We start from the raw sequence: 57,671 nt of genomic DNA on the forward strand, positions 1-57,671 counted from the left end.
CAACCAGTTCGTTTCGGATGCCAGATTGGAGAACGTTGTGGTTTGATGCAAAATTGAAAAGACTTACAACTTGATTTGTTTGATTGAGCTCAAAGATTACGTTGTGGTTTGATGCAAAATTGAAAAGACTTACAACCGGATTTGTTTGTCTACCCCAAGTTCCGTGTTGTGGTTTGATGCAAAATTGAAAAGACTTACAACCAATCACTAAATCATATATCTCTGCTCCTGGTTGTGGTTTGATGCAAAATTGAAAAGACTTACAACGACTACTTCCAGTACACCTGCAGCGGGGAGGTTGTGGTTTGATGCAAAATTGAAAAGACTTACAACACACTCGACCAAAGCAGCCAGCCTCTGCTGTTGTGGTTTGATGCAAAATTGAAAAGACTTACAACTGGCTTTCCTATCGCGATGAAATCAATAAGGTTGTGGTTTGATGCAAAATTGAAAAGACTTACAACTCTACACTTCAATCATCGTTAGGGGCAATGGTTGTGGTTTGATGCAAAATTGAAAAGACTTACAACCAAGCACACACGGCTGAGAGATGAATCAAGGTTGTGGTTTGATGCAAAATTGAAAAGACTTACAACCGCACTCTTTTCAATGGCTATGTTCCTATTGTTGTGGTTTGATGCAAAATTGAAAAGACTTACAACCTACTGAGTGCAGACTATTACCCTTTTAAGGTTGTGGTTTGATGCAAAATTGAAAAGACTTACAACCAGTGAGGACTGACAGTAAAAGACCTCACGGTTGTGGTTTGATGCAAAATTGAAAAGACTTACAACTCTTTTGCATCAATCATTGGTTTCAGTATTGTTGTGGTTTGATGCAAAATTGAAAAGACTTACAACATTTCAACGCGTGTCGACTCACAGGGAACTGTTGTGGTTTGATGCAAAATTGAAAAGACTTACAACGGGGCCGGCACCGAAGAACAGTTTATTGCCGTTGTGGTTTGATGCAAAATTGAAAAGACTTACAACAAACAATAAACGGACACCCGCAGGATGTCCGTTGTGGTTTGATGCAAAATTGAAAAGACTTACAACATGGGAGTAGTTAAGACTTGAGCTCTACCGGTTGTGGTTTGATGCAAAATTGAAAAGACTTACAACACTTAGACTTATCAAGATGTACGAATACGGTTGTGGTTTGATGCAAAATTGAAAAGACTTACAACTGTAAGTAGATGTAAGTCGTTCGATTTGGGTTGTGGTTTGATGCAAAATTGAAAAGACTTACAACGTTCCCCTGCCGATATAGCTAAGGATGTAGGTTGTGGTTTGATGCAAAATTGAAAAGACTTACAACAGTGATTTAAGTGATGGGTCTAAGATTGCGTTGTGGTTTGATGCAAAATTGAAAAGACTTACAACAGTGCAGAAATGATTGAAAAACAAGAACGAGTTGTGGTTTGATGCAAAATTGAAAAGACTTACAACTCGTAGGTAAAAAGTATTAAAATGTAGTTTGTTGTGGTTTGATGCAAAATTGAAAAGACTTACAACATTTGTATTGAAGATATCGCTGCTGGATTAGTTGTGGTTTGATGCAAAATTGAAAAGACTTACAACTGGATGCATTTACAGAAAGAATCGCTCAGGTTGTGGTTTGATGCAAAATTGAAAAGACTTACAACTAAATAGGACACCCCCACGCCTGGAAGTGGTTGTGGTTTGATGCAAAATTGAAAAGACTTACAACGCAGCGAGAAAAAAGCTCAAGCTTCCGGATGTTGTGGTTTGATGCAAAATTGAAAAGACTTACAACTGCGTGGTATCTGCGTAACGAGCTCAAACTGTTGTGGTTTGATGCAAAATTGAAAAGACTTACAACAAACAACCTAATTAAAGGGGTTTCCAATACGTTGTGGTTTGATGCAAAATTGAAAAGACTTACAACGTACGTATATGCTCTCAGTTTTATTAGTCTGTTGTGGTTTGATGCAAAATTGAAAAGACTTACAACTACCGCTCATCTGGTACCCGCGACCAACACGTTGTGGTTTGATGCAAAATTGAAAAGACTTACAACTGGTGATGGAAAGGAAAATCAAAGGTCGTGTTGTGGTTTGATGCAAAATTGAAAAGACTTACAACTGATTGGAATATGGCTTCAGCCTACATTGGGTTGTGGTTTGATGCAAAATTGAAAAGACTTACAACTATTATTAATAGTAGCTCCACCAGTGGAATGTTGTGGTTTGATGCAAAATTGAAAAGACTTACAACGGATCTAAATCTGAGCTTAATCACAGAGTAGTTGTGGTTTGATGCAAAATTGAAAAGACTTACAACGATCCATGTCTCTGTAAAGTCGGGTGACTTGTTGTGGTTTGATGCAAAATTGAAAAGACTTACAACTATTTGGAGTTAAAGAAAGATGGGGTGTCCGTTGTGGTTTGATGCAAAATTGAAAAGACTTACAACGTTGTGGGCTTGTTCCTGTACGTTCCCGGCGTTGTGGTTTGATGCAAAATTGAAAAGACTTACAACAACAAAAATAGGACACCCCCGCCGGAAGTGGTTGTGGTTTGATGCAAAATTGAAAAGACTTACAACCATCATCAGAAAACTGAAAGTGTAATGGGCGTTGTGGTTTGATGCAAAATTGAAAAGACTTACAACAAGGACTATCCGTTTTTCAAGATGCTGGAGGTTGTGGTTTGATGCAAAATTGAAAAGACTTACAACGTGCGCATCTTCAATCACAAAGGCATTAGGGTTGTGGTTTGATGCAAAATTGAAAAGACTTACAACCGGCCCACCTACTGTACCACTAGTATTCGAGTTGTGGTTTGATGCAAAATTGAAAAGACTTACAACATCCTTCAGTGGAGGGATGGCCGGTAGCTGGTTGTGGTTTGATGCAAAATTGAAAAGACTTACAACTTATGCCGATCTGGTGGTGTAATATACCCCGTTGTGGTTTGATGCAAAATTGAAAAGACTTACAACCAAATGTTTCGCATCGGCAATGCTTCCTACGTTGTGGTTTGATGCAAAATTGAAAAGACTTACAACGAGTCTGTTTCTGAGACGGCAATAGAATCAGTTGTGGTTTGATGCAAAATTGAAAAGACTTACAACAAATTAATTGCGCAACCGAACCAATACCCGTTGTGGTTTGATGCAAAATTGAAAAGACTTACAACTACTGGTAATTTAAACGACTATGCCCAAAGGTTGTGGTTTGATGCAAAATTGAAAAGACTTACAACAATGATTGTTTTGTTGTTCATGTTACCTCCGTTGTGGTTTGATGCAAAATTGAAAAGACTTACCGATGTTGTTTCCAACCTGACAGGTTTCCGAAACCTGTCAGGTTTTTTCATTAGTGTCGGTAATCCTAACCGGTGTTGCTTTTGTATACATGCTTACTTACCTGGTGTTCAACTTCGATAAACTCATCGCGGGGGCTCTTGATGTCAAAAAAGAGTTTTTAATGCTGCCATTTGGGTTTTGGAATAAAAAAAGAGGCCACCTAATTCAGGCAGCCTCTCTTTCAGTAAAAATATAATAATGTAGATTAAGCTTCGGATGCTCTTTCCAGCCTTTTCAGAATCATGAAAATAAAGGCTGCTGAAACCAAACACATCACCACCAGGATGAGGAAGAATTGCCAGAGTTCCAGCGTATCCCAGAATTTTCCAATCAATCCGGCCATCAGGTTACCAATGGCGGTTGCTCCCAGCCAGCCTCCCTGGGCCAAACCTTTGTACTTGGGCGGTGCCACCTTCGATACAAACGAAATACCGATAGGACTCAGGAACAACTCGGCAATGGTGAGCGTGAAGTAGGTGCTGATTAACCAGTACGGCGATACCAGTGAATCAGAAACGTTTCCGTGCAATGCTCCAGGCGACATCAGGTTGTCTGATGCCAGGATGAGCAGCGTAAAACCAAGTGCCGTCAGGATCATTCCGATACCAATCTTCTTCGGTGATGAAGGTTCTTTGCCAATCTTGCGCAGCATGGTGAAGAAACCAACAATCAGCGGTGTCAGGAACACGATGAAAATCGGGTTAAAGTGCTGGAACAACTGCGGAGAGATCATCATGGTATCATCGTAACTGTTGTAAACCATTCCGGTAATAATTGAGCCTACAACGAAGACTCCGAAACCGATCGCCCGGAATTTGGATGCCAGTTTCCGGCTAAACGTCATAATCAATCCGATGATAGCAAACAGCAGCGGCAGGAATGCACTTAAGTCGAAGAACATAAATGTGAACCGGCTTACCTTGCTAACAGTATAATCGCGCGCGAACACGGTCATGGTAAATCCATTCTGGTGGAAAGCCATCCAGAAAAACATCACGACGAAGAATACCAGCAACAGGGCCACCAGACGTTTGCGGGTTGCTTCCGGTGTCATGTGCACCATCTTGTCTTTCAGGTTCACATCCATTGATTTTTGTTTCTCGGTCACGTCAGCAGCTTTGTAATACTTGCGGAATCCGATAAAAATCAGGAGTGAAACAACCATACTAATGGCTGCCAAAGCAAAACCAGCGTTGTATGACTGAGATAGCGTGTCGAGGTAGAGGTGGCTGAAATGGGTTAAATCAGTGAATTTATCACCCATTTGCTCGTGAGCCAGTTTCATCAACTCGGTTGTATCTTTCAATTTTCCATCGAGATACAGATGGGCCATGTTCGGAATCTGGGCGTTGTAAAACAATCCGGCCTTCTTCAGAATCATGTTACTGATACCGGTCGCTGCCGAAGGAGCGAAAAACGCACCGATATTGATTCCCATGTAGAAAATGTTGAAAGCATTATCGCGGTTGGCGCTGTACCTCGGGTCATCGTACATGTTACCCACCAGGGCCTGCAGGTTTCCTTTAAAGAAACCGGTTCCCAGCGATATGACGGCAAGCGCTGCTACCATTAACAGTAGTCCTTGTCCCGGTATGGCCAGCATGAGATAGCCGAGGAACATGACAATGGTTCCGATAGTAATGGTTTTTCCGTAACCCCACACTTTGTCGGCCATAATACCACCAATGAGGGGAAGGAAATAAATTCCGAACAGGAAACCACCGTAATAGTCACCCGCTGTAGCTGTTGAGAAGCCAAATTTTGCCTGGAGATAGAGGGTGAAAATAGCGAGCATGGTATAGTACCCGAAGCGCTCACCCATATTGGCAAAAAACGCGACATATAGTCCTTTAGGATGTCCTTTAAGCATAAATGTATGATTTTGATAGATTAGTTCGAAAATTCGCAATCGGACAAATATAATTAACTTTTTCTTCCATAAAGGAGAGCCAGGTCATACATCAACATGTTGTATGAAAGAAAATGAACAGCATCCGAAGGTCTGAATATGGAAAAGCGGTTGTGATTTTGTAAATTCGTTCAGCATGGATTACCGTAACCGGTGATCGTGAAAAGACTTCCAAAGAAAAAATCAATTACTATGAAACTTTTTGCCACCAGCCAGATTGCTGGTATCGATAAATATACCATTGAGCATGAACCCATTTCTGACATCGATTTGATGGAACGGGCTGCATCCACCCTGGTCGATTGGATTCTGCATCACGCCGAGCCCGAGCAGCACATGGTGTTTTTTGTGGGGCCGGGTAATAATGGTGGCGATGCGTTAGCCGCTGCCCGGATGCTCGCATGGGCACTTTCCGGCATCGATGTGTATGTGATGGACTTGGGAAAAGGAATGTCCGAATCGGCCAACACCAACCTGGAGCGTTTGCAACAGCAAAACCGCACGCAAATTGTGTATCTGGACGCTGATGCTTCGATGCCGGAAATCAAACCGACCGACTGGGTGGTTGACGGCTTGTTTGGTTCAGGCTTGTCACGTCCGTTGAAAGGTTTGCCGGCGAAAATCGTGAAACACATCAACGCCTCCAGTGCACAGGTCATCGCCATTGATATTCCTTCCGGCCTGATGGGCGAAGACAATCGTGAAAACGATCGCGATTCCATTATACGCGCCGATGTGACGCTTACGTTTCAGTTTCCGAAAATCAGTTTTCTCCTTCCGGAAAACGATCCATTCACCGGTCATTGGGTAGTTCTGGATATTGGATTGCATCCCGACGGAATCGAACAAACGGAGACCCCTTTCTTCTATACCGACCATCAGGTAGCCAAAAGTCTGTTGAAAGACCGGAGAACCTTCGCCCACAAGGGAAACTTCGGACATGCGTTGCTGATTGCCGGCAGTTATGGAAAAATGGGAGCTGCTGTTCTGGCATCGCGGGGATGTCTTCGTTCGGGAGTCGGTTTACTCACGACGCATGTTCCCCGTCTCGGATATAGCATCCTGCAAAACAGCATTCCGGAGGCCATGGCGAGTATCGACCAGTCGGATTTGATGTTTACCCAAAATCCGGATTTAGCCTCTTTTGATGCGATTGGTATCGGGCCCGGCTTGGATACTAAATGTAACACCGGGCGTGGTGTGCAGCACATGTTGGAAGAAGGACTGAAAAAGCCGATGGTTATCGACGCAGATGGTTTGAACCTGCTGGCGAGAAATCCGGAGTGGTTGAAGAACCTACCGCCTGAAACCATCCTGACACCACATCCGGGAGAGTTTGCCCGGTTGACACACCCGGTAGAATGCGGGTATGAACGATTGCAACTGGCCAAAGAATATGCGCGGGAAAATGGCGTTGTGCTGGTATTGAAAGGTGCTTACACAGCTATTGCCTGCCCCGATGGGACCTGTTGGTTTAACAGTACCGGAAACCCGGGGATGGCTACGGCCGGAAGTGGTGACGTGCTGACAGGTATTCTCCTTGGCTTGCTGGCACAGGGATATACCGCAAAAGAGGCAGCTATTCTGGGTGTTTTCCTTCATGGACTGGCCGCTGATTTCGCTGTCGAGGAAGGTTCGCACGAGGCGCTGCTGGCAGGCGATATTACGCAGCACCTCGGATTGGCATTTGCCACACTTAAAGATTCTTAAAGATTTTGTGAAAGCAAAAAAAACTATCAAATTTGGGGATATTTGTTTCTGTTAATCTCTCTTTTTCAGTGAGAGAAACTGAGAAAAGAATTTGCTGGTGTATGAGGTAGCAGGAACAAACAGACTTAAGACAATGAGGCAAAGCAGTATGAAATCTTCCCGACAAGGGGGTTTTACGACTGGCCGTTTTTATGTGGTTGAATGAATAATTAAAGAAAAATGAAAAGTATATATCTTACTTTACTGGGCTTACTGTTTGTTGCCGGACAGGTGATGGCATCGCCCAAAGATGACAAGCGCAAAGATGAGGATCAGGTTCCTTTTACAGGAAGCGTTGTTTATTCTTTGCCGGAAACGGGGATTCGGGTAACTGTTGAAGCGGAGCAGGTGAAATTTGTTCACGGTCCGTATTACCAGTACGCCGAAAAATACCTCGGAATTCCGAATGCACCTTCCACCGATCGGGAAACCTGGAAAATTACCAATGTGAGCCTGGAGACCTATGGTGAACCGGACCCGAATGAAGTGCATAGAGCATCCGGTCCTTATGCGTCGGCTTTAAGCCTGACAGAAGACGGAGTATTGATTGGCATCAACAGTGATGTGAAATCTGGGAAAGAGGATGTGAGCAGTTCCGTTTATACACCGGATGTGGCGGTGCCGGATGAGCCCTGGCCCGATCGTTCGATGCATTCGTTCTTGAATGAGGTGGATACGATTTCGCCGGAGATGTACACTGCCAAAACGTTGCAGCAGAAAGCGCTGGAAACCGCACACGATATTACCAAAATCAGAAAGCGGAAATTCAAATCGCTTGTTTTCGGATACGATAAAGCTTTACCCGATGGTGAGGCATACAATACCATGGTGGCTCAGCTCGATAAACTCGAAAAGAAATATGTGGGGCTTTTTATCGGAAAGTCTTACAAAGCAAAGCACACCTATGTTTTCAATGTGGTTCCCGGAGCGAAGAATGGTAAGAGCGAGATTGTGTTCCGGTTCTCTACTTCGAAAGGCGTGGTTCCGACCACCGATCTTTCCGGGAAACCAGTGATGCTGGAGCTTGACCCGAATACCAGCCTGGAGAAAAGCAATGGCCAGATGGCGGCGGTGCAGCCAACCACAACTCCTGAAACAAGCAACAGCGGTTTGTTTTACCGGATTCCCGGAAATGCAGAAGTGCGTTTGTTGGACGGGACGCAAACTTTGCTGGAGTCGCACCTGACGCTGGCACAGTTCGGCAAAGTGGCTCCCATTCCCGAAGGCCTGCTCAACGGGAATTATTCCATACGCTTGCATCCGGCTACCGGCGCGATTCAACGCATTAAGGAAAAAAATAAAGAAGAAATTCAATAGTTGATGAATGCGGACTACGGTCCGCATTTTTTTGTTGCTATCGGCTTTTCCTGATGTTTCCCAACATCTTTGAAGCAACGCATGGCTCTCCCAAACCTCCGGTTTTAAAGGGTTTTGATTTTTAACATCGTATTTTTTTTGTCAAAATATGACGTAAATCGCCTTTGTTGAGCAGAATATCTTCCGGTTTTTATTGTATTTTGGGCTGCCAATAGGAAAAAATCATTTGTAAGTAAATAGATAATTATGACTGAAGCAATTCGAAAATCGTTGAGGGAATCACCAAAAGCAAGGTGGACGGCGATGGTTGTCGTATCACTTTCGATGTTTGGTGCATATTACTTTAACTATGCTTTGTCGCCTGTAAAGCCAATTCTTGAAAGTGCTTTAGGGTGGACAAGTTCTGATTTTGGTGTCTACACCTCTGCCTATGCCTGGTTTAACGTCTACTTTTTGATGTTGATTTTCAGCGGTATTATACTTGACCGTCTGGGAATTAAAATTACCGGTTTAGGTGCCACCGTTTTAATGGTACTGGGTACAGGTGTTAACTATTGGGCTATTACGGCACCTTTCCCCGCCGGCGCTCATGTTACTCTTCCGCTGGTTGGTGATATCAAAACGGAAGTACTTCTTTCATCCATTGGATTTGCCATTTTTGGTGTAGGAAGTGAGGCGACCGGAATTACCGTTTCGAAAGCGATTGTGAAATGGTTCAAAGGTAAAGAGATGGCTTTGGCCATGGGATTGCAGATGTCGATTGCCCGTTTGGGAACTGCTTTAGCGTTGGCGATTTCGCTGCCATTGGCTCTTCATTTTACTTACAGGGCTCCTGTAGCGTTTGCCTTCATCCTGATGTTGTTGGGAGTCATCGCGTTTATCACCTATATCGTACTGGATACCAAACTCGATAAGTCGGAAGCACACATCGAAGTTGAAGAAGAGGAGCCGTTCCGTTTGAGGGATATCGTGATGATTATTTCGAACAAAGCGTTTTGGTACATCGCCATCCTTTGTGTTCTCTTCTATGGTGCGGTTTTCCCGTTCTTATTCTACGCAACCGACTTCATCATCAACAAATACCACGTATCACCGTCTCTGGCCGGATTGATTCCGAGCTTGTTGCCTTTCGGAACCATCTTCCTGACTCCTTTCTTTGGTGGTATTTACGATAAGAAAGGAAAAGGTGCGACCATCATGATCATTGGTGCTGTCATGTTGATTGTGGTACACGGATTCCTGTCTATTCCGACCCTTGATAACTGGATTTTTGCCGCCGCCATGGTAGTCATTCTTGGTATTGCTTTTTCGCTGGTGCCGTCAGCCATGTGGCCATCAGTACCGAAAATTATTCCTGAAAAGCAATTGGGAACAGCTTATGCTGTTATCTTCTTCATCCAGAACATTGGTCTGATGTTGATTCCGCTTTTGTTGGGCGTTGTACTGAATTCGACCAACCCGAATGTGGCACCGAACAAGACCATTATCCGGAAAGCTGTTGAGATGAGTTACACGCAGGCGCTGAAGAAGGAGAACATTACCCTGGACGCTAAAGCGCTGAATATTGCCATTGAGAAAACAACCAGTGGTGTGGTTGATTCGATTGTTGAGTCGGCTTCTTATGTTCCTACTCCGCAAAGCCAAATCAATCCGGAAAAAGTTGAAAACACAATTGTTTCCAATAACCTCGACATGTTGGGAAGTCCGGAGATGGGAGTGACCCAGGAAAAAGTGCTGGACAAAATGGGCTCGACTTTCAAGAAAGCTACTTTCGAAGTGGTGACCCAGGAAAAGCTGAATATCCGGTACGATTACCAGTACGACATTCTGATGTTTACATTGCTGGGAATTTTGGCCCTGTTGTTTGCCTTCCTGTTGAAGCGCGAAGATTTCAAGAAAGGATATGGTCTCGAGAAACCAAATATCGAGAGCTAACACCTAAGAATATTGATAAATTCAAAGGGCTGACCGTTTTCCGGTCAGCCCTTTTTGTTATTCCCTTTCGGGGAAATCATGAGTTTTGACAGGGCAAACATCCTTCTGATTTGTTATTTTTAAGGATTCAAAAGAAAACTTCCATTAATCATTCGCTGTTCAGGACATTAGAAAATCTGTTTTAAACATTATTATAATCGAAAATTATGAGTAAAGAGATTACCAATCTGGAGCCCAAAGCACTTTGGGAAAATTTCTATCAACTGACTCAAATTCCACGTCCATCCAAAAAGGAGGCAAGAATTCAGGAGTTTATCGAGAACTTCGGAAAATCGCTGGGACTGGAAACCATCAAGGATGAAACCGGTAACATTATCATTCGCAAACCGGCTACCCCGGGAATGGAAAACCGGAAAGGTGTTGTTTTGCAGGGCCACCTCGATATGGTTCCGCAGAAGAATAACGATACAAAGCATGATTTCGAGAATGATCCGATTGATGCATACGTTGATGGCGACTGGGTAACCGCTAAGGGAACGACGCTGGGGGCGGACAATGGTATCGGTGTGGCAGCTGCCATGACCGTGCTGGCTGATAAAAATATGCAGCACGGACCGGTTGAAGCACTGTTTACCTGCGACGAAGAGACGGGTATGACGGGTGCTTTCGGTTTGAAGAACGATGTCCTGAAAGGTGATATTCTTTTGAATATGGATTCGGAAGACGAAGGTGAATTGTATGTTGGTTGCGCCGGTGGTGTTGACGCCAACATCGAGTTCGAATTCGACCAGGTGGTTGTTCCTTCCGGCGTGAAAGCTTTTGATTTGGTTATTTCCGGATTGAAAGGTGGACACTCAGGAATGGACATTATTCTGGGTCTGGGAAATGCCAACAAATTGCTGGTTCGTTTTCTGAAATATGCGGTAACTGAACTGGATGTTCGTCTGGCCGGAATCAACGCTGGTGGGTTGCGTAACGCAATTCCCCGTGAAGGTACAGCTAACATCGTTGTCCCTGAAGAGAATGTTGATGCACTGAAGAAAGCGGTTGCGAAATACGAGGCGGTATACAAAGCGGAATTGAGCAGTCGCGAACCGAACCTGAGTTTTGTAGCCAAAGAAGCTGATATGCCGAAGTCGTTGATTGACGAGGCGGTTCAGGATGGTTTAATTGATTCGGTGAATGCATGCCCGAACGGCGTTATCCGCATGAGCGACGATATGCCCGGATTGGTAGAAACATCAACAAACCTTGCTTCGATTAAATCGGAGAATGGAACCATCGCCATTCAGTGTCTGTTGCGTAGTTCGGTTGATACAGCCAAAGATTATCTGGCTGATCGTATCGACAGTGTGTTCTCTCTGGCCGGAGCTACTGTTGTATTTACAGGTGGATATCCCGGATGGAAGCCGAACATGGCTTCACCGATTCTGAAGCAGATGCAGCAGATTTATAATGATAAATTCGGTAAGATACCGGAGATTAAGGCGATTCATGCCGGATTGGAATGTGGTTTGCTCGGAGCTGTTTATCCCAATTGGGATATGATTTCGTTTGGTCCGACCATTCGTTCTCCTCACTCTCCTGATGAGAAAGTACATATTGAATCAGTGAACAAATTCTGGGACTTCCTGGTTGAGACACTGAAAAATGTAGAAGAAAAATAAAGGATTGATTCCTTACAAGCATTAAAAAAAGCTTTCCTCTAACGGGGAAAGCTTTTTTCTTGGTATCTGTTTTTCTTCTTTTTCAGTGTCGGGGCATGGTGTCGATAATCTCGCCTTCATCCGTCAGGTAATAGCCCATCGCGTGCGCTGTCAGGCAGGCGTGTACCGGGAGAATTTCGACTAGGTCACCAATCTTGAATTTGTTGAATTCCTGCGGCGAAACCTTCAATATTCCATGTTCCTGCGACAAATCGTGCAGGTAATTCATTTCGTTCAAAAGAATGCGTTTGTTGCCATCTCTCCTGACGATGCGCCCGTACAGTTTTTTACCATCGATATTCATGATGTAATCTTTCGAAAAATGAACGGCTCCACCATGGATGACCACTTCATTTCGTGATTGATTTTTGGATACGACAGGGCAAACCATCCGAATGGCAATTTGGTCGTATTCACATGCGCTGAGTTGCTGTTGCATCAAATCGTAGAATACAAAATTGCCGGGCCGGATTTCGTCAACGCCACGGAAATCATCGCTAATGCTGCACGAAGGAGTATCACCGATGGAAATTTCCAAATCGGGGAATACCGGGGAAAATTTCGTTTTCAGACGGTTCAGTTTCATCAGCGCATCGAAGTGGATATTGTATATGGTATGACGGGCTTTGGTTTTGTAGGTATGACCTGAATGAGACAGAAATCCCTTGAATTTTACATTTTCCTTATACAGCAGAGCATATTCCAGCAGATTTTCGATTTGTCCTTCGCGGTCGGCTTCAATACCTGTACGACCGTGCCCGGTGTCAATTTTCACATAAAAATCGACCACGGATGTCAGCTTATTATTGAGGAATTTCAGAATTTCATGGGTCTCGACAACAAGATTGAGCTTAATCTTTTGCGCTAACGCATTGATGTTGTCTATTTCCAGCGGATTGACAGGAAAGGCAATGGTGATATCATCCCATCCCTGTTCTGCAAAATATTCAGCCATTTGCACAGAGGATACCGTAATGGCAGTGACTCCATATTCCCGAAACCAGGAGCCTATTTCTGCAGAAACATGGGTTTTAAAATGTGGCCTGAAGCGGAGTTTATGCTTTTGGGCCTTGTTGGCCATAAATTCGATGTTCGACAGGCATTTCTTTTTGTCCAATACTAAAGTCGGGCGAATGATTTCCATTAATTCGGTTTTATTTCGGTCTGACAGAGTTTGCTATCCACTTTTTTCATCAACTCGCATCGTAAATTATACAAGTTTTTCGAAATTCCAACTTTGTAGATGTGTGCTTTGATAAAACGCTTGTGTTCTGAAGGTAATAATGCTGCACGAGTCATCAGGTAGTCACGGATTTCCATTAGCGAAGGCAGTTCTTCAGTTGGTTCACCATTTTCGTAAACAACATGCTGCAGCTTCTCTCTTCTCAGATGTGATACCTGTGTATATTTTTCAGGATGATGCGGATGATAAATGTATTCAGCTTCATTCGGATTTTCATCAGCCAGTAAAATCCCATCGCGGTAGAAAAAGCCTTCCTCATCGTAGTAACGATAGACTTCTTTCTTTCCCGGAAGGGTTACTTTTTCAATGTTTTCCGAAATTTTCATCCGCGGAGTACCGTTGCACTCAGCCAGTTTGTAAACACCATCGAGGGCGGCTTCCGGCTTTCCGGTCACCATTTCGGTTCCGATTCCAAAGGCATCGATGGGTGCTTCCTGTTCTTCCAGGCTTTTAACTACATGTTCGTTGAGCTGGTTGGAGGCGAATATCTGAAGGTATTCAAGTCCGGCAGCATCCAGCTGTTTCCGGGCTCGCTTGCTCAGGTAAGCAAGGTCACCACTGTCGAGCCGGATACCTATCATTTTCTCTCCGCGCGCTTCCATCTCCTTCGCCACTTTGATGGCATTCGGAACACCACTTTTTAGCGTATCGTAGGTGTCAACCAGCAGAACGGTATTTTTAGGATGGATGTCGGCAAATGTTCTGAACGCTTCCAGTTCGTCTTCGAAACTTTGAATCCAGCTGTGGGCCAGCGTTCCGGAAACCGGAATATTGAATGCTTTGCCGGCGAATACGTTGGAGGTAGCTGATGCTCCGCCGATGACAGCGGCCCGGGATGCGTGGATACCTCCCAGTCCATGAGCCCGGCGCAGACCAAAATCGACAAATGTTTTCGCTTTGCTAACATGTTTGATCCGGAAAGCTTTCGTTGCTACCAGCGACTGAAAATTCAGCAGATTCAGCAGCATCGTTTCAATAAGCTGTGCTTCGATAATATTTCCTTCAACACGTAGTATCGGTTCGCCCGGAAAGACGATTTCCCCTTCCTTCATGGAGATAATTCGTCCATTGAATTGGAAATCTCTCAAGTACTCGATGAAATCAGGATGAAGTCCGGTTTCCTTCAGGTATTCAATATCTGAATCGGAATAATTGAAATGTTTCAGCAATCTTAAAACTTCACCTAAGCCGGCATAAACCAGGTAACCTCCTTCGTAAGGATTGGTCCGGAAGAAATAGTCGAACGTAACCTGTTCGTCCTTTTTTCCGGAAAGAAAATAGCCCTGGGCCATGGTGAGTTCGTAAAAGTCGGTATATAGTCCCAAATGGTCGTTCAATGTCTGCATAATATGTCGTGGAGGATGTTAAACCTTAAATATACTGATAAATTGACTAAACAAGCTAATTATGTAGATTTTTCCAAGGGTTGAAGGCAGAGAAGGAGAAGTGTTGTCTTATAGGTTTTTAGTTACCATAATTTTATGGTAATGTAAATGCATTCCAGATTATGAAATATTGAAAGAAGGATATAGAAAATCCCGGCCAAATGACCGGGATTTGTGGGTATTAAAAGATTTTAAACGATTTCTCGAATAACGGTTGCAGCTCTGTTTGGCCCCACCGATACGATGCGGATGGGAACGCCCACCTGTTCCTCGATGAAGCTGATGTATGATTTCAGCTCATCCGGGAACTGATCTTCCTGGGTAAGATGACTGATTTCGGTATGCCATCCCGGCAATTCGGTGAAAACCGGTTCGACATGTTCATCCAGTTCGTATGGGAATTCATCCGTTTCTTTTCCATCGATACGGTAAGCGGTACAAACTTTGATGGTTTCAAACTCATCCAACACATCGGCTTTCATCATAATCAATTCGGTTACACCGTTGATCATGATGGCATATTTTAGTGCTACCAGGTCGAGCCATCCGCAGCGACGCGGACGACCGGTGGTTGAACCGTATTCATTTCCTTTGTCGCGGAGTTGCTGGCCTTCGTCATTGAACAATTCCGTCGGGAATGGTCCCATTCCTACACGGGTGCAATAGGCTTTGAAAATACCGAACACATCACCGATTTTGTTGGGAGCGATGCCCAGTCCGGTACACGCTCCGGCACAAACCGTGTTGGACGAAGTTACAAACGGATAGGAGCCAAAGTCGATATCCAGCAACGTTCCCTGCGCTCCTTCTGCAATCACAGTCTTTCCGGTTGCGAGCAGATTGTTGACGTAGTTTTCACTGTCAATCAGCTGGAACTGCTTCAGGGTTTCGATGCCTTCGAACCATACTTTTTCGTATTCGGCCAGTTCGGCTTCGTAGTCGTAGTGGTAATAGTTGCTCAGTAAGTCCGTGTGCTGTTTGACACGTTCTTTGTATTTTTCTTCAAAATTACTGAGAATGTCACCTACCCGAAGTCCTTCCCGGCCAATCTTATCACGATAGGTCGGTCCAATTCCTTTCAGTGTGGAACCAATTTTTCCTTCACCTTTGGCTGCCTCCGAAGCTGCATCCAACAGCCGGTGTGTCGGCAAAATTAGATGTGCCTTTTTGGAAATGAATAAATTTCCGGTGATATCAAATCCTATTTCCTTCAGGGAATCAATCTCTTTCTTAAAAATACAGGGGTCGATAACTACGCCATTACCAATGATGTTGATCTTGTCGCCACGAAATATTCCGGAAGGAATGGTGTGTAAAACGTGTTTGATGTCGTTAAATTCGAGGGTGTGACCTGCGTTGGGACCTCCCTGAAAACGAGTGATTACATCGTAACGGGGGGTGAGTACATCCACAACTTTTCCTTTACCTTCGTCACCCCATTGAAGGCCTAGAAGTACGTCTACTTTCATTTTCAAAAATGTTAAGTATTCAGGCTCTGATTAGCGGAACCGGTTTTGATTTAAGTTTATATGTAATTAACTCAGAACCATTTGCTACGGAAAATGTAGCTGGCCGGTACGGCCTGTCGACGGCTGGAAAATTACGGCTAAAATTACAACTTTTTTCCGAGGGGGCATAAAAAATCCCGCCGAATGGCGGGACCGGGTATTGATAATAAAACTATTTGCGTCAATAAATTCAGTCGTTATCGATACGCTCCCCGTACAGGTAAAGTGAGTGGTGAGACAACTTGAAATTGTTATTTTTGCAAGCTTCTTCAATTATCTCACGTATTCGCGGATCGTAAAATTCCAGAACTTCGCCTGTTTTCAAATCAATCAAATGGTCATGTTGCGAAGAGGCAAACGTTTTCTCGAATTGTGCTATGTTTTTACCAAACTGGTGTTTCACCACCAATTTACAATCGAGAAGCAATTCGATCGTATTGTAGAGCGTTGCACGACTCACCCGGTAGTTCTTATTCTTCATCGAGATGTATAACGACTCGATGTCAAAGTGTCCTTCCCGGGAGTAAATCTCGTCTAAAATTGCGAACCTCTCAGGCGTTTTACGGTGACCCTTTTTCTCAAGGTATTCCGTAAAAATATTTTTTACTGTTTCTTTGGTTTTCTGCGGATTATTCATACTTAAACCAAGTTTAAATAGAGAGGTAAAAATATAAAATTTAATTCAAATAAGTATAAATTTCTGGAGTCATTTTTCAAATCAAAGCTCCTTTCTTTCAACCGAGTCAATTCCCTTTATCTCTTTTAGCTTAGAAAGCAGGTTATCCAGGTCCTCTGTATGATGGACGTAAAGATAAAGGTTCCCTTCAAAAACACCATCATGTGTGTCAAAATTTATGGAGCGCATATTGATTCCATATTCATTGGAAATCACATTGGTAATCTGGTTCACCATTCCCTGGCGGTCGAATCCCCTGATGTAAATGTGGGAAAGATAGGACAGAACTTTAAAACGGGTCCATTTAGCCTCAAGAATATTGTCTCCCTGGCTCGACATCAGTTTTATCGCTTCCGGACAGGTTTTTTTATGAATTAGAATATTTCCGCTGTCGGCAATGTAGCCAACCACATCATCACCGGGAATCGGGTTGCAGTCGGTTGCCAGGATGTAATTATTCTGCTCCGGATTTTCTTCCAGAAGGAAGGGTTTCTTTTTATCGATAACCGGGCCTGAGGATTTTTTCTTTGACGAAAAGGTTAGTTTCCAGAATTTGACAAACTTATTTTCCGACTTCTTTTGCAGAATCTCTTCCAGCTTTTCGAGCTTCAAAAGCCCCATCCCGATTTCTGCATACAGCTGTTCTTTGGTGTGCAGGCCAAAGTGATTAATCAGCTTTTTCAAGGTATTGGCCGAGGGTAGCACGTTTAATTTTCCCAGCTCTTCGCGCAAAATCTCCTGTCCGTTCTCGATGTGTTTGCGTTGCTCTTGTTTGAAGGAGTCACGGATTTTGGACTTGGCTCGCGCGGTAACGGCAATCTCCAGCCACGATGGTTTCGGGTTTTGCTTATCGGAAGTAAGGATCTCAACCTGGTCACCACTGCTGAGCACATGACTCATAGGAACCAATTGGTGATTTACCTTGGCCCCAATGCATTTGTTTCCCAGTTCGGTATGGATGTCGTATGCAAAATCGAGAACGGTTGCATCCTTGGGCATCATTTTCATATCGCCTTTCGGCGTGAAGATGATGATTTCCTGCGAATACAAATTGAGCTTGAACTCATCGAGAAAGTCGAGTGCATCGGATTCCGGATTCTGAAGCAGCTCTCGAATTTTCTCCAGCCACCTATCTATTTCGCTTTCCGCGGAATTATCGCCTTTGTATTTGTAGTGGGCAGCAAAACCACGTTCGGCAATTTCATCCATCCGCTCGGTCCTGATTTGCACCTCTACCCATTGACCTTCCGGCCCCATCACGGTAACGTGAAGCGCTTCGTAACCGTTCGCCTTGGGAATGGTAATCCAGTCGCGAATACGGTCGGGCTTGGGCTTGTAAATGTCGGTAATGAGGGAGAGGATATCGAAACACTGCCGTTTCTCTGACAGGCCGGGTTTGGGTTTAAAGACGATGCGGATAGCGAGGAGGTCGTAGATTTCAGAGAAGGAGACTTTTTTATTCTGCATCTTATTCCAAATGGAATAGATGGATTTCGGTCGCCCGCTGATGGTGAAATCGAAATGTTCCTCGTATAATTTCTTTTGAATGGGTTTGGCAAACACATGCACCAGGTAATTAATGCGCTCTTCCTGGTTGTGCAGCTGCAAATCTATTTGCTGATAAGCCTCCGGATGTTTGTATCGGAGACTCAGATCTTCCAGCTCTGTTTTAATGGAGTATAGTCCCAAACGATGAGCCAGTGGAGCAAATACATACAAGGTTTCACCGGCAATTTTCAGCTGCTTGTTCCGGGGCATCGAATCGAGGGTGCGCATGTTGTGCAACCGGTCGGCCAGTTTGATCAGAATTACGCGTACGTCATCCGAAAGCGTGAGTAGCATCTTCCGGAAGTTAACGGCCTGTTTGGAATCGAAGGTTCCCGATAGCTTGGTCAAACCGTCAACGAGATTAGCTACTTTCTCACCAAACATATTTTCGATATCTTGAAGCGAGTAGTCGGTGTCTTCCACTACATCGTGGAGAATCGCGGCTGTAGCTGATTTGGCGCCGAGGCCGATTTCGCTGGTAACAATTTTCGCTACCGCGATGGGATGAACGATATAGGGTTCACCAGACTTTCTGCGCACACCCAAATGAGCCTTGTTGGCGAAGTTGAAGGCTTTTACAATAAGCGCCTTCGCTTCGTCGGTCAGCGGACGGTTGAACGATTTCAGCAAATCGTCGAAGATGTCCTGGATGTATCGTTTTTCGGCTTCGGTCTGTAAACCCATTCAATTGCTGTTTAAAATGTTTTGTAATCAGCTATTTCGAATTGGTAAAAATAATTTTTTACCGGTTAAATATTTCATCCCTGTGAAATATAATTCATTCTTCTTTCGCAATAAGCGAAAGGTTGAATCAGGAATGCTACAATTGCTTTGCCAAAATGTCAAATCCGGGTGGTTGCCGAACGGTTGTTTTCGTTGAAACGTTGCGAAAGTTCGTTTTGTTTCTGACTTCAGGTTGTGGGATCGTGAATTTTGGGTTATTCGCCACTTTCCAATCGGCGGAAATCATTCTGTGCCTGCTCGTAGGTTTCCGGTATCCCGATATCGAGAAAATATCCGTTAGCCGGGAAAGCTCCGCAGGAAATCTGCCCGATTTGCTTTTCGAGGAAATCTTTTTCAAAGGAAAATTTGGCTGGATAACTTCCTTTTTGCAGGATATCTTTTTCCATCAGGTAAACACCGCCGTTGATAAAGCCCTGTGCTACTTTTTCCTTTTCGTGAAACGCCTGAATTCTATCATCTGTGATTTCAACTCGACCATAGCGGTCGAAGTCGGTCAATTCTTTCACGGCCAGGGTTAAATCGAAGTTCTTCTTTTGGTGGAAGTTCTCCATTTCAGCCAGAGGTACTTTGAATAACGTATCTCCATTGAAAAGGAAAACACGCTCTCCGCTTACCTGTTCCAGGGCCAGCTTGATGCCTCCTCCGGTTCCCAGCGGCTCCGGCTCAACGGCATATACTATCTCCATCCCAGCGTGCCGATGACCGAAATATGCTTCAATCATTTTGTATTTGTACCCTACCGATAAAATAACCCGCTCGATGCCTTGTGTCGAAAGTTCATTTAAAAGATAGGAAAGGAAAGGTTTGCCGTTTATAGCGGCCATGGGTTTGGGCATGTCATAAACAACATCCTGAAGACGGGTACCCAGTCCGCCGGCTAATATAATGGCTTCAACGGTTTTCATTTCTTAGTTTGGTGTAACGGTTATACATTATTTTAACGCATAACACATGGCTTAATTGTCTGGTTGACCAAACAGGTTACTTTCTACAATTTCGCAGAAAATGTGTCCCATCAGGATGTGGGCTTCCTGGATGCGGGGCGTATCGGTTGAGGGAACATTGAGCAATATGTCGGCGAGTATTTTTAATTTTCCACCTGTTTCACCGGTCATGGCAACGGTGTGCATCCCTTTGTTTCGGGCAGTTTCCATCGCTTTCACAATGTTGCCTGAGTTTCCACTCGTCGAAATGCCAACTAAAACGTCTCCTTTTCTTCCGGTTGCTTTGATGTAACGGGCATAGCCGGTTTCAAAATCATAATCGTTGGCAACTGCCGTCAAAAACGAGGTGTTTACGTGACAGGCTTCGGCGTCGAGAGGGTCTCTGTCGAGGTAGAAACGACCGGAAAGTTCTGCAGCCAAATGTTGCGCATCAGCAGCACTTCCACCGTTTCCGCAGAAAAGAACTTTTCCTCCTTCCCGGTAGGTGCGTGTAATCAGTGCAGCAACGAGCTCAATCTTCGCAATCAAATCGTCGTTTTCCAGAATGCGACGTTTTACGTCCAGCGCTTCGGTTATGCGTTCTCTTATCATGGTTTTATTTGCGTACAGTTTAACTGGTCCAGGTGCTCAGGCCGTGTTTGGTAAATCCGTACCGTTTGACCTGACCGCCAAATTTCAGCAGGCTTTCCACCACCGGATAGCGGGTGTTTCCCGGACAATAAAAAAACATAAATCCACCACCGCCGGCGCCCGAAATTTTTCCCCCGGTCGCTCCGGCTTTTAATGCGGTGTCGTAAATTTCGTCAATTTGCGGATTGGAAATCCCTTCCGCCATCTTTTTCTTGTTCTGCCATCCAAAATCGAGAATCGTTCCCACCTGGTCCAATTCTCCCTTCAACAAAGCTTCTTTCATCAAAATAGCTTGCCGCTTGATGTTGTGCATGGCTTCTATGGAAGAAGTATTCTTTTTAGTGACATTTTCCCGCTGTTGCTCGATGATGGTCGAGGAGAGGCGACTGGTTTCGGTGTAATAAAGAACCAGGTTGAAAGCCAGTTCGTCCAGAACGCGTTGGCTGATGCGTAGCGGATTCACGATCACCTTGTCTTCTTTGTAAAATTCCATGAAGTTTACTCCGCCGAAGGTAGCTGCGTACTGGTCTTGTTTTCCACCGGCCTGAGCTAAATCGACCCGTTCGATAGCGTAAGCCAGTTGTGCGATATCGTATTCGCCCAGCGGAAGTTTCAGCCATTCGGCGAAAGCACCAAGAATTGCCGCTACCAATGTTGAGGAAGAGCCCAGTCCCGATCCGGGGGGCGCGTCCACGTATGTAGTCAGTGTGAATGACAGCGGCTTCTGTGTAAAATCGCGAACAATCCGGTTGTAAATGCCTTTCAGCAAATCGAGCTGACCATCGATGGGAAGTTGCCCGGCAGAGGCTAATGTGAGATGCTCGCCTTTGTCGACTGCATTCAGGATGATTTTACCATCGGTTCGCGGTTCGATCGTAGCATAAGCATACATGCTGATGGTGGCATTCAGAATGGCGCCGCCAAACAGGTCAGAATACGGCGAAACGTCGGAGCCGCCGCCGGCCAGTCCAATTCGTAACGGAGCTTTACTTCGGATGATCATACATTAGACGATTTGTTGTACACTTCGCTGATGGTCTCTACCATCCGCTGCCATGAATATTTTTTCTTTTCTTCTTTTACCTGTTCTTCAAATTCAGCCTGACGGTTGTTTTCATAAAAGTCAACCAACGCGTTGGCGATTGCTTTTACATTGGGTTGTACCACATAACCCACTTTCTGGTCAGGAATAATTTCGGACAAACCACCAACATCGGTTACCAACATGGGCTTCTCGAAGTGGTAGCCGATTTGCGTTACGCCGCTTTGTGTCGCCGATTTATAGGGCTGAACAACCATGTCAGCCACGCTGAAATATTTTGTCACTTCGCTGTCGGCAATAAAATCTGTCTGAAGAATAAGATTATCGCCCAGCTCAAGTTTTTTGATGAGTTGATGATAACTGTCGGGTGGAGCATAAAACTCGCCGGCTACCAGCAATTTGACCGGATATTTTCGAAGGCGTTCATCTGCGAAAGCTTCCAATAGCCAGTCGAGACCTTTGTAGTCGCGGATGAAGCCGAAGAAAAGGAGATAACGAAAATTCGGATCCAAATCCAACGCTTTGGCGGCTTCTTCCCGCGGAAGCGGAGCCCCAAAATTATCGAAAAGCGGATGAGGGCATAAGCCACGTGGTTTGTTTTGGTCGAATTTAGCAATGTCGTTGAATACGCTTTTCGACATGGCTACAAATCCGTCGACAGCTTTGATGAAAAAGCGGGTAAAGGGTTTATCTCCCGGACGTGGTTCGTGCGGAATGATGTTGTCGGCAATGGCAATTACCTTCGTTTTTTTGTTTTTCCGGACGCGTCGTGCGATAGTGCCAAAACAGGGCGCCATGAATGGCAGCCAATATTTGAAAATGACGATATCCGGTGCTTCTTTCCGAATACGGTTACCGATTTTTCTCCAGTTGAGCGGATTGATGGAATTGACCGTGGCCCGGATGTCGAGATCGTTCGGCGCTTCCCAATCGGCGTACTGGGTTTTTCCCGGGAAAAGAAAGTTGGGATACTGCAGGGTAAATGTTTCAATACGAACTTTATAGCCCGAATCCTGAAATTCGCGGGCCAGGCGCTCATTGTATGCGGCCAGTCCTCCCCTGAAAGGCCATGCAGTTCCGATAATGACTACTTCTTTCTTCAATACATGAAAATTTACAAACAAAAGTACGATTTTCGGTATGATGCCAAAACCGAAATGCAATTCAACCGATAATTCCTGAAAATCACCCGCCATGTCATGAGCCTCATTTGAAATTAACTGCATAAGAATCATGCAACTTTTTCATCCGGATGATAGTTGTTCGGCGTGAACGATTATCTTTGTTTTCTTGTTGAAAAATGGAAAAATTCGGAAAATGAACGAACGACCACTCATATTGCTCACCAACGATGATGGTGTTTATGCCAAAGGATTAAAGGAAGTAACTGAAGTAATGCGTCTTTTTGGCGACATCGTTGTCGTTGCTCCTGATAGTCCTCGCTCCGGTATGTCGCATGCCATTACGGTCGATCGGCCGTTGCGCGTGAATAAACTGGAGGAAGAAGATGGTCTGACAATTTACTCATGTACCGGAACTCCGGTTGATTGTGTGAAACTGGCTTGTAACCAGTTGCTCGAGCGGTTGCCCGATTTTGTGATTTCCGGCATTAATCACGGGGCCAATAGTTCGGTTTCCATTTTGTACTCCGGAACGATGGGCGGTGCTATCGAAGGCTGTATTCACGGCATTCCTTCCATCGGTTTTTCATTGAACGATTACGACACCGATGCCGATTTTGCCCGTTCCAAAGTGGCCGTTGCCCGTATTTTCCAGGTGGTGGCCGAGCATGGTTTACCCGACGGCGTTTGCCTGAATGTGAATATCCCGAAAGGAGAGGTGAAAGGCATTAATTTCTGTCGGCAAACACGTGGTAAATGGGAAGAAGAGTTCGAACACCGGACTGATCCTCATGGCCAAAGTTATTACTGGTTGACCGGCTATTTCAATAACGCTGAAGCGGAAGCCCGCGATACAGACGATTTCGCTTTGAAGAACAGCTATGTCTCAGTTGTGCCTGTCACCATCGACTTGACGGCTTATCAGGCATTTCAGCACATGAAAACCTGGAAGTTTTAACCATGGAGAATCAGGAACAACAAAAACAACCCCGGAAGCTGAATAATATTTGGTTGGGTGTGTTAGCCGGAGCCTTGATGCCGGTAGTATTCTTTGTGTTATACTATTTATTCCGGTTTGGATACATGCCATTTTCAGCATTTATTCATCGCTTAGTGGAAACGAATACGATTATTCACGTGTTAAGCCTGGCGGTTTTTCCTAATCTCGGACTATTCATGCTGTTTGTTCGTGGAAATCGGTTGCGTTCGGGAAGAGGCGTATTATTGGCAACGATTTTATATGCCGTGGTGGCTTTTATCGTAAAATTGTCCTAAGCGATTTTGACTTTCTATCGGAATTTAATTCGATTCATCTAATTATAAATCTGAGTACGCGTGAAGTATTTTTTCATTGCCGGTGAAGCGTCGGGCGATTTACACGCCTCGCATTTGATGCGCGAACTGAAAGAGGAAGATCCGCAGGCCGAGTTTCTTTATTTCGGGGGCGATTTGATGGAAGCCGAAGGTGGTAGATTGCTGAAACACTACCGTGAAATGGCTTACATGGGCTTCATCACGGTAGTGAGAAATCTGGATAAGATTAAGGCCAACTTCAAGCTGGCTGAAGAGGAACTGCTTGCCTGGCAGCCTGACGTGCTGATTCTCGTAGATTATCCCGGGTTCAACCTGCGCATGGCGAAATTTGCCAGGGAACACGGTATTCGGACATTCTATTATATCTCCCCGAAGATTTGGGCGTGGAAAACCAAGCGTGTAAAGAAGGTGAAGCAATTCATCGATGAGATGTTCACTATCTTTCCCTTCGAAACTGAATTTTACGCCAAATACGATTATCCCGTCCGTTATGTGGGAAATCCAACCGTCGATGAGTTGGCGGTGAGGCCTAATCAGGATGAGACATTCGGTACATTTGTATCGCGTAACCGATTATCGGGAAAGCCGCTGGTTGCCTTGCTGGCCGGTAGCCGGAAACAGGAAATCAGCAACATTCTCCCGGTAATGGCTGAAACGGCATCACGTTTCCCGGAATATGAATTTGTGTTGGCCGGTGCACCTTCGCAGACAGAGGAATTTTATCGTCAGGTTTTGAAGGACAAAGATATTCCGGTCGTTTTCAATCAAACCTACGAATTGCTGCAACAATCAACAGCCGCCTTGGTGACCTCCGGAACGGCGACCCTTGAAACGGCGGTCATGAATATTCCCCAGGTAGTTTGTTATAAAATGGAGCTAGGGAAAATTGCCCGTTGGGGAAGGCCGTTTTTGCTGAAGATTCCTTATTTTTCGCTGGTCAACCTGATTGTGAACCGCGAAATAGTGAAGGAATTGTTCCAGGATCGTTGTACCGTTGATACGGTGAGCGCTGAATTGAAGCAGGTTCTGGAAAACGAATCCTACCGGGAAGAAATGCTGAGCGGTTACGATGAAATGCGCCGGCGGTTAGGGGAACCCGGGTGTGCTGCGCGGGCTGCCAAACAGATGGTTGAGCTGCTGAAATAATTCAATAGAAAAATATTGCCGTTTATGTACAGTCTGTTCAGAAAGGAAATCAACCAGTTCTTCGGTTCACTGATCGGTTACCTGGTGATTGTCGTTTTTTTACTATCTACCGGTTTATTTCTTTGGGTCTTTAATGGGAATTATAACATTCCGGACAATGGATATGCCACGTTGGACGGACTGTTTTCGATGGCTCCGTGGGTTTATCTTTTCCTGATTCCGGCTGTTACCATGCGGATGTTCGCTGATGAAAAGCGTACCGGAACCATGGAGTTACTGCTCACCCGTCCGCTTTCCACATTTCAGTTAGTGCTGGCTAAGTACTTAGCGGCACTGGTTGTAGTTGCTCTGTCGTTGGCGCCCACTTTGCTTTATTTCTTTTCGGTTTACCATTTGGGTAATCCGGTGGGAAGCATTGATACGGGGGCGACCTGGGGAAGTTACCTGGGGCTTTTCTTTTTGGCGGCTATCTACCTTTCCATTGGTTTATTCGCCTCCTCATTAACGGATAACCAGATTGTCGCTTTTATCCTGGCGCTGTTTCTGTCATTTTTCTGGTACACGGGGTTTGATTTTGTTGCGGGCTTGCCGGTTCCGTCCGGTGTAGCCGAAACTCTTTCTTCATTGGGAATTAACCAGCATTACGAGTCGGTGAGCCGGGGTGTGCTCGATTCGCGTGATTTGTACTACTTCCTGGTGATGGTTGGCTTGTTTTTGCTCCTCACGCAGATTTCCCTTTTCTGGAAGCGTTTTCCTAAAAAGCGCGCAGTTCTCCGATTGGGAATTTACATTGCGGCTACGGCACTGGCAGCTGTTTTAATGACCAATCATTTCTTCCGGATTGACTTTACAGCGGAAAAACGCTTTACGCTGGCCGATCAGACACGCGAAATTATGAAAGAGGTTGACCAACCAGCCGTTGTCAATGTTTATCTGAAAGGCGATATGTTACCGGCTGGATTCCGAAAGCTGGCCAAGGCAGTCAAAGAGAAGTTGATTGATATGAATGTGTATGCCGGTGCGCCGGTTCACGTGCAATTCATCGATCCTTACCAGGAAGTGAAGCCTTCGCAGCGCAAAGGTTATTTCGATTCGTTGATTGATGAAGGATTAAAGCCTACTGACCTACGCATCAAAACCGATCAGGGAACGTCTACACGACTTGTTTTTCCTTCGGCCGTTGTCCGGCTGCATGGTCACGAAACCGTGGTCAACTTTCTGCAAAACGATCCGTCGTTACCAGCTGAAGAGAATTTAAACCGTTCGGTGGAATTGCTGGAATACCAGTTTGCCCGGGCTTTTCGTGTTTTGATGCAGAAGAAAAAGCCCAAAGTAGCTTTCCTGACCGGACATCATGAATTGGACCAATGGCAGGTAAAAGATTTTTCCAATGCATTGAGTGAGAATTACGATGTCGTCCGAATCACGCCTGATGATTTGCTGGCAGCTCCCGATAGTTTCCGTGCGGTGATTGTTGCCGATCCGGAAAAGGCTTTCCCCGAAAGAGACAAGTTCGCACTCGACCAGTATGCCATGAAAGGTGGCCGCCTGATGTGGCTGATCGATCCGGTGCAGGTGAGCATGGATAGTCTCTCCGAAGGAATGATGACACTGGCGTTTCCGCGAAAATTGAATTTGCAGGATCAGTTGTTCCATTACGGTGTTCGTCTCAATCACGACTTGATTCAGGACGTGCAATGTCGCATGATTCCGGTAAATACAGCCTTGACGGGACAGCCTCCTAAATTTACACCGGCACCGTGGTATTTTTCCCCGTTGTTGATGCCTTCACAAAATTCACCGGTAGGAAAAAATCTGAATCGCCTGATGGCTGATTTTGTTAGTTCGCTCGAACTGGTTGGTGAAAATCAGGATGTGAAAAAGACTGTTCTTCTCACTTCTTCGGCGTATGCCCGGACAACAGAAACGCCTATGGAGGTGAGCCTGGATATGATTAATGAGCCGCCGGCCCGCGAACTTTTCACACAGCAATATATCCCGGTAGGAGTTTTGCTCGAAGGAAAATTTTCATCAGTATTTAAAAACAGGATGTTGACCGAGCTGCATTTACCAGGTGGAATGGAGCCCAAGTATGAAAGTCCGCATACCAAGATGATGGTTTTTTCGGACGGAAATTTAATTGCAAACAAGGTGCACAGAAGCCCCAAAGGAGTTCAGATTTTACCGCTTGGATACGATCGGTACGCGAAACAGACGTTTGGAAACAAAGCATTTTTTGTGAATGCCGTACAATATTTGTGCGACGATTCGGGACTGATGGAACTTCGTACCCGGACGGTCAAATTACGGTTGTTGGATAAGGTTCGACTCCGCGAAGAAAAATTGAAATGGCAATTGCTGAACCTACTTGTTCCGGTGCTGTTTATCTTATTATTCGGTGTCGTTTTCAATTTTATTCGACGAAAACGTTATGCACATTAAGTTAATAAATTGAAAGAAAAACGTATATTGCGAGGTAGGCAAAGTAGGTGAATGTTTGTATCTTCGTAATGTACCTGCTTCGTCAGGACCAAGAGCCTTTTTTGAGGGCTAATTAATTGAGAATCGTTTAAAAACTAAGAATAACTACCCATGAGATTTGTCGTTTCGAGTACCGAATTACTGAGGCATCTTAATGCAATCAGCAGGGTCATCAGCAACAAAAATACCTTGCCTATCCTCGATAATTTCCTGTTTCAACTCGAGGGCAATACCCTAACGGTTACTGCTTCCGATTTGGAAACAACGCTTATTACAACGCTTTCGCTGGAAAATACAGAGGGAGACGGAAGTATTGCTATCCCGGCTAAGATTTTGATTGACACCCTGAAAGAGTTCCCAGAACAACCGCTGACCTTCAATATTGATATGGATACCATGGCGGTGGAAATTCTTTCCGAAAACGGTAAATTCTCGATTGTCGGGCAAAATGGTACCGACTTTCCGCAACTTCCTGAGTTGGGAGATGGAACTACCAGCCTTAGCATGCCACACGATGTGCTGTTGAGCGGAATCAATAAAACGCTTTTTGCTACCGCTGATGACGAGTTGCGTCCGGTGATGAATGGTGTTTACATCGAATTGTCGGAAGATGACCTGACGTTTGTGGCATCTGATGCTCACAAGCTGGTTCGCTACAAACGAAGCGATGCCCGTGCCGATGTTCAGTCGTCATTTATCCTCCCGAAGAAGCCGGCTTCGTTGTTGAAGAATTTGCTACCGCGTGAAGATTTTGATGTGAAACTGGCGTTCGACGATAAGAATGCTTTCTTCAGTCTGACCGGTTTCAAAGTAGTTTGCCGCTTAGTGGAAGGAAATTATCCGGCCTACAATTCAGTTATTCCGGTGAATAATCCGAACCGACTGACAGTTGATCGGGTAGAGTTTTACAATACGCTGAAACGGGTTTCGGTTTTCTCGAATCAGGCCAGTAACCTGGTGAAATTAGCTTTGACATCTACCGAGATGGTAGTTTCAGCACAGGATGTCGACTTCGCTATTTCAGCCGTTGAGCGCATCAAATGCCAGTACGAGGGACAGGAGATGGAGATTGGCTTTAAATCGACCTTCCTGCTCGAAATTCTTTCCAATTTATCTTCTACAGAAGTTCAGGTGGAACTTTCCGATCCAACAAGAGCCGGAATTTTGCTTCCTGCAGAGAAAGAAATCGAAGAAGAAGATGTACTTATGCTTCTGATGCCGATGATGATCAATGCGTAGAAAAGAATTTTTATTAAAATAATCATAGCTAAACCTGACAGAATCCCGCTTCTGTTAGGTTTTTTGTTACTTGTATTTTTATGGAACTGAATTTGAAAAATCCACTGGTGTTTCTCGATTTGGAAACTACCGGTATCAATATTGTCACCGACCGGATCGTTGAAATTGCATTGCTTAAAATCTTTCCTGGCGGAAAACAGGACGAGAAACTGATGCTGATCAATCCGGAAATGCCCATTCCGGCTCAGTCTTCGGCAATTCATGGAATCAAAGACGAAGATGTGAAGGATGCACCGACGTTTAAGGAAGTAGCGAAGACGCTGGCAAGTTTCCTGGAAGGTTGCGATTTAGCCGGCTTCAATTCCAACCGGTTCGATATACCATTGCTTTCGGAAGAATTCCTGAGGGCAGAAGTGGACATTGATTTGAAAAAGCGGAAGTTTATTGATGTGCAGACCATCTTTCACAAGATGGAGAAACGCACGTTGGGTGCCGCTTATGAGTTTTATTGCAACAAAGAGCTGGAAAATGCTCACAGCGCTATGGTCGATACAGTGGCGACTTATGAGGTTCTGAAATCGCAGCTCGATCGATACTCTGCAGAAGAAGCTGAAGCCAGAGGAAAGAAATTCAATCCGCTGGTGAATGACGTGGATAAATTGTCGGAATTCTCTTCCTTCGATAGGAATGTTGACTTTGCCGGTCGTATTGTTTATAACAGCGACGGCGTTGAGGTCTTTAATTTTGGAAAGCATAAGGGAAAACCGGTTGAGCAGGTGTTGAAAGAGGAGCCGGGGTATTACGGTTGGATGTTGAATGGAGAGTTTCCGTTGTATACGAAGAAAGTATTGACAGCTATTCGTTTGCGCGCATTCAGCAACAATGGATGATCGACAGAATTAGCTAAATCGATAAAGACATATGAAAATCATTTGCATCGGCCGGAATTACTCGGAACACGCCAAAGAACTGAAGAACGAAGTTCCCACCGAACCGGTCTATTTCATGAAACCAGACTCGGCACTCTTGCTGAGAAATCGTCCTTTTTATATCCCTGATTTTTCCAACGAAATACACCATGAAGTGGAGTTGGTGGTGAAAATCGGACGGTTGGGAAAGAACATTCAGGAGAAATTCGCTCATAGGTATTACGATGAAATTGGCTTGGGTGTGGATTTCACGGCCCGTGATATTCAGCGTGAATGCAAAGCGAAAGGTTTGCCATGGGAAAAGGCCAAAGGCTTTGATTCGTCGGCAGTGCTGAGCAATGAATTTATTCCCAAATCGGAGTTAGGTGATGTGAACAATATTGCTTTTTCGATGAAGAAGAATGGTGAAGTGGTTCAGGATGGGAATTCATCGGACATGCTGTTCAATATTGACAAGATTATCGCTTACGTTTCCCAATTCATGACTTTGAAAATGGGGGATTTGATTTATACCGGAACGCCCTCAGGAGTTGGTGCCGTAGCTATAGGCGATCGACTGGAAGGTTTTATCGGCGACAAGCAGATGTTTGATTTTCAGATAAAATAACTGCACTGGCAGTAAAAAAGAGCCGGAATTCAAATCGATTCCGGCTTTTTTATGGTTATCGGAAAAGGAGGCCGATTCGTAACGATAGCCTGTTGATATCCCTGTTCTTTTTGTAGTAGTTGGTGTCGCCTTCTTCTCCCTGTTGGTAGGTGAGTCGTTGGAAACGATAGCCGCAGCTGAAGATCCAGCCCATGTCATTGTTCATCATGCGCATGATGGAAAACTCCGGGTTGAGACTGATTCCTCCTCTTGTTTTCAGCTTTAGGGGAGCGTAGTAAGAGTTTGGGGTATAAAAATCGGAATAGTAAGGGGTGTAGGTCGCTACGTCTTTTTCACGCGCCAGCGGAACACTCCAACCGCCTTTTAAGGTAATGATTGGGGTAAACTGTTCGGTTGAAAAGAAGAAACTGGCTGTTGCATGCAGAGGCATAACTCCGTCATCGAAGAAGTCGATTCCTGTCTCAAATCCCGGAGCAAACCAGGAATTTAAACGATATCCTTGTAAAATGCTAAAACTAAAAGGAGCTTCGTGTTCTTCGTCTCTGTTTCCCAATAGAATTCCAGTTTGAACGGTACCAAAGTAGCCCTTCTGGTAACTGGATATTTCCGGCCGGCTGATTTCGGCTAGCTCGATTTGTGAACCATCTTTATTCTTTAATACCAGGCTGCTTTCCGGGAGCCACGATTTTCCGTCTTTCGAAATCAGGTAGAATTTATTTTCGCCGTCGGCGATTCGCAACACGCGACCTTTTCTAACTTTCATCACCCTTCCGTTCAGGGTATCAAGCGTAATTCCCTCAGAAACGATTTTTACGTTTTGCGCTGTCAGGTGGGAGATAAAAAAGCAAGCGATTAATAGGAGGCCAATTCTTTTCATTGCTAGTTAGGTTTGTCATTTACTGGATAGACGGAGGCTATCCTACATAAGGTTGCGTCCCCTTTTCAACGCAACCAAAAATCTGTTTGGTGCATCTTTCAGACAGAAAAAACCTAACCGCTATGAAAAAAATAATCTTTCCCTTAATCATCCTCTTTACTTTGATTTCGGATGGATGTAAGGATAAATTCGCGGTGGAATACACCGTGCTCGAACCGGAATATATGTCCTACGAAGATTTGCGTTCGGCAGTCGTTAATGAAACACCTGTTCCGCTGAAACACCCCGGGAAAATTTATTTTAAGGATAACTACATTTTCGTGAACGAATACATGGAGGGAATTCATGTTTTTAACAACAGTGATCCTGCAAATCCGGAGGAAGTTACTTTTATTGAGATTCCGGGAAATATCGATATGGCGATTCGAAATCAAACATTATTTGCCGATAGTTATACCGACCTGGTGGCTATCGATATTGCCGATTTGCAGAATGTGAAAGAACAGAGTCGCCTGACGGCTGTTTTTCCGTATACTATTCCATCTTACGAAGAGGGGGCAAGAATTGGTTCGGTTGATCAAACCAAAGGTGTGGTGGTCGGCTGGAAGAAGAAAACGATTCACGAGGAAATACCGGAAACATCGAACTATTATCCGGTTCACCCATCCTGGTATGAACTGACCAACGGTGATTATGCTGCAACTGCGAACAGCGGAATAACGGGAGGTTCCGCCAATGGTGCTGCGACCTTTGGTGTGGCAGGTTCGTTGGCTTGTTTTGGCCTGTATGGTGATTATCTGTACGCGCTTTCCGATTATAAACTGAAGCACTTCGATGTATCGGACAATACAGCGATGCAGGACCTCGGCGCTTACTCAATTCCCGATCCGGAAACGGTTAGTATTTACAATGATTTGCTTTTTGTCGGAGGAAATAGTAGCGTGACGATTTATCAGATAAATGAAACGGGAGATTTGACGGAGATGGGACTATTCGAACATGTTACCAGTTGCGACCCGGTGGTTATTCAGGGCGATTATGCTTTTTACACATTAAGGGGAGGAACGCGTTGCGGAAGTGAGGTGAACGAGCTACATGTCCTCGATATATCGGATATTACCAATCCGACCAGAATTTCGATTGTAGAAATGACTGAACCATTTGGTTTGGGAATTGATGATGATATGTTGTTTGTATGCGATGGTTCGGATGGACTGAAAATTTACGATGCGGCCAATAAAACACACATTGGATTGAATCAGATTGGCCACTTCAAGGATATTCAGGCACGGGATGCCATCCCGGTAAACGGATATTTGTTTCTGGTAGGTAACGATGGTTTTAGCCAGTACGATTACAGCGATCCGGCAAATATTCACCGGGTCAGTTTGATTCCGGTTCAGGAAGAATAATGAGTAACACAATAGCCGAAATGTAAAAAGCGCAATCGTTTTTCTTAGGAAAGAGATTGCGCTTTTGTTTTTAATGAAGTATTGTGTCTTATTTTTTCCGGACAACGTGCAATTGCCCGGCCTGGTATTGGATTATTTTGACTTCTTCTCCGCGTTCAATAAAGCCCGATTCTGCACGGGCATCGTAAATATCGTTTTCTACCTGGACCTTGCCGGCAGGTCGCAGAACCGTGACAGCTACGCCGGTTTTGCCAATCATCAGGCTGGTGCCGGCATCGACTCCCACAAAACCTTCGTCTCTGTTCTCAGCTGTATTTAATGCAAGGTTCTTGAACGGACCACCATGAGCAGCAAAAATGAGTTTAGTCGCATAAAGCGCGAAGAAGAAAACGACGATAAAGGCTCCCAACACGGTCACTACGGCTCGTGTCAATGCTTCCGCAGAAACTCCTTCGAAGTTGAGTTTATCGTTGCCAACCATACTGAGGATTAATCCGCCCATGGCAAAAATAATCCCCAGTATCCCGGCTACTCCGAAGCCGGGTATGATAAATATTTCGACGGCAATGAGAATCAAGCCAATAATGAACAGGAGAATTTCCCAGTTGGCGGCCAGGCCTTCCAGGTAAAGCGGTGCGAAATATAGAAGGGCTGCAAAAACAGCAACTCCGAGCGGAAATCCAATTCCGGGAGTCTGCAATTCGAAGTAGATACCTCCGAGAATCGCCAAAATCAAAATTCCGGAGACCATCGGATGTACCAAAAAGCCGATAAATTGTTCCAGAACGGTAGGCTTATATTCTTTGATGACATAGTTTCCCAGATGGGCTTTGTCAATTACTTGCTGAATATTGCTCACCATGCCTTCGCAGAAACCGTATTTAATGGCCTCGGTTGGTGTCATCGTCAGTACTTTTCCGGTATCGATTATGCCCGGAATGTAAAGGCTCTGGTCGACCATAGCTTCGGCGATTTTAGGATCGCGCCGCCATTTAACGATGGTATCCTGCCCCGATATGATGGTGTCTTTACCGTGCGCTTCGGCGGTTGCCCGCATGATGGAGCGCATGTAGCTCTGGTACTTGTCGGGCATGGCCTGGCCGGTCTGGTTGACCACGGTGGCTGCTCCCATGTTGGCTCCTTCGCGCATGTAAACACTATCGCACGAAAGTGCAATGAGCGCACCTGCTGATGCGGCGTTGTTGTCGACAAATGCGTAAACCGGTATCTTCGAATTCAGGATTTTGGTCCGAATCGAATCGGCATCCAACACCGTTCCACCGTATGTATTTAGGTGTATAACAATTAAACTGGCACGAAGCGAATCGGCTTCGGCGAAAGCCTGTTTGGTTTTTCTCCAGGTCGCCGGAGCGATATTCTCATCGATATTAAACCTCAGTACCACTTTGGGACTGTTGGTTGACAATGAGTCGGCTTCGTCAGCTTTTGACGGGAAGTAAGCCAGCAATAGTATCAGCAAGGTAAGGAGTCTGATTTTCATCTGCAGTATTCATTAGTTTACACGAAAACCGCTTTGCCTTCTTACTTTTCTGTATCGGGAAATAGCAGGAATTCGTTTACCTAAGATTCCAATTTTTCGGCATAATTCCAAAATAATTCCAGTCCCTTTCGCTTGGATTCATCCAGCGGATAGCTGATATCCCGATTGTAATATTCCGCCAGATTGTAATTGGGATATTGCGGTGCAATTTCCTGAATAACATCGGGCATATTGTCGATGCCGACTGCCAGTGCTTCGTTGAGGGCTTTTTTGAAATCCTCAGGGAGAGGTTTGTTGGCTGTCCAGCAAGCGAATACAAAATCGAGTCCCGTGTAGTTGGCCCATTCCTGGCTTAAATCGTAAACGTGCGGATAGTGCCCGTCAATCTCAAAAACCCGGTCGCCAATAACTACGCCGGCGGTTTTTCCTTTGATGTCGCGGGTATGATATCCCGGCTCACCTTTCAGCCATTTCACCTCTTTCTTCCAGAAGAACCTGGCCAGTACACGGGCCAGCATCACAGAGGTTCTCGACTGATAATCGAGGATGATGGTATCAACTTCTTCCAGCGGAACTTCGCTTACCAGCACAACTGTGCGAACGGGACCGCGGGCACCGATACAGTAGTTGGAAATAATTTCAGCTCCCTGAATTTTCGGGATAACGGCTACCGGAACCAAACCTACATCGACTTTGTCCTCGATGAGCTTGGATGCACATAGTGAAGGCATGTCCAGCGAAAGCTCAATTTCGTTGACAAACCCCGAGTGTTCCAGTCCGTAAATAAAAGGTTTAGTGTTTAGGTAGGAGACGGCGGATATTTTGACTTTTTTCATTGTTGTAGTTCTCCAAAATTGCTGCTAAAAATATGAAAAATATTGGGATCGATTCCTGATATTTTACCATTCCGGATGATATTATCTGATTTACTTTGGCTGGTCGATTTATCATTAACTCAAATTTAATGCTTGCTGTTTTCCTTACTTGAATAGTTTAGGTCGCTGTGAGTTTGGTATTTGAGAATGGAGATGGTGATTCAGTTGAAAAAAAGAACATTAATAAAGGATGAGGAAGATTGTTAATGTAGTCGTTTCCATTAGGCTAAGGCGGAATTTATTAATTTTGCATCGGTTATTAATCTGAATTTAAATCGCTTTATGGATCTGCAAACACTTACCGCTATTTCACCTATCGACGGTCGTTACCGTGGAAAAGTTGAGGAATTGGACGAATACTTTTCGGAGTTTGCCTTGATTAAATACCGGGTCTTCGTGGAAGTTGAATATTTTATTTCACTGACCGAAATCCCTTTACCCCAGTTGAAGTCGTTCGATGGTTCGCTGAAAGAGAAGCTCCGGGCTATTTATGAAGACTTCTCGCTGGAAGATGCGCAGCACATCAAAGACACCGAAAAAGTGACTAACCATGATGTGAAGGCGGTGGAGTATTTTGTGAAAGAGAAGTTCGATGAACTTGGCCTGGAGGCGTTCAAAGAGTTTATCCACTTCGGATTGACATCGCAGGATATTAATAATACTGCTGTTCCGTGTTCCATCCGCGATGCGATTCAGAATGTGTACATCCCGATTTTTGATGAGGTGGTGTCGAAGCTCGAAGAGTTGTCACTGGCGTGGGAGGAAATCCCAATGTTGGCCCGCACGCATGGACAACCGGCTTCTCCGACTCGTTTGGGAAAAGAGCTGAAAGTTTTCATCGAGCGGTTGAATGTACAGGTGGAGTTGCTGAAAGGAATCCCCTGCTATGCTAAGTTCGGTGGGGCTACAGGTAATTTCAATGCACATTTTGTAGCTTACCCCGAGATTGAATGGGCGGATTTTGCCAACAACTTTGTGCAGAATTCGTTGGGACTCGAGCGTTCACAGGTAACTACTCAGATTGCTCACTACGATAATTACGGTGCGATTTTCGATAACCTGAAACGCATCAATACCATTCTTCTGGATTTGGATCGCGATATGTGGACTTATATCTCCATGAACTATTTCAAGCAGAAGATCAAAAAAGGAGAGGTTGGTTCTTCGGCTATGCCGCATAAAGTGAACCCCATCGACTTTGAAAATTCAGAAGGAAACCTGGGAATTGCGAACGCTGTCTTCGAGCATCTTTCAGCAAAGCTACCGATTTCTCGCTTGCAGCGTGACCTGACCGACTCGACGGTTTTACGGAATATTGGTGTTCCGATTGCTCACACGGTTATCGCTCTTAAATCGACTTTAAAAGGGCTCGATAAATTGCTGATCAATATGGAGGCGATTGAGGACGATCTTGAAGAAAACTGGGCCGTAGTTGCCGAAGCGATTCAAACGATTTTGCGTCGAGAGGGATATCCGAATCCATACGAAGCCTTGAAAGAATTGACCCGTGTTAACCAGAAAATTAATCGCGAATCGATTCACGAATTTGTCGAAACATTGAACGTTGATGAGAAAGTGAAGGCTGAGCTGAAGCAAATTACGCCGCAGAACTATACCGGAATTCTCATCTGATAAAATATTTTCACTTAAGCGAAAGGATACCTCCACAGGTGTCCTTTCTTAATTTTTAATCCGAATTCCTGTTCCTGAAAGTTTTGCTACTTTTGGAGCGCAAAGTCCGGGCATATTACAGGCGGATTGTGGTTTTTAATTATGTAGTGAGAAACAGGTGAGCGGCATAAAATAGATTGTTTGTATCGAAAAAAGTGTCGTTCTGTTTTGGAACTGAAATCATTTAATAATGAAAGGTCTTTTTAAACTTCTCGGTCGATATATTCCTCCTTACAAGGTTTACGTAATTTTGAATGTGGTTTTCAACTTGTTGGGAGCAATTTTTGGAGCGTTTTCTTTTGCGGCTATCAGTCCGGTACTGGGCGTGTTGTTTGGTACTCAAAAGATGGTGAATCATCCGGTTGAGTGGGCGTTTACCCTCGACAGTATCAAGCAGAACTTCTTTTATCATATCAGCAAAGTTATCGAAATGCATGGTCGGGATTCGGCGCTGGTTTACATCGGCGGGTTCATGGTGATTGCCGTGTTGCTGAAGGTTGGTTTTACTTATCTCGCCAGTTTCATGATGGTGCCGATTCGTAACGGTGTTGTTCGCGATATCCGGAATCAGATATATCACAAAATACTTTCTCTTCCTATCGGCTTCTTTACCGAGGAACGAAAGGGAGATATTATCGCGCGTATGACCGGTGATGTGCAGGAGATTGAGAATTCTATCATGAACTCCCTGGAAATGTTGTTCAAGAATCCCATTCTGATCGTCATTTCTCTGATTGTGATGATCACCATGTCGTGGTCGCTGACCATTTTTGTCTTTTTGCTGCTGCCGGTAGTTGGTTATTTTATTGGCCGTGTTGGAAAAAGCCTGAAAAAACCGTCGATGAGCGGGCAGAACAAGATGGGCGAGTTGCTATCGACGATTGAAGAGTCGCTGTCCGGATTACGTATCATTAAGGCTTTTAATGCTGAGAAAAAGGTCTCTCAGCGTTTCGAAGGTGAAAACCACCAGTATTACAGTATCATGAATAAACTGATGTGGCGCCGGTATCTCGCCCATCCCATGAGTGAGTTTCTTGGAACGCTCGTTATTGTCATTGTTCTGTGGTACGGCGGTCGTTTGGTACTTCATCATCAGGGCGGATTGAGTGCCCAGGGATTTATCACTTACCTGGTGTTCTTCTATAGTATCATCAATCCTGCAAAAGCCTTTTCTACAGCGCTTTATTCGGTTCAAAAAGGACTTGCTTCGATGGAGCGGGTGGATATGGTATTGAATGCACAAAATAGTATCCGTAACCGGGAAGACGCTAAGCGAGTTTCAGAATTCAAAGATCGAATTGCTTATCAGGATGTGACTTTCCGCTACAAAGAGGACAATGTGCTGAAGAAGGTGAATCTGGAAATTGAAAAAGGAAAAACGGTTGCACTGGTCGGACAATCGGGTTCAGGAAAATCAACTTTCGTCGATCTTCTTCCACGTTTCTACGACGTGAAAGAGGGACAGATCAAAGTTGACGGAATCGATATTCGTGATTTGGATATTACCGATTTACGAAGCCTGATGGGAAATGTGAACCAGGAACCGATTCTTTTCAACGATAGTTTCTTCAATAACATCGCTTTTGGCGTGGACAATGCGACTGAAGAGGATGTAATGAATGCCGCAAAAGTGGCGAACGCGCATGATTTCATCATGAATACTCCGGATGGGTATCAATCGAATATTGGCGATCGGGGAGGAAAACTTTCAGGCGGACAGCGTCAACGTATTTCCATAGCACGGGCCGTTTTGAAGAATCCGCCAATCATGATTTTGGATGAAGCCACATCAGCTTTGGATACCGAATCAGAAAAACTCGTTCAGGAGGCCTTGGATAACTTGATGAAAAACAGGACATCCATCGTTGTTGCTCACCGCTTATCGACCATCAAGAATGCCGATTTGATTTGTGTGTTCCAAAATGGCGAAATTGTGGAGCGTGGTACGCATGACGAGCTGATTGCTGCTGATGGTATCTATAAAAAGTTGCATGCTATGCAGAATTTTTAATATTCCTGTCTGCAAAGAAAAAGCCGCATAACTTCTGAGGATATGCGGCTTTTTTATTTTTTTACATCGAACAGTTAGTTGACGATCGGCAAAAAACTGTGATGTTTGGAGTAATCAAGCATCTGTTTTGCAAAGTTTTCCGGGTACGAAATTCTGATGTCTTTAATTTCACCATCTTCTTCAATTACCTCGTAATCCGGATTCAGGAAACCGGCGTAAGGAGCGAGATTTAGCTTCTTGTAGCGTTCCAGCACTTCGTCGTGCAAATCACGAATAACTTTTACGCCATAGTTTTCAACCAATGCTTTTCCCGCTTCGTAATCGCCTTCTGATTTGATGCGCTGAACCTCCTTCAGCAATTCACCGAAAAGTTCGCGCAAGCGCTGGTAATCATTGATAACAAAGAAGGTTTTATCGTTACGCTCTTTGCGTTCAATCACATTTTCCGAGCTTCCCTTATCGTACACCCATCGGGCAATCAGCTGGCGGTTACGCATATGCGATTCTTCCAGGTCTTTGCCAGTTTCGATTCTAACCAGCTGAGTCAGAAGCCCGTTTCGGATGTAGCCATCGTATTCGGCTTTTGCGGTTTCATCCGATTCAGTCAATCCTAGTTCCACCAATTTGGGATCCATAATAAAATAGAGCGCAAACAGATCGGCGCGGGTTTCTTCGAGCGTTGAATAGTAGTTCTTTAGCGCGTCCACAGTCACACCCTTTTTCATCCGGCCGGAACCGTGTCCAAGGCATTCGTGCAAATCGGTGTGGAGATTGTTCCCGAGATATCCGTGTTTACGGGCACGCTCGATTTCTTCTTTATCCCAGCAAAACTCTTCCAACATTCCATCTCCTAACGACGCCTGATGATAAGCGTAGGTAATATTTTCGATGGTTACCGACTTAGAACCGTATTGCTCCCGAATCCATTCAGCATTAGGGAGATTGATTCCAATTGGAGTAGCCGGATGACAATCGCCTCCCAACATCGCAACCGTAATTACTTTGGCGGAAACGCCTGTCACCTTTTCTTTCTTGAACTCAGTGGAAACCGGAGAATGATCTTCAAACCATTGTGCGTTGTTGCTGATAATCTCAGTACGTCGGGTAGCTTCTTCGTCTTTGAAATTCACGATGGACTCCCAGCTTCCTTTTATTCCCAGCGCATCGCCGTATACTTCAATGAAACCGTTCACGAAATCGACCTGGCTCTCAATATCCTTTACCCATTCGATGCTGTGTTCGTCAAAACTCTTCAAATCACCGGTTTGGTAAAAGATGATGAGCTTGGCGATGCTTCGTTTTTGGGCCGGTGATTCTGCAACTTCCTGTGCCTTTTGTAACCATTTGACAATCTCCTGGATGGCTTCGGAATACAACCCGTTCTCTTTCCACTTTTTCTCGACGAGCTCGCCGTTCTCCATCACCAGTTTCGAGTTTAATCCGAACGACGGCGGATTTTCACTTGCATTGCTGTTCAGCTGAGCATAAAAGAGTTCAGCTTCGGCCTGTGTCACATCTTTGTAGAAGTTATTGGCCGATTCCAAAAGCAAATCTTTCGATGAATCGAGCGAAACCCGCTTGCTTTCCAGTCCCGGGTCGAAAATGATCGGGAGTAATTCGTGTATCAGTTTCTGAGGATGTTCAAAATCAGACCAGTTGGAGCGCCCAATGAGATGGAGAAAATATTTTTGTGAGAAATCGGGTAGGATTTTGTCCATCGAATAATGATGGTGCATTCCGTTGGAAAACCAAATCCGTTTTAAGTAGACTTCGAACTGTTTGAATTCTTTGGTTTTACGGTCTCCATCGAATGTTTGATAAATGGTTTCAAGTACTTTACGCAGGCGCAGATTGTACTCGTTGTTCTGATCCCACAAAATATCGCGGCCAGCCAAAGCTGCGCGACTGAGATAATATATTAGTCTTTTCTGTTCCAGAGTCAGTTGCTCGAATCCGTCGACCTGGTAGCGAAGGATTTTTAAGTCAGCAAACTTTTCGCTGAAAAACTTGAAATTGTCACTCATGACCATAAAATTTCTTTTAAAATCGGGATGATATCCTCGTTAATAGGGTACTTATGCATGGAAAACATATAGCAATGTAAAATGTTCTCCACGGTTGCATTCGGCTGACTGATAGCCTGAACGGTGTGTGCTATTGTTTGGAACTAAGTACGTGAAGTCGCTTGATAAGCGGGTCGCGGTACGACTTACCAAAGGGCAGTGAGTGCGTACCATCTTTTGTTTCCACCTCGAGTGTATTTCCGCGAATGCGCTTAATCTGTTTCACATTCACAATGTACGAACGGTGAATCCGGATAAATAATTTGTTGGGGAGTTTCTCATCGAGGAGTTTTAAGGTGTAGTGCACTGTATACTTATCGTCGAAAGTGATAAACTGTGCGTAGTTCTCGATGGATTCGATGTAAATAATATCTTCGGGATTGACCGGATCAAGTTTCGAGTTGTTTTTGATCCATAAGGTTCCTTTTCCCCATTCGTCTTCAGAGAAAATATCTTCCCGGTCATCCTGATTAGCCTTTGCATCTTTCTGAATGTTAGCAATGGCCCGATTGACAGAACGCATAAAACGAGGAAAAGTAACCGGCTTTAACAGGTAATCGGTGACGTCGTACTCAAACGCGTTTAAGGCATATTTTTCCCGGGAGGAGACAATGATAACCTGCGGAGTATGATCCATCACACTCAGTAATTCCATACCATTCATCTCCGGCATTTCGATGTCGAGAAAAAGAATATCAATTTTGTCCTTGCCTTCTTGCAGGAGTTTCAGTGCGTCTATAGCACTTTCCAAAGAAAAATATTTTTCAAAGAGTTTTGTCCTATCGATGTATTTCTCCAATACGGTCCTGCAAACCCGGTCGTCATCTACGATTAAACAGTTCATAAGCCCATTAATCTTGTTTCAAAGATAGAAAAAATACGAGCAAATGATTTCGAGAGAGTTATCAAAAACTAAAAGTTATTTAATCAGTAGGTTAGAGGGCACTGCTTTTATCTTCGAAGAATTTTTTCTCGATCAGTGCCGAGCTTTTGATGGTTTTTCGTAGCCAGGCCAGACGCATTTCGTCTTTTTCTTCTTCTGTGAACAGGTAATCGATGTCGCTCTGCCGCAGGCGCAAATTCAGGTGGTGTAGTACAATGGCCGCAGAAACAGAGATATTGAAACTTTCGGTAAAACCGAACATGGGAATTTTTAGAAATTCGTCAGCATTCTTTTCTACGACTTCCGAAATTCCGGTTAGTTCTGTTCCGAAAATCAGTGCGGTTTTCCCCTTCTCCAAATCGAAATCCTCGAGATCCGTATCGTTTGCATGCGGCGAAGTGGCTACAATCCGGTAGCCTTTCTCTCGTAATTGATGAATGCAGTCCAGCGTATTCTGCTTCTGGTCGCGATAGTGATGAAGATTAAGCCACTTGGTCGATCCCAGTGTTACATTCGGATTGACCTGGAAACGGTTGTTGTTTTCTATAATATGTACGTCCTGAATTCCGAAGCAGTCGCAGGAGCGTAACACGGCACTGGCGTTTTGTGGTTGGTAAATATCTTCCAGAACGACGGTAAGGTAACGGGTTCTGGAACTTAGGACTTTTTCAAAAAGTTCTTTACGCTCAGGCGTAATGTATTCCGAAAGGTAGTTTATCAGATCTTTGCTCATGGATGTCAATAAAAAAAGGGAGCCTGAGCTCCCTTTACAATAATCTCTTCAGCCATTATTTACTGAACGCTGTCAGTCAATTCGCTACCAGCTTTGAATTTTACAATCTTCTTGGCAGGAATGTTAATTGTCGCACCAGTTTGAGGATTACGACCCTGACGTGCAGGACGTTCGGTGGTTGCAAATGAACCAAAACCTATCAGAGCAACACGATCACTTTTCTTCAGTGCATCAGTTGTGGTTTTAACGAAAGCATCAAGAGCTTTCTTAGCATCTGCTTTAGTCAGGCCAGCTTCAGCAGCAATGGCATCAATTAATTGAGCTTTGTTCATAGTACAGAAAGTTTAGAAACAACAGGTTAAATAAAATTCGTTTAATACTTTTTTTAACGCTAGTGCCTAATATAAAGAGTTTTAATTATTTTTCACAGCAAACCATGTTAAATGTGTTGTTTAACATATGATTTCCCGCAAATTTGTCTCAAATACCAGTAAAATCAGCTTGTATAAGCCTAATTATTTTGGTTTCACTAAATTGAAAAGATTGAGACGAAAAACAAAATTTTTTTTATCTTTTTTTCTTCATAATGCTCTTAATTTTTTGGGCAGAAACTTTTGCCAGAAAGAAAAAACTTCTACTTTTGCAATCGCTCGGAGAGATGGCAGAGTGGTCGAATGCGGCGGTCTTGAAAACCGTTGTACCGCGAGGTACCGGGGGTTCGAATCCCTCTCTCTCCGCCACCCACGGGTGTAGCTCAGTTGGTAGAGCACTGGTCTCCAAAACCAGGTGTCGGGCGTTCGAGTCGCTCCTCCCGTGCAAAAAGCCGGTTCAGTTTTGAGCCGGCTTTTTTGTTTTTGCGGCTAACCAGTTGATTGTCCCTCTTTTACTGTTTTGTTCAAACTGATAAGATGCTTTCTCAGTAACCTGGAATACTCATTTTTCCGGCTGGGGTGAAATGGCTCCGTATATATAATGGTATATTTGGACAAAAATTTTCCCATGGAAGTCGACTTGTTTATTCCTTGTTTCATCGATCAGTTATATCCGAAAACTGCATGGAACACTATTCGTGTTTTGGAGCGGGCAGGTTGCAAAGTGCACTACAACCCCGAGCAAACCTGTTGCGGACAGCCGGCGTATAACAGCGGTTATTTTGATGAAGCACGGACATTGGCAAGGAAATTTCTGAAAGACTTTCGTGGAAAACGTCCGGTGGTTAGTCCCGGAGCCTCTTGTTCGGGTTATGTGCGTGACGGATTTGCCGATCTGTTTGATGAGACGTCCGGAGAGTATCAAGAGTATATTCACCGCAAGGAAAACATAATTGAGCTGACCGATTTTCTGGTCAATCATCTGGGAGTCGTCGATTTTGGAGCGTTTTTTCCACATAAAGTAACTTACCATGATGCCTGTTCCGCTTTGCGTGGATATGGAATTCACGAGGAGCCTCGCAAACTTTTGCAAAACGTCGGTGGACTGGAGCTCATCGAGATGGAGGAAACGCACGAATGCTGTGGGTTTGGTGGTACGTTTGCCGTGAAACATAAAGCGATTTCTTCGGTGATGACCCAAAATAAGGTGGAGAATGCCCTGAAAACCGGAGCTGAATTCATCGTTTCAACCGAAGCCTCCTGCCTGATGAATATATCGGGGTATATCAAGCATCAAAAGTTGCCCGTTAAAGTGCTTCACATCGCCGACGTACTGGCCGCTTTCTAACAAAAACATCTTCCCATTCTTTCCTGATTTGTCATTTTGAACGGAGTCATTCTGTCAATTCGTCAGCGAATGTCGGTTGGCACAGCCTTTGATTTTCCGGGTGATGGTAAATCGAAAAATTATCAACTTAAAAGAATATTACAATGGAAGGAAGAATTGGTGTTACCAGTGAAAACCTGTTTCCGATTATTAAGAAATTTCTCTATTCCGATCACGACATTTTCCTTCGGGAGATTGTTTCGAACGCTGTGGATGCGACTCAAAAACTGAAGACGCTTGCCTCAGTAGGTAGTTACAGTGGCAATGCCGAAGATTTGAAGGTGCGGGTCAAGCTCGATAAAGACGCCGGAACCATTACCGTTTCTGATAACGGTATTGGAATGACCGAAGAGGAGGTAAACAAGTACATCAATCAGATTGCCTTCTCAGGAGCGAATGAATTCCTCGAAAAATATAAGAACGATGCCAATGCCATTATTGGTCACTTCGGTTTGGGATTCTATTCTTCGTTCATGGTTTCCGATAAGGTGGAAGTCATCACTAAATCGCACCAGGATGGAGCCAAAGCAGTGAAATGGAGCTGTAACGGAAGTCCGGAATATACCATGGAAGAAGTTGATAAGGACGAAGTCGGTACTGACATTGTGATGTACATCAACGAAGATTCCAAGGAATTTCTGGATGAGAATCGTATTTCAGAGCTGTTGAACAAGTACTGTAAATTCCTTCCGATTCCGGTCATTTTCGGTAAGAAAAAAGAATGGAAAGGCGAAGAGTACGTCGAGACTGACGAGGATAACCAGATAAACGATGTGTCTCCGGCCTGGACCCGTATGCCCGCTGACCTCGAGGAAGAAGATTATCACAATTTTTACCATCAGTTGTACCCCATGGCGGATGAGCCACTGTTCAACATTCACCTGAACGTGGATTATCCTTTCAATCTGACCGGTATTCTATATTTCCCGAAAATCAAGAACACTATTGAGGTACAGAAGAACAAGATTCAGCTGTACAGCAACCAGGTATTTGTTACCGATTCGGTGGAAGGGATTGTTCCTGAATTCCTGACACTCTTGCACGGTGTGCTCGATTCCCCCGATATTCCGTTGAACGTTTCCCGTTCGTATCTGCAGAGCGACTCGAATGTGAAGAAAATCAGTAGTCACATTACCAAGAAAGTAGCCGATCGTTTACAGGAAATCTTCAAGGAAAATCGTGAAGAATTTGAACAGAAATGGGATGATCTGAAGCTCTTCATCGAGTACGGTATGCTCACCGATGAAAAATTCTATGAGCGTGCGCTGAAATTCTTCCTGTTAGGAAATACCGAAGGCAAGAAGTTTACCTGGGAAGAATATGAAAACCTCATTAAGGAAAACCAGACCGACAAGGACAACAAAATGGTTTACCTGTATGCCAACCATCACGAGGATCAGTTCAGTTTTATTGAAGCAGCGAAAGAAAAAGGCTACGATGTATTACTGATGGAAGATCCGTTGTCGACACACCTGCTGAATGCGTTGGAGCAGAAGTATCCTGAAAAACGTTTCGTTCGTGTGGATGCTGATGTGGTCGAAAAACTGATTCCGAAAGCAGACGACGACAAAGAAAAACTTACGCTGGAAGAGAAAAACGAGCTGAGTCCGGTTTTCCAGGCCATTGTTCCTAACGGGAAAGGTAATTTCATTGTCGATTTCGAAGATTTGGGCGAAACAGCTAATCCGATGGTAATTACCCAGAACGAGTTTATGCGCCGTATGAAGGACATGTCGCAAATGCAGGCCGGAATGAGCATGTATGGCGAGTTGCCCGACAGCTACAATCTGGTGGTAAATATCGGTCATCCGCTCGTTAAGCAGGTACTGGAAGACAAGGATACAGCCTTGGCTTCGGAACTGGAAAAGATAAACCACGAGATAGCTGATCAGCAAAAAGAGAAAGAGGCATTGAATAAGCTGAAAGAAGGTAAAAAAGATGAAGAAGTTCCTCAGGAAGAGAAAGATAAGCTGAAGGAGCTGGATGATAAGATTACCTCTCTTGAAGCAGATAAGCGAACAAAACTCGAAGCTTTTGGACGCGATAATCAACTGGCCAATCAATTGGTCGATCTGGCCCTGCTAGCCAACAACATGCTGCGAGGTAGTGATTTGAATAAGTTTGTAAAGCGCAGTATTGAGTTGATAAAATAAGCATTGCAATGCGTTGCTAATGAAGGGGAGACAATAGTCTCCCTTTTTTTATACCCCGTGTATCATTATCTTTATGCCCCAATATTCGGTTGGTATATGAAAAGTGTTTGTGGGTTGATGACGATTCTGAAAAAGGTGTTGGTGTTGATAGGGTTTCTGCCGGCCATGGCCGTGGCCCAACCGCTGGTTCTTCATTATTCTAAGGGAGATTATAAAGGTGGAAACCAGAACTGGTCGATTGCACAGGATAAGCAGGGATTGATGTACATTGGAAACAGTGACGGCCTCCTGCAGTTTGACGGCACCAACTGGAAACTCTACTCGCTTCCCGACCGCAATATTGTACGCTCGGTTGGTGTAAGCCCGGATGGTAAAATTTATACCGGCGCTTTCGAGGAGTTCGGTTACTGGCAATCCGACAAAACCGGACAATTAAAATACACTTCCATTTCACATTCCTATCCCGGTTTGAAGCTCCACAACTGGGAGTTTTGGCGTATCCTTTTTTCGCATGATAAAGTTTATTTTCAGTCCTTCGGGGCGCTTTTTTCTTATGACGGGGATACCGTTCATCAGATTCCTTTGCCATCCAATGTCATTCTGATGTCGCAGGTTGGCGATCGGTTGATTACGCAGGAAGACGGCGGCGGCTTGGTGGAGTTGGTGAATGATCGACCGGTCCATATTCCCGGCTCGGATTTTTTGGCTTCCACGCAAGTGAAAAGTATTATTCCGGGAGGAAAAGATACGTTGCTTGTTTGTACTTCGTCGCAGGGAATATACCAGCTGACTTCCGGAAAATTTTCTCCGTGGGGAGGTGATATTCAGGAATTCTCGAAGCAGAACGAATTGAATGTCGCTATTCCGTTGAAAAACGGATTTGCTTTCGGGACTATTTTGAACGGTGTGGTTATTACCGATCGGGACGGAAATATCAAAACACGGATTAATACGGATAGTGGACTTCAGAATAATACGGTTCTCGCGCTGAAGCAAGATCAAAAAGGCGGCTTGTGGGTCGCGATGAACAAAGGAATTGACTATGTGGAAATTAATTCTCCAATGTCGATTTATCGCGATAAGGACCAGCGTATTGGGGCTTTGACCTCTGCAGTTATTTTTGAGGGGAAATTGTTTATCGGTTCGAACCGGGGCGTTTACTATCGTGAATTACTGAATGGAGATCCGAGGCATCCCGTAGGTAATTTTCAGTTTCTGGATGGAACACAAGGCCAGGTGTGGGATTTGCAGGTGCATGCCGGTTCATTAATTATCGGGCACAACCGTGGAACCTTTACTTACAAAAATGGCCGGCTTCGTCACATCAGTAAAGTGTCGGGTGGGTACATGGTCAAACCTTACGAGCGTGGTGGGAAAAAATACATGATTCAGAGCACTTATACCCGTCTGGTTATTTACCGTCTGGAGAATGGCGAATGGCGATACGATCATCAGGTCACCGGATTCAACGAGCCTTGCCGGTTTGTCGAAATTGGCCCCTTCGGATATGTTTGGGTAAGCCATCAACAGAAGGGAGTTTACCGGTTGAAGTTGGATGCCAACTATCGAAAGGTGGTTGATACGCGTTATTTTGGACGCGTATCGGGACTGCCGGCCGATTTCGATGTGCATGTGTTTAAGCTTGCCAACCGGATTGTTCTGACATCTCCGGAAGGACTGTATACGTATGATGACCTGCATGAGAAAGTTGTTCCGATGGATGATTTGAATCAAACGCTGGGAGAGCTTTCCGCGGCTCGTCGCATCATTCGGGTCGACGATAACCGATACTGGTTGATTAGTCGGAATATGCTTGGGATGGTTGATATTCGCGATAGCGGAGCCATGTTGGTCAGAAAGATGGACCCTGCGCTTTATGGTTTCTCTATGGTGGAACGATACGAAAATATTGTTCCGCTGAACGACCGCATTCAGATGGTGTGCCTCGATGAAGGGTATGCTTTAATTGACTTGAGAAGCGACCTGAAAGACACCATCACACAGAAAATATTTTTCCGGGATGTGGTGGCATCCGGACGGAAAGGTGAAAAACGACGGTTACCTCTTTCAACAGCCAATTCTCACCGGAAAATTCAGTTGCAGCCCTGGGAACGGAGCATCAAGTTCCGGTTCGCCTCGTTGAACTATTCTCCCAACGGCAAGTCATATCAATATTATTTAGAAGGCTTGAAGCCTGGCGAACACTGGAAATCGACTTCACCGGAAGGTATAGCGGTTTATGATCGCCTGACGGCAGGTAATTATGTTTTTCACGTTAGGAATATTGATGCATTTGGCCATCCCCTTTCTGAAATAACTTATCCGTTTACCATCAGGCCTCACTGGTATGCATCGTCAATGGCCTACTTCTTTTACGTTATCATCGGTGTGCTTTTTATCATTCTTGCCCAGTTGTTGTTGTACCGACGATTAAAACGGCGGGAAGAAAAAGCCCGTCAGGTGAGAAGTGCGGAGTTGGAACGGAGAAGGCAGGAAGAGCGGGAGCATGCTGAGAATGAAATTATCAAACTGCGGAACGAAAAACTACAGGCTGAGCTTTCGCATAAAGATATTGAGCTGGCCAACTCAACCATGTCCATTATCCGGAAAAATGAGTCGCTCATCGAGATTAAAAACGAGATTGAGAAACAGAAAAAGCAGTTGGGAACCCGCTATCCTAAAAACATGTATGAGAAGTTGGTTGGATTGGTAAACAAGAATTTGACCAATGAAGATGACTGGCTGGTTTTCGAATCACATTTCGATCAGGCTCATGAAAACTTCTTCCGGCGACTTAAAAATGAATATCCTTCCCTTACTCCGAGCGATTTGAAATTGTGTGCCTACCTCAGGCTGAATCTCGCAACGAAGGAAATAGCGCCGCTGCTCAATATTTCAGTTCGGGGAGTGGAGATTCGGCGATACCGTTTGCGCAAAAAACTGGAGTTGCCCCAGGAGAAAAACCTGGTGGAATTCATGATGGAATTTTAAACCGCTTTTGGAATCTGATACGTCGGTTTATGACGTTTTGATGACATTTCACCCTTGTTTAAAAATAAATTCTTTGCTGTTCGCGGTTGTTTCCATCTCCTGAACGTTAAACATTCCTTGTGTAATCTTATCATTCCTTAGTCTGATTTAGCATTTATTTAATCTAAGTTTTAGAAAACATGACTTTTCATAGTGTCTGAAAATTAGCTCTATATGAAGATTCGGTTCTTTCGTGATGTAGTGATGTGAAAGTGAAAAATTGGATGTTTTTTAACATGATGTAGGTAGGTAGGGGTAGCATTTTTCCTTTTTACTCCACCAGGGGGTTCATTTGTAACATATTCAAATTGTCAAAAAAAGACTGAACGAATGAAGAAGAGTTTATTAACCCTTTTGGTGGTCCTTCTTGGCTTTACAACAGTGATGGCACAAAACATCACTGTTAAAGGGAAGGTAACTGGCGCGGATGATGGAAAACCCATACCGGGAGCCAGTATTTTAGTGAAAGGTACCACAAATGGTACCATTACCGATTTTGATGGCAACTATTCGTTGAAAGTTCCGGCTGACGGTACTCTGGTATTCTCGTTTTTGGGAATGAAGACCGTAGAGAAGCCTGTGAACGGACAGAAAGAAATTAATGTAACCCTTTCGACTTCTACTAAAGATCTGGGAGAAGTTCAGGTGGTAGGTTATGGTGTTCAGCGTAAGCAGGACATTACTGGTGCTATTGCCGGTGTGAAGGGAGCCGATTTGATTAAACAGCCGGCCCTGACAGCTACCCAGGCTATTCAGGGAAAAGTAGCCGGTGTACAGATTGTGAATTCCGGTGCTCCGGGATCTGCTCCACAGGTTCGTATCAGGGGAACGGGAACCATTCTTGGTGGAGCGAAGCCACTCTATGTTGTCGATGGTGTCATTACCGACGATATTCGTAATATCAATAACTCGGATATTGTCTCGGTAGATGTACTGAAAGATGCTTCGGCTGCCGCTATTTACGGTGTTCGTGGTGCAAATGGTGTGATCATCATTACTACCCGTGCCGGAGAAAAAGGTAAAATGAAAATTTCCTACGACGGCTATGTCGGCGCTAATGTAGCGGCCCATAAGGTGAAAATGGCAGACTCGAAATTGTATGCTGAATATACCAACGAAGCTTTGGGCTACGATGGAAAAGCTCCGGCATTTGATTTGAACAACCTGCCTCCGTACAATACCAATTGGTTTGACGCAATTACCCGGAAGGGAGTTAGTCAGAATCATAACCTTTCGGTAAGTGGTGGAAATGATAAGGCAACCTATTATTTCAGCATGGGGTATAAAAGCGACCAGGGAATCCTGGACGGAAATAATTACGATCGTTTGACACTCCGCTCAAATAATACGTATAAGGTGACCAAGTTCCTCGAAGTAGGTGACAACATTGGCCTGTCTCGATATAATTCGGACAACAAACCTTATTCGGCTTTCACTGCAGCTTATCGTCAGGCACCGACTGTGCCGGTAAAGGATAAAAACGGAAATTATGGTTTCACGGACATCAACAACGTTGGTAACCCGAAAGCTACACTAGATTACACCCATGATAAAAGCTGGGGAACCCGCATTCAGGGTTCGGTGTACGCCAAAGTTGATTTCACCAAACATCTTCAGTTTAAATCGAATATGGGAGTTGACTTATCGGAAGATCACGGGCGTATATACAATCCGGTTTACACCGTTTCCGCAACTCAAAAGAATGAAATCTCCCAGTTGAGTCTGCATCAAAATACCAATGCACACTGGATTTGGGATAATTACTTTACCTACAACAACCGTTGGGGAAATAGCCGGTTGAAACTAATGGGAGGTACAACGGCGGAAAAATACCGTACGCAATACATTGATGCTGCCCGTCAGAATGTACCTTCACAAAAGAATTACTGGTATCTCGATTTGGGCGATGCAGCATCTGCAACCAATGGTAGTAATGGCACAAAGAATACCCGTAACTCCTACTTAGGACGTGTCAACTATAGCTTTGCCAACAAGTACCTGTTTACCGGTACGATTCGTTACGATGGTTCTTCGATGTTTCCATCCAATAATCGTTGGGCAACGTTCCCTTCTGTTGGACTTGGTTGGGTGCTGACCCAGGAGAATTTCCTGAAAGACAATGCGTGGCTGACTAACCTGAAATTGCGTGCCAGCTGGGGTCAAATCGGTAACGATAATATACCTGCTGATGCGTTTACTTATCTCATCAACTCGGATTTGGCGTATGTGTTTGGTCCTGACCAGGCTTATACCAATGGTGGTACGATAACCGATATCAAAGACCCGAATCTAAAGTGGGAGGTAACCTCAGAAACCGACCTTGGATTGGAGTATGGATTGTTTAAGAACCGCCTTTCCGGTGAGTTTGACTATTACAACAAACTGACCTCGGATGCGTTGATTTTTGCTCCGATTGCCGGAATATTTGGGGATAAGGATGGAAAATTCCTGACCAATAAAGCTGATATCCGGAATACCGGTTTTGAATTCTCGGCCAACTGGCGCGATAAAGTCACCTCTGACTTCGGCTACAACGTTGGTTTGAATGTGACGACCAACAAAAACCGCATCGAAAAAGTAGGTGGTGGTTTGCCAATTAACAGCGGTAGTTTGGGCAATGGTCAGATAACAACACAGACGGCAGAAGGACAGCCTATTGGTTCTTTCTGGGTATACCAAACCGATGGAATTTTCCATAATCAATCGGAATTGGATGCTTACGTGAACAGCAACGGTCAGCCTTTGATGCCAAACGCTAAGCCGGGTGATTTAAAACTTGTTGACCGGAACCATGATGGCGTTATTGACGATAAAGACCGTTATTATGCTGGCTCGTACAATCCCACACTGATGATCGGGTTGAACCTCGGAGTGAACTATAAGAACTGGGATTTCTCGGTAGATTCTTACGGTAACTTTGGTGGTAAAATTTACAATGGTAAGAAAGCACAGCGCTGGGGTGGTGAAAATATCGAAGCATCGCTGGCCAACCGCTGGACGCCCAAAAATCAGAATACCAATATCCCAAGAGCTTCCGATGCTGTACCGGTGGCTTCTGACTATTACCTCGAGTCTGGCGACTTTTTCCGCTTCAACAACATGACTCTGGGATATACGCTTCCCAAAACATTGACGGAGAAAATATCGGTAAGCCGTTGCCGTTTTTATGTCTCAGCTCAAAATGCCATTACGCTGACAGGTTATAGTGGTTATAACCCCGAGTTACCCGGACAAACAGGTTCAGGTACACTGGATTCCGGAATCGAGTTGAGCTCTTATCCTGAAACGGCTTCTTACCTCTTGGGTCTCAACATAACTTTCTAATTTGTATTGGATATGAAAACCAGAAAGATGAAATTATTATATATGGGGGCTGCGTTCGCTGCAGCTCTGCTAACCTTCTCGGGATGTTCGAGCAACTACCTGGATGTTCCGCCGGAGGGGAATATGACACCAAAAGATTATTACTCTGATCATCCAACTGAAGTGGTTAACGCAGTGTATAACAAGCTGCTCGATTGGAACGAAAGCTCCTTCTCCTGGCTCGGTATTTCCAGCATCACTTCCGACGATGCCGATAAAGGTAGTTCTCCGGGTGATACGGGAACGGACAAGAATTTGCTGGATAACTTCACGTTTGGAGCCGATGCCTTGTCGTTCAACGATGTATGGCAGGGAAACTACGAAGGAATTGCCCGTGCCAATCAGGCAATGAAAGTGTTGGGTGAAGTGACCATTAATGATACACTGAAGAACCGTTTGGAAGGCGAAACTCGTTTCCTCCGCGCTTATTTCTACTGGAATTTAGTGCGTACGTTCGGTGCAGTGCCGTTGGTGGACAAAGTGCCCGATCCAACCAATCAGGCCGATGTGGCTATGGGAAATACCCGTGTAGCAAAGGATTCTATTTATGCGTTTATTAAAACGGATCTGCAGTTTGCTGTTAACCATCTTCCGAAGAAGAGCGAATACGCTTCAAAAGATTTAGGTCGCGCGACCAAAGGAGCTGCGCAAACCTTCCTGGCAAAGGTAAATCTGTATCAAAAGAACTGGTCGGAAGTATTGCGCCTGACCAATGAGGTGATCAATTCCGGTGAATATGCGCTGGTTAGTGATTACTCAACCATTTGGCGTGAAATCGGAGAAAACAATTCCGAGTCTATTTTCGAAATCCAGGGACGCGGTCAAACACCGAACAAAGGCGTTCAGGGCTACGTCGATTGTCAGGGAGTCCGCGGTCAGTTTGGATGGGGCTTCAATGTTCCTTCACAGGATTTGGCTGACACCTACGAGCCTGGTGACCTCCGGAAAGATGCAACGATTATCTATCCGGGTGAAACCATGTGGGACGGTACGGTAATTAATTCCAACACCCCGAACCCGATGTACAACCAGAAAGCTTATCTGAGTCGTACACAGGAAACGTATGACGGAAACTCCTGGGAATCCAGCAAAAATGTCCGGATATTCCGTTACGCCGAAGTGTTGTTGATGAAAGCTGAGGCGGCTAACGAAATGGGTGACCCGGGTACTGCACTGGCGGCATTAAACCAGGTTCGCGAGCGGGCCGGCTTGCCGGATTACACCGACACCAATCAGGATAACCTGCGGATGAAAATTTACCACGAACGTCGTGTAGAATTGGCATTCGAAGGTGATCGGACCTTCGACCTGATTCGTCAGGGACGGGCAGCAACGGTACTGGCTAAAGAAGGTTTTGTGGCTGGTAAGAACGAGTTGTTCCCCATTCCGCAACGCCAGATCGAGCTGAGTGGCGGCGCATTGACTCAAAATCCAGGATACTAAAATTATTCATAGATGTTAGGATGAACTTCCCGGTATGGTGTAAATTTACCTTCCGGGAAGTTTCTTCCTGTTTGCCATACTCATACAATCCGGATGAACAAGTATCTACTTTTCATATCTTTCTGGGTAGCTTTGACTTTAGTTTCCTGTTCAAAGAAAGGTGACAATTATGTGCCGCCGGATGGAGGAGGAACGCTGCCGAAGCCCCCACCCACTTTGACGGATGATGAGCTGATGGATACTGTTCAGCAAGCAACTTTCCGGTATTTCTGGGATTTCGCTCATCCGGTTTCTGGCCTTATCCGGGAACGAAGCAACGGAAACAACAATATCGTCACCATTGGCGGTTCCGGTTTTGGTGTGATGGCCATTATTGTCGGCGTTAAACGAGGCTATATTACCCGTCAGGAAGCGGTGACAAGGTTGTTGAAGATGGTCACTTTCCTGCGCGATAAAACCACTCGTTACCATGGAGCCTGGTCGCACTGGCTCAACGGTTCGACCGGAGAGACAATTCCGTTCTCGCAAAAAGACGACGGGGGCGATCTGGTGGAAACAGCTTACCTGATTCAGGGACTGTTGACGGCAAGGCAATTTTTTGATGGTTCGTCGGCTGATGAAACGCAGTTGCGGGATATTATTATCGGGCTGTGGCACGACGTTGACTGGAAGTGGTACACCAACGGCCAGAATTATCTGTATTGGCACTGGTCGCCAGATTACGGCTGGGCGATGAACATGCCCATACGTGGGTTCAACGAGACGATGATTACTTACTTGCTGGCTGTTGCGTCACCCACGCATCCGATTGCTCCTTCGCTTTACGACACCGGCTGGGCCGGAAATAACTATAACGCGACACTCATCGTTGACCAATATGGATATTACGGAGGTCCGTTGTTTTTTACACACTATTCCTATTTGGGAATGGACCCGCACTTTTCGGATAAATACATTCGGGCGTCCAGGTTCGCTTCCTATTTTGATCGGAATAAAGAACAAACGTTGCTGAACCGGAAGTGGTGTATCGACCGTTCATCGGTTTATTCCTACTACAACAAGAATTGCTGGGGGCTGACGGCTTCCGACGATCCGGTAAACGGTTACATGGCACACGAGCCAACCACAGCCAATGATAACGGAACAATTACTCCTACGGCCGCAATTTCATCAATTGTCTACACGCCTACCGAATCGTTGGCAGCCATGCATTATCTCTACGATAATTACGGTTCAAAGGGACTCTTGGGAAAGTATGGATTTAAAGATGCCTTTAACATTCATGAAAACTGGTATGCTCCTTCTTACCTGGCGATAGACGAGGGACCTATTATTGCAATGATTGAAAACCATCGCAGCGGGATATTATGGGATAATTTCATGCAGGATCCGGACATTCAGACCATGTTTAGCAAGCTGGGATTTGAGAAAACAAACAATTAGAAAAACCAACAAAATTTTTAGCCGGCAATCGGCTTCTTTATCATTGACGTGATCGCCTTTTGGGCAGAAAAAGTGTTCATCGAATGAAAAAATTCTTCAGTATCATTATCATTCTCCTGCTGGTGAAAAGTGTTTCAGCACAGGATCATCTCAACGAATACCTTACCAAACCGGACCATTTTACAGCAAAAGGATATGACAGTCACGTAGAGTTACGCTGGCCCGATTTGAAAAATGCTGTATCCTACCGTTTGTATGCAGCAACCGATAGTACTTACCAGTTGCGCACTGAAACGAAGAATAATTACTACCTCGATTTTGTAACGGATTTGGGGCGCAACATCTCTTTAAAATATAGGTTGGTTCCGGTTAACCGGAAAGGAAAAGAACTCACTTCCGAAACGGTGGAGGCCAACGCATCGATTCATGATTTTACCGATGAGGAGCTCATGAACATGGTGCAAAAATATACCTTCCGCTATTTTTGGAACTTTGGCCGGGCCGATTTGGGAATGGCCCGCGAACGCGATAACCATCCGGACGGCGATATCGTTACCATTGGCGGCTCCGGCTTTGGCGTAATGGCCCTCATGGTTGGTGTGAAGCATGGATGGATTACCCGCGAACAGGCGGTTGACCGGCTATTGAATCTCACCAAATTTCTCAAAACAACCGACCGTTTTCACGGAATGTGGGCGCACTGGTACAATGCCGATACACAAAAAGCTTATCACTTTAGCAAATACGATGACGGTGGCGATATTGTCGAATCTTCCTTCATGATGGAAGGCCTGCTGGCCGCCCGTCAGTTTTTCAATCATTCGACTCCAAAAGAGAAATTTCTGCAACAACAAATTACCGATCTGTGGAAAACGATGGATTGGAACTTCTATACACGAGGTCAGAATGTTCTGTACTGGCACTGGTCTCCCGATTATGGTTGGAAAATGAATCATCCCATTCATGGGTACAACGAATGTCTGATTACCTATATTCTGGCGGCTTCGTCACCCGACCATGCCATTGCGCCGGAAGTGTATCACAAAGGCTGGGCTGGTAACAACTGGGATACATTCGCCAATAATTCCACTTATTACGGCATGATGCTTCCGTTGGGAAACCGCAAATGGATGGGCGGTCCGTTGTTCTTTGCTCACTATTCGTACATGGGATTGAATCCAAAAGGCTTGCGCGACCGGTATGCCAATTATTGGCAGCAAAACCGGCGGCAGACATTGATTAATCGTGCGTACTGCATCGATAACCCATACGGATGGAAAGGCTACGGCCCTGATTTCTGGGGACTCACAGCCGGCGATAAAGTCCCGGATGGATACACGGCGCACGCTCCGGGTTTCCAACGCGATTTGGGAACAATTACCCCGACGGCAGCACTGTCATCAATGCCGTACACCCCGGACGAATCGATGACAGTATTGAAAAACCTCTACCGGAATTACGGAAAGTATCTGTTTGGCCCGTTTGGTTTTTACGATGGTATCAACTTGTCGGCTGGAAATAAGCCCGAAGAGCACGTACGTAAAACCTATCTGGCCATCGATCAGGGGCCGATTGTGGTGATGATCGAAAATTACCGTTCAGGCTTGGTCTGGAACTCATTCATGAAAAATGAAGATGTGCTGAGAGGGTTGAAACGTTTGGATTTTACCATTGATAATAAACCCATTCAAGTAAATGAAACCAAGTAAACCGGGGAAGAGTCGAAGAATCGGAGTGCGGGCGATTGCTGCTTTAGCGGTAATCATGTTGGCGATGGTCGGTTGCCAGCCTTCCGGGAAGCAGGAGTCGAAAACGGTCCAACCGGGGCGGCGGTACTTCACCGATCCGGTGATTGCGCACAAAGTGGATTCCATTTTGTCATTGATGACGCTGGAAGAGAAGGCTGGTCAACTCTGTATTTTGGGAGCGGATCATCCGAACCTGAAACAG

Annotated in this window: 39 protein-coding genes, 2 tRNA genes and 1 CRISPR repeat array (2 of these 42 cut by a window edge); of the genes, 24 read left to right on the plus strand and 17 right to left on the minus strand. The window is 44.9% G+C overall.

The genetic code is table 11. From position 1 onward, the window contains the following. Positions 1 to 3,295: a CRISPR direct-repeat array (repeat unit 36 nt; unit sequence GTTGTGGTTTGATGCAAAATTGAAAAGACTTACAAC) (it extends 1,087 nt beyond the left edge of the window). A 242-nt stretch (positions 3,296 to 3,537) separates the two neighbouring features. Continuing rightward, complete coding sequence (locus tag AC060N_RS02770) at positions 3,538 to 5,202, minus strand: peptide MFS transporter (RefSeq protein WP_106543116.1); 1,665 nt, start codon at positions 5,200 to 5,202, stop codon at positions 3,538 to 3,540. A gap of 231 nt (positions 5,203 to 5,433) precedes the next feature. Here AC060N_RS02770 and AC060N_RS02775 point away from each other — a divergent pair, with 231 nt between their 5' ends. The 4 genes from AC060N_RS02775 (at position 5,434) to AC060N_RS02790 (ending at position 11,909) form a co-directional block, all read left to right on the plus strand. Beyond that, positions 5,434 to 6,951, plus strand: coding sequence for an NAD(P)H-hydrate dehydratase (locus AC060N_RS02775; protein WP_479525787.1), 1,518 nt, complete (start codon positions 5,434 to 5,436; stop codon positions 6,949 to 6,951). Between the two features lie 219 nt (positions 6,952 to 7,170). Continuing rightward, positions 7,171 to 8,307: a DUF4831 family protein gene (locus AC060N_RS02780; protein ID WP_479525788.1), complete on the plus strand. Its 1,137-nt coding sequence runs from the start codon at positions 7,171 to 7,173 to the stop codon at positions 8,305 to 8,307. 246 nt (positions 8,308 to 8,553) lie between these two features. Continuing rightward, complete coding sequence (locus AC060N_RS02785) at positions 8,554 to 10,242, plus strand: MFS transporter (RefSeq protein WP_479525789.1); 1,689 nt, start codon at positions 8,554 to 8,556, stop codon at positions 10,240 to 10,242. A 206-nt stretch (positions 10,243 to 10,448) separates the two neighbouring features. After that, positions 10,449 to 11,909 (plus strand): aminoacyl-histidine dipeptidase, encoded by a 1,461-nt coding sequence (locus AC060N_RS02790; RefSeq protein WP_479525790.1) that lies wholly within the window; start codon positions 10,449 to 10,451, stop codon positions 11,907 to 11,909. 82 nt (positions 11,910 to 11,991) lie between these two features. Here the strand turns inward: AC060N_RS02790 and AC060N_RS02795 are convergent, their stop codons facing one another. The 9 genes from AC060N_RS02795 to AC060N_RS02835 all read right to left on the minus strand — a co-directional run bounded on the left by AC060N_RS02795 (position 11,992) and on the right by AC060N_RS02835 (position 22,894). Continuing rightward, a complete protein-coding gene (locus tag AC060N_RS02795) occupies positions 11,992 to 13,092 on the minus strand; it encodes an alanine racemase (RefSeq protein WP_479525791.1) in 1,101 nt (366 codons plus the stop codon). After that, positions 13,092 to 14,537, minus strand: a complete 1,446-nt coding sequence (locus AC060N_RS02800; protein ID WP_106543110.1) for a nicotinate phosphoribosyltransferase — start codon at positions 14,535 to 14,537, stop codon at positions 13,092 to 13,094. Before AC060N_RS02800 ends, AC060N_RS02795 begins: the two co-directional genes overlap by 1 nt. 230 nt (positions 14,538 to 14,767) lie before the next feature. Continuing rightward, entirely contained in the window at positions 14,768 to 16,045 is a 1,278-nt protein-coding gene (locus AC060N_RS02805) for an adenylosuccinate synthase (RefSeq protein WP_106543109.1), read from the minus strand. Between the two features lie 229 nt (positions 16,046 to 16,274). Next, complete coding sequence (locus AC060N_RS02810) at positions 16,275 to 16,721, minus strand: Fur family transcriptional regulator (protein WP_106543108.1); 447 nt, start codon at positions 16,719 to 16,721, stop codon at positions 16,275 to 16,277. A gap of 81 nt (positions 16,722 to 16,802) precedes the next feature. Next, the gene (locus AC060N_RS02815; RefSeq protein WP_106543107.1) at positions 16,803 to 18,992 is read right to left on the minus strand and encodes a RelA/SpoT family protein; all 2,190 of its coding nucleotides are present in this window, start codon (positions 18,990 to 18,992) and stop codon (positions 16,803 to 16,805) included. A gap of 254 nt (positions 18,993 to 19,246) precedes the next feature. Next, complete coding sequence (locus AC060N_RS02820) at positions 19,247 to 19,957, minus strand: nucleotidyltransferase family protein (RefSeq protein ID WP_479525792.1); 711 nt, start codon at positions 19,955 to 19,957, stop codon at positions 19,247 to 19,249. 51 nt (positions 19,958 to 20,008) lie between these two features. Further along, positions 20,009 to 20,587, minus strand: a complete 579-nt coding sequence (locus tag AC060N_RS02825; RefSeq protein ID WP_463231971.1) for a D-sedoheptulose-7-phosphate isomerase — start codon at positions 20,585 to 20,587, stop codon at positions 20,009 to 20,011. 19 nt (positions 20,588 to 20,606) lie between these two features. Further along, positions 20,607 to 21,629: a GHMP family kinase ATP-binding protein gene (locus AC060N_RS02830; RefSeq protein WP_106543104.1), complete on the minus strand. Its 1,023-nt coding sequence runs from the start codon at positions 21,627 to 21,629 to the stop codon at positions 20,607 to 20,609. Beyond that, positions 21,626 to 22,894, minus strand: a complete 1,269-nt coding sequence (locus AC060N_RS02835) for a glycosyltransferase (protein WP_479525793.1) — start codon at positions 22,892 to 22,894, stop codon at positions 21,626 to 21,628. Before AC060N_RS02835 ends, AC060N_RS02830 begins: the two co-directional genes overlap by 4 nt. A gap of 91 nt (positions 22,895 to 22,985) precedes the next feature. On the opposite strand from AC060N_RS02835, the gene surE reads away from it, so the two are divergent. The 7 genes from surE to AC060N_RS02870 all read left to right on the plus strand — a co-directional run bounded on the left by surE (position 22,986) and on the right by AC060N_RS02870 (position 30,505). Next, the gene (gene surE / locus AC060N_RS02840; protein ID WP_153641273.1) at positions 22,986 to 23,747 is read left to right on the plus strand and encodes a 5'/3'-nucleotidase SurE; all 762 of its coding nucleotides are present in this window, start codon (positions 22,986 to 22,988) and stop codon (positions 23,745 to 23,747) included. 2 nt (positions 23,748 to 23,749) lie between these two features. Continuing rightward, on the plus strand, positions 23,750 to 24,064 hold the full coding sequence (locus AC060N_RS02845; protein ID WP_479525794.1) for a hypothetical protein: 315 nt from the start codon (positions 23,750 to 23,752) through the stop codon (positions 24,062 to 24,064). 60 nt (positions 24,065 to 24,124) lie between these two features. After that, the gene (lpxB, locus tag AC060N_RS02850) at positions 24,125 to 25,249 is read left to right on the plus strand and encodes a lipid-A-disaccharide synthase (RefSeq protein WP_479525795.1); all 1,125 of its coding nucleotides are present in this window, start codon (positions 24,125 to 24,127) and stop codon (positions 25,247 to 25,249) included. A 24-nt stretch (positions 25,250 to 25,273) separates the two neighbouring features. Next, the gene (gldG, locus tag AC060N_RS02855; RefSeq protein ID WP_479525796.1) at positions 25,274 to 27,691 is read left to right on the plus strand and encodes a gliding motility-associated ABC transporter substrate-binding protein GldG; all 2,418 of its coding nucleotides are present in this window, start codon (positions 25,274 to 25,276) and stop codon (positions 27,689 to 27,691) included. Positions 27,692 to 27,841: 150 nt separating this feature from the next. After that, complete coding sequence (dnaN, locus tag AC060N_RS02860; protein WP_479525797.1) at positions 27,842 to 28,969, plus strand: DNA polymerase III subunit beta; 1,128 nt, start codon at positions 27,842 to 27,844, stop codon at positions 28,967 to 28,969. Between the two features lie 80 nt (positions 28,970 to 29,049). Beyond that, on the plus strand, positions 29,050 to 29,859 hold the full coding sequence (locus AC060N_RS02865; protein ID WP_106543098.1) for a 3'-5' exonuclease: 810 nt from the start codon (positions 29,050 to 29,052) through the stop codon (positions 29,857 to 29,859). A 31-nt stretch (positions 29,860 to 29,890) separates the two neighbouring features. Continuing rightward, positions 29,891 to 30,505, plus strand: coding sequence for a fumarylacetoacetate hydrolase family protein (locus AC060N_RS02870; protein ID WP_479525798.1), 615 nt, complete (start codon positions 29,891 to 29,893; stop codon positions 30,503 to 30,505). Between the two features lie 55 nt (positions 30,506 to 30,560). Here the strand turns inward: AC060N_RS02870 and AC060N_RS02875 are convergent, their stop codons facing one another. After that, complete coding sequence (locus AC060N_RS02875) at positions 30,561 to 31,382, minus strand: hypothetical protein (protein ID WP_479525799.1); 822 nt, start codon at positions 31,380 to 31,382, stop codon at positions 30,561 to 30,563. A 122-nt stretch (positions 31,383 to 31,504) separates the two neighbouring features. On the opposite strand from AC060N_RS02875, the gene AC060N_RS02880 reads away from it, so the two are divergent. Further along, positions 31,505 to 32,794 carry an LVIVD repeat-containing protein gene (locus AC060N_RS02880; RefSeq protein WP_479525800.1) on the plus strand — a complete coding sequence of 430 codons (1,290 nt, stop codon included), beginning with the start codon at positions 31,505 to 31,507 and terminating at the stop codon, positions 32,792 to 32,794. 88 nt (positions 32,795 to 32,882) lie between these two features. Here AC060N_RS02880 and AC060N_RS02885 read toward each other — a convergent pair whose 3' ends face one another. After that, a complete protein-coding gene (locus tag AC060N_RS02885; RefSeq protein ID WP_479525801.1) occupies positions 32,883 to 34,295 on the minus strand; it encodes an NfeD family protein in 1,413 nt (470 codons plus the stop codon). Positions 34,296 to 34,375: 80 nt separating this feature from the next. Next, a complete protein-coding gene (locus AC060N_RS02890; protein ID WP_479525802.1) occupies positions 34,376 to 35,131 on the minus strand; it encodes a menaquinone biosynthetic enzyme MqnA/MqnD family protein in 756 nt (251 codons plus the stop codon). Positions 35,132 to 35,452: 321 nt separating this feature from the next. Here AC060N_RS02890 and purB point away from each other — a divergent pair, with 321 nt between their 5' ends. Together purB and AC060N_RS02900 are read left to right on the plus strand one after the other, a co-directional pair. Continuing rightward, complete coding sequence (purB, locus tag AC060N_RS02895) at positions 35,453 to 36,802, plus strand: adenylosuccinate lyase (RefSeq protein WP_479525803.1); 1,350 nt, start codon at positions 35,453 to 35,455, stop codon at positions 36,800 to 36,802. A 229-nt stretch (positions 36,803 to 37,031) separates the two neighbouring features. Further along, a complete protein-coding gene (locus AC060N_RS02900) occupies positions 37,032 to 38,852 on the plus strand; it encodes an ABC transporter ATP-binding protein (RefSeq protein ID WP_106543091.1) in 1,821 nt (606 codons plus the stop codon). A gap of 74 nt (positions 38,853 to 38,926) precedes the next feature. On the opposite strand, the gene AC060N_RS02905 is transcribed toward AC060N_RS02900, so the two are convergent. From AC060N_RS02905 to AC060N_RS02920, 4 genes are all read right to left on the minus strand, one after another. After that, a complete protein-coding gene (locus AC060N_RS02905; RefSeq protein ID WP_246187204.1) occupies positions 38,927 to 40,876 on the minus strand; it encodes a dipeptidyl peptidase 3 in 1,950 nt (649 codons plus the stop codon). Positions 40,877 to 41,006: 130 nt separating this feature from the next. Next, the gene (locus AC060N_RS02910; protein ID WP_106543089.1) at positions 41,007 to 41,759 is read right to left on the minus strand and encodes a LytR/AlgR family response regulator transcription factor; all 753 of its coding nucleotides are present in this window, start codon (positions 41,757 to 41,759) and stop codon (positions 41,007 to 41,009) included. Positions 41,760 to 41,850: 91 nt separating this feature from the next. Beyond that, positions 41,851 to 42,531 carry a TrmH family RNA methyltransferase gene (locus tag AC060N_RS02915; RefSeq protein WP_479525804.1) on the minus strand — a complete coding sequence of 227 codons (681 nt, stop codon included), beginning with the start codon at positions 42,529 to 42,531 and terminating at the stop codon, positions 41,851 to 41,853. A gap of 59 nt (positions 42,532 to 42,590) precedes the next feature. After that, positions 42,591 to 42,863: an HU family DNA-binding protein gene (locus tag AC060N_RS02920; protein ID WP_025864360.1), complete on the minus strand. Its 273-nt coding sequence runs from the start codon at positions 42,861 to 42,863 to the stop codon at positions 42,591 to 42,593. A gap of 320 nt (positions 42,864 to 43,183) precedes the next feature. Here AC060N_RS02920 and AC060N_RS02925 point away from each other — a divergent pair. From AC060N_RS02925 to bglX, 10 genes are all read left to right on the plus strand, one after another. Further along, positions 43,184 to 43,271: transfer RNA gene (locus tag AC060N_RS02925), tRNA-Ser, on the plus strand. Between the two features lie 3 nt (positions 43,272 to 43,274). Further along, positions 43,275 to 43,347 (plus strand) — tRNA-Trp (locus tag AC060N_RS02930). 183 nt (positions 43,348 to 43,530) lie between these two features. Then, complete coding sequence (locus tag AC060N_RS02935; protein ID WP_479525805.1) at positions 43,531 to 44,250, plus strand: (Fe-S)-binding protein; 720 nt, start codon at positions 43,531 to 43,533, stop codon at positions 44,248 to 44,250. A 143-nt stretch (positions 44,251 to 44,393) separates the two neighbouring features. Next, positions 44,394 to 46,442 (plus strand): molecular chaperone HtpG, encoded by a 2,049-nt coding sequence (gene htpG, locus AC060N_RS02940; RefSeq protein ID WP_479525806.1) that lies wholly within the window; start codon positions 44,394 to 44,396, stop codon positions 46,440 to 46,442. Positions 46,443 to 46,538: 96 nt separating this feature from the next. Beyond that, positions 46,539 to 49,433, plus strand: a complete 2,895-nt coding sequence (locus AC060N_RS02945) for a helix-turn-helix and ligand-binding sensor domain-containing protein (RefSeq protein WP_479525807.1) — start codon at positions 46,539 to 46,541, stop codon at positions 49,431 to 49,433. 369 nt (positions 49,434 to 49,802) lie between these two features. After that, the gene (locus tag AC060N_RS02950; RefSeq protein WP_479525808.1) at positions 49,803 to 52,796 is read left to right on the plus strand and encodes a SusC/RagA family TonB-linked outer membrane protein; all 2,994 of its coding nucleotides are present in this window, start codon (positions 49,803 to 49,805) and stop codon (positions 52,794 to 52,796) included. Positions 52,797 to 52,823: 27 nt separating this feature from the next. Further along, positions 52,824 to 54,278, plus strand: coding sequence for a RagB/SusD family nutrient uptake outer membrane protein (locus tag AC060N_RS02955; protein ID WP_479525809.1), 1,455 nt, complete (start codon positions 52,824 to 52,826; stop codon positions 54,276 to 54,278). A gap of 93 nt (positions 54,279 to 54,371) precedes the next feature. After that, positions 54,372 to 55,721: a glucoamylase family protein gene (locus AC060N_RS02960; RefSeq protein WP_479525810.1), complete on the plus strand. Its 1,350-nt coding sequence runs from the start codon at positions 54,372 to 54,374 to the stop codon at positions 55,719 to 55,721. A gap of 83 nt (positions 55,722 to 55,804) precedes the next feature. Next, the gene (locus AC060N_RS02965; RefSeq protein ID WP_479525811.1) at positions 55,805 to 57,430 is read left to right on the plus strand and encodes a glucoamylase family protein; all 1,626 of its coding nucleotides are present in this window, start codon (positions 55,805 to 55,807) and stop codon (positions 57,428 to 57,430) included. Continuing rightward, positions 57,417 to 57,671, plus strand: partial view of a beta-glucosidase BglX gene (bglX, locus tag AC060N_RS02970; RefSeq protein ID WP_479525812.1) — the 5' end (the start) only. Its footprint extends 2,031 nt past the window's final position; only the first 255 of its 2,286 coding nucleotides appear in the window; the start codon lies at positions 57,417 to 57,419; its stop codon lies beyond the right edge, outside the window. The genes AC060N_RS02965 and bglX overlap by 14 nt, the downstream gene beginning before the upstream one ends.

Source organism: Prolixibacter sp. DSM 2831, assembly GCF_056493735.1.

Bases quoted from the DNA above. Each gene is read 5' to 3' on its own strand.
- AC060N_RS02770 (WP_106543116.1), bottom strand. From the start codon at position 5,202: ATGCTTAAAGGACATCCTAAAGGACTATATGTCGCGTTTTTTGCCAAT.
- AC060N_RS02775 (WP_479525787.1), top strand. From the start codon at position 5,434: ATGAAACTTTTTGCCACCAGCCAGATTGCTGGTATCGATAAATATACC.
- AC060N_RS02780 (WP_479525788.1), top strand. From the start codon at position 7,171: ATGAAAAGTATATATCTTACTTTACTGGGCTTACTGTTTGTTGCCGGA.
- AC060N_RS02785 (WP_479525789.1), top strand. From the start codon at position 8,554: ATGACTGAAGCAATTCGAAAATCGTTGAGGGAATCACCAAAAGCAAGG.
- AC060N_RS02790 (WP_479525790.1), top strand. From the start codon at position 10,449: ATGAGTAAAGAGATTACCAATCTGGAGCCCAAAGCACTTTGGGAAAAT.
- AC060N_RS02795 (WP_479525791.1), bottom strand. From the start codon at position 13,092: ATGGAAATCATTCGCCCGACTTTAGTATTGGACAAAAAGAAATGCCTG.
- AC060N_RS02800 (WP_106543110.1), bottom strand. From the start codon at position 14,537: ATGCAGACATTGAACGACCATTTGGGACTATATACCGACTTTTACGAA.
- AC060N_RS02805 (WP_106543109.1), bottom strand. From the start codon at position 16,045: ATGAAAGTAGACGTACTTCTAGGCCTTCAATGGGGTGACGAAGGTAAA.
- AC060N_RS02810 (WP_106543108.1), bottom strand. From the start codon at position 16,721: ATGAATAATCCGCAGAAAACCAAAGAAACAGTAAAAAATATTTTTACG.
- AC060N_RS02815 (WP_106543107.1), bottom strand. From the start codon at position 18,992: ATGGGTTTACAGACCGAAGCCGAAAAACGATACATCCAGGACATCTTC.
- AC060N_RS02820 (WP_479525792.1), bottom strand. From the start codon at position 19,957: ATGAAAACCGTTGAAGCCATTATATTAGCCGGCGGACTGGGTACCCGT.
- AC060N_RS02825 (WP_463231971.1), bottom strand. From the start codon at position 20,587: ATGATAAGAGAACGCATAACCGAAGCGCTGGACGTAAAACGTCGCATT.
- AC060N_RS02830 (WP_106543104.1), bottom strand. From the start codon at position 21,629: ATGATCATCCGAAGTAAAGCTCCGTTACGAATTGGACTGGCCGGCGGC.
- AC060N_RS02835 (WP_479525793.1), bottom strand. From the start codon at position 22,894: ATGCAGTTAATTTCAAATGAGGCTCATGACATGGCGGGTGATTTTCAG.
- surE (WP_153641273.1), top strand. From the start codon at position 22,986: ATGAACGAACGACCACTCATATTGCTCACCAACGATGATGGTGTTTAT.
- AC060N_RS02845 (WP_479525794.1), top strand. From the start codon at position 23,750: ATGGAGAATCAGGAACAACAAAAACAACCCCGGAAGCTGAATAATATT.
- gldG (WP_479525796.1), top strand. From the start codon at position 25,274: ATGTACAGTCTGTTCAGAAAGGAAATCAACCAGTTCTTCGGTTCACTG.
- dnaN (WP_479525797.1), top strand. From the start codon at position 27,842: ATGAGATTTGTCGTTTCGAGTACCGAATTACTGAGGCATCTTAATGCA.
- AC060N_RS02865 (WP_106543098.1), top strand. From the start codon at position 29,050: ATGGAACTGAATTTGAAAAATCCACTGGTGTTTCTCGATTTGGAAACT.
- AC060N_RS02870 (WP_479525798.1), top strand. From the start codon at position 29,891: ATGAAAATCATTTGCATCGGCCGGAATTACTCGGAACACGCCAAAGAA.
- AC060N_RS02875 (WP_479525799.1), bottom strand. From the start codon at position 31,382: ATGAAAAGAATTGGCCTCCTATTAATCGCTTGCTTTTTTATCTCCCAC.
- AC060N_RS02880 (WP_479525800.1), top strand. From the start codon at position 31,505: ATGAAAAAAATAATCTTTCCCTTAATCATCCTCTTTACTTTGATTTCG.
- AC060N_RS02885 (WP_479525801.1), bottom strand. From the start codon at position 34,295: ATGAAAATCAGACTCCTTACCTTGCTGATACTATTGCTGGCTTACTTC.
- AC060N_RS02890 (WP_479525802.1), bottom strand. From the start codon at position 35,131: ATGAAAAAAGTCAAAATATCCGCCGTCTCCTACCTAAACACTAAACCT.
- purB (WP_479525803.1), top strand. From the start codon at position 35,453: ATGGATCTGCAAACACTTACCGCTATTTCACCTATCGACGGTCGTTAC.
- AC060N_RS02900 (WP_106543091.1), top strand. From the start codon at position 37,032: ATGAAAGGTCTTTTTAAACTTCTCGGTCGATATATTCCTCCTTACAAG.
- AC060N_RS02905 (WP_246187204.1), bottom strand. From the start codon at position 40,876: ATGAGTGACAATTTCAAGTTTTTCAGCGAAAAGTTTGCTGACTTAAAA.
- AC060N_RS02910 (WP_106543089.1), bottom strand. From the start codon at position 41,759: ATGAACTGTTTAATCGTAGATGACGACCGGGTTTGCAGGACCGTATTG.
- AC060N_RS02915 (WP_479525804.1), bottom strand. From the start codon at position 42,531: ATGAGCAAAGATCTGATAAACTACCTTTCGGAATACATTACGCCTGAG.
- AC060N_RS02920 (WP_025864360.1), bottom strand. From the start codon at position 42,863: ATGAACAAAGCTCAATTAATTGATGCCATTGCTGCTGAAGCTGGCCTG.
- AC060N_RS02935 (WP_479525805.1), top strand. From the start codon at position 43,531: ATGGAAGTCGACTTGTTTATTCCTTGTTTCATCGATCAGTTATATCCG.
- htpG (WP_479525806.1), top strand. From the start codon at position 44,394: ATGGAAGGAAGAATTGGTGTTACCAGTGAAAACCTGTTTCCGATTATT.
- AC060N_RS02945 (WP_479525807.1), top strand. From the start codon at position 46,539: ATGAAAAGTGTTTGTGGGTTGATGACGATTCTGAAAAAGGTGTTGGTG.
- AC060N_RS02950 (WP_479525808.1), top strand. From the start codon at position 49,803: ATGAAGAAGAGTTTATTAACCCTTTTGGTGGTCCTTCTTGGCTTTACA.
- AC060N_RS02955 (WP_479525809.1), top strand. From the start codon at position 52,824: ATGAAATTATTATATATGGGGGCTGCGTTCGCTGCAGCTCTGCTAACC.
- AC060N_RS02960 (WP_479525810.1), top strand. From the start codon at position 54,372: ATGAACAAGTATCTACTTTTCATATCTTTCTGGGTAGCTTTGACTTTA.
- AC060N_RS02965 (WP_479525811.1), top strand. From the start codon at position 55,805: ATGAAAAAATTCTTCAGTATCATTATCATTCTCCTGCTGGTGAAAAGT.